General features: G+C 76.1%; 51 protein-coding genes. 17 read left to right on the forward strand and 34 right to left on the reverse strand.

Annotated elements, in window-relative coordinates:
* Positions 1 to 347, reverse strand: a 347-nt coding sequence (locus EDC03_RS11585; RefSeq protein ID WP_206749996.1) for a hypothetical protein, incomplete at its 3' end; no start/stop codon positions are given.
* A gap of 416 nt (positions 348 to 763) precedes the next feature.
* On the opposite strand from EDC03_RS11585, the gene EDC03_RS11590 reads away from it, so the two are divergent.
* Positions 764 to 1,978 carry a hypothetical protein gene (locus tag EDC03_RS11590; protein ID WP_123380425.1) on the forward strand — a complete coding sequence of 405 codons (1,215 nt, stop codon included), beginning with the start codon at positions 764 to 766 and terminating at the stop codon, positions 1,976 to 1,978.
* Between the two features lie 26 nt (positions 1,979 to 2,004).
* Here the strand turns inward: EDC03_RS11590 and EDC03_RS11595 are convergent, their stop codons facing one another.
* On the reverse strand, positions 2,005 to 2,622 hold the full coding sequence (locus tag EDC03_RS11595; RefSeq protein WP_123380426.1) for a DedA family protein: 618 nt from the start codon (positions 2,620 to 2,622) through the stop codon (positions 2,005 to 2,007).
* Between the two features lie 130 nt (positions 2,623 to 2,752).
* Entirely contained in the window at positions 2,753 to 4,243 is a 1,491-nt protein-coding gene (locus EDC03_RS11600) for an MFS transporter (protein ID WP_123380427.1), read from the reverse strand.
* 117 nt (positions 4,244 to 4,360) lie between these two features.
* On the opposite strand from EDC03_RS11600, the gene EDC03_RS11605 reads away from it, so the two are divergent.
* A complete protein-coding gene (locus EDC03_RS11605; protein WP_158674279.1) occupies positions 4,361 to 4,960 on the forward strand; it encodes a TetR/AcrR family transcriptional regulator in 600 nt (199 codons plus the stop codon).
* 112 nt (positions 4,961 to 5,072) lie between these two features.
* Here the strand turns inward: EDC03_RS11605 and EDC03_RS11610 are convergent, their stop codons facing one another.
* Both EDC03_RS11610 and EDC03_RS11615 read right to left on the reverse strand, forming a co-directional pair.
* Complete coding sequence (locus tag EDC03_RS11610; protein WP_123380429.1) at positions 5,073 to 5,426, reverse strand: histone-like nucleoid-structuring protein Lsr2; 354 nt, start codon at positions 5,424 to 5,426, stop codon at positions 5,073 to 5,075.
* Between the two features lie 78 nt (positions 5,427 to 5,504).
* Positions 5,505 to 6,431: a hypothetical protein gene (locus EDC03_RS11615; protein ID WP_123380430.1), complete on the reverse strand. Its 927-nt coding sequence runs from the start codon at positions 6,429 to 6,431 to the stop codon at positions 5,505 to 5,507.
* Positions 6,432 to 6,868: 437 nt separating this feature from the next.
* On the opposite strand from EDC03_RS11615, the gene EDC03_RS11620 reads away from it, so the two are divergent.
* From EDC03_RS11620 to EDC03_RS11630, 3 genes are read left to right on the forward strand one after another with little or no spacing between them, the layout of a single operon-like run.
* Positions 6,869 to 8,833, forward strand: a complete 1,965-nt coding sequence (locus tag EDC03_RS11620; RefSeq protein WP_199720192.1) for a glycoside hydrolase family 3 protein — start codon at positions 6,869 to 6,871, stop codon at positions 8,831 to 8,833.
* Positions 8,830 to 10,185, forward strand: a complete 1,356-nt coding sequence (locus EDC03_RS11625; protein WP_123380431.1) for an exo-beta-N-acetylmuramidase NamZ family protein — start codon at positions 8,830 to 8,832, stop codon at positions 10,183 to 10,185. Before EDC03_RS11620 ends, EDC03_RS11625 begins: the two co-directional genes overlap by 4 nt.
* Positions 10,186 to 10,196: 11 nt before the next feature.
* Entirely contained in the window at positions 10,197 to 11,993 is a 1,797-nt protein-coding gene (locus tag EDC03_RS11630) for a serine hydrolase domain-containing protein (RefSeq protein ID WP_199720193.1), read from the forward strand.
* Between the two features lie 54 nt (positions 11,994 to 12,047).
* Here the strand turns inward: EDC03_RS11630 and EDC03_RS11635 are convergent, their stop codons facing one another.
* Together EDC03_RS11635 and EDC03_RS17635 are read right to left on the reverse strand one after the other, a co-directional pair.
* Positions 12,048 to 12,335 carry a DUF4190 domain-containing protein gene (locus tag EDC03_RS11635; RefSeq protein WP_123380433.1) on the reverse strand — a complete coding sequence of 96 codons (288 nt, stop codon included), beginning with the start codon at positions 12,333 to 12,335 and terminating at the stop codon, positions 12,048 to 12,050.
* A gap of 232 nt (positions 12,336 to 12,567) precedes the next feature.
* Positions 12,568 to 13,551, reverse strand: coding sequence for a CPBP family intramembrane glutamic endopeptidase (locus EDC03_RS17635; protein WP_158674280.1), 984 nt, complete (start codon positions 13,549 to 13,551; stop codon positions 12,568 to 12,570).
* A 172-nt stretch (positions 13,552 to 13,723) separates the two neighbouring features.
* On the opposite strand from EDC03_RS17635, the gene EDC03_RS11645 reads away from it, so the two are divergent.
* The 3 genes from EDC03_RS11645 to EDC03_RS11655 all read left to right on the forward strand — a co-directional run bounded on the left by EDC03_RS11645 (position 13,724) and on the right by EDC03_RS11655 (position 17,668).
* Positions 13,724 to 15,013, forward strand: coding sequence for a sensor histidine kinase (locus tag EDC03_RS11645; protein ID WP_148058072.1), 1,290 nt, complete (start codon positions 13,724 to 13,726; stop codon positions 15,011 to 15,013).
* Entirely contained in the window at positions 15,010 to 15,717 is a 708-nt protein-coding gene (locus EDC03_RS11650) for a response regulator (RefSeq protein ID WP_241967158.1), read from the forward strand. The genes EDC03_RS11645 and EDC03_RS11650 overlap by 4 nt, the downstream gene beginning before the upstream one ends.
* Before the next feature lie 106 nt (positions 15,718 to 15,823).
* A complete protein-coding gene (locus EDC03_RS11655) occupies positions 15,824 to 17,668 on the forward strand; it encodes a family 43 glycosylhydrolase (protein ID WP_199720194.1) in 1,845 nt (614 codons plus the stop codon).
* A gap of 37 nt (positions 17,669 to 17,705) precedes the next feature.
* Here EDC03_RS11655 and EDC03_RS11660 read toward each other — a convergent pair whose 3' ends face one another.
* The 10 genes from EDC03_RS11660 to EDC03_RS11705 all read right to left on the reverse strand — a co-directional run bounded on the left by EDC03_RS11660 (position 17,706) and on the right by EDC03_RS11705 (position 28,541).
* A complete protein-coding gene (locus EDC03_RS11660) occupies positions 17,706 to 18,497 on the reverse strand; it encodes a DeoR/GlpR family DNA-binding transcription regulator (protein WP_241967159.1) in 792 nt (263 codons plus the stop codon).
* The gene (locus EDC03_RS11665) at positions 18,494 to 19,555 is read right to left on the reverse strand and encodes a BadF/BadG/BcrA/BcrD ATPase family protein (protein ID WP_123380437.1); all 1,062 of its coding nucleotides are present in this window, start codon (positions 19,553 to 19,555) and stop codon (positions 18,494 to 18,496) included. The genes EDC03_RS11660 and EDC03_RS11665 overlap by 4 nt, the downstream gene beginning before the upstream one ends.
* A complete protein-coding gene (locus tag EDC03_RS11670) occupies positions 19,552 to 20,775 on the reverse strand; it encodes an N-acetylglucosamine-6-phosphate deacetylase (protein ID WP_123380438.1) in 1,224 nt (407 codons plus the stop codon). The genes EDC03_RS11665 and EDC03_RS11670 overlap by 4 nt, the downstream gene beginning before the upstream one ends.
* On the reverse strand, positions 20,772 to 21,566 hold the full coding sequence (locus EDC03_RS11675) for a glucosamine-6-phosphate deaminase (RefSeq protein ID WP_199720195.1): 795 nt from the start codon (positions 21,564 to 21,566) through the stop codon (positions 20,772 to 20,774). The genes EDC03_RS11670 and EDC03_RS11675 overlap by 4 nt, the downstream gene beginning before the upstream one ends.
* Positions 21,563 to 22,486, reverse strand: coding sequence for a carbohydrate ABC transporter permease (locus tag EDC03_RS11680; RefSeq protein ID WP_123380439.1), 924 nt, complete (start codon positions 22,484 to 22,486; stop codon positions 21,563 to 21,565). The genes EDC03_RS11675 and EDC03_RS11680 overlap by 4 nt, the downstream gene beginning before the upstream one ends.
* Positions 22,483 to 23,502, reverse strand: coding sequence for a carbohydrate ABC transporter permease (locus EDC03_RS11685; protein ID WP_123380440.1), 1,020 nt, complete (start codon positions 23,500 to 23,502; stop codon positions 22,483 to 22,485). Before EDC03_RS11685 ends, EDC03_RS11680 begins: the two co-directional genes overlap by 4 nt.
* Positions 23,502 to 24,929: an N-acetylglucosamine/diacetylchitobiose ABC transporter substrate-binding protein gene (gene ngcE, locus EDC03_RS11690; protein ID WP_123380441.1), complete on the reverse strand. Its 1,428-nt coding sequence runs from the start codon at positions 24,927 to 24,929 to the stop codon at positions 23,502 to 23,504. The genes EDC03_RS11685 and ngcE overlap by 1 nt, the downstream gene beginning before the upstream one ends.
* 102 nt (positions 24,930 to 25,031) lie before the next feature.
* Positions 25,032 to 25,847 carry a sugar isomerase domain-containing protein gene (locus tag EDC03_RS11695; RefSeq protein WP_199720196.1) on the reverse strand — a complete coding sequence of 272 codons (816 nt, stop codon included), beginning with the start codon at positions 25,845 to 25,847 and terminating at the stop codon, positions 25,032 to 25,034.
* Between the two features lie 319 nt (positions 25,848 to 26,166).
* Complete coding sequence (locus EDC03_RS11700; protein ID WP_123380442.1) at positions 26,167 to 26,751, reverse strand: hypothetical protein; 585 nt, start codon at positions 26,749 to 26,751, stop codon at positions 26,167 to 26,169.
* Positions 26,748 to 28,541 (reverse strand): PHP domain-containing protein, encoded by a 1,794-nt coding sequence (locus EDC03_RS11705; RefSeq protein WP_123380443.1) that lies wholly within the window; start codon positions 28,539 to 28,541, stop codon positions 26,748 to 26,750. Before EDC03_RS11705 ends, EDC03_RS11700 begins: the two co-directional genes overlap by 4 nt.
* 250 nt (positions 28,542 to 28,791) lie before the next feature.
* On the opposite strand from EDC03_RS11705, the gene EDC03_RS11710 reads away from it, so the two are divergent.
* Genes EDC03_RS11710 through EDC03_RS11720 form a run of 3 tightly spaced genes read left to right on the forward strand, consistent with a single transcriptional unit; the run spans position 28,792 to position 31,495 of the window.
* The gene (locus tag EDC03_RS11710) at positions 28,792 to 29,817 is read left to right on the forward strand and encodes an energy-coupling factor ABC transporter permease (protein WP_123380444.1); all 1,026 of its coding nucleotides are present in this window, start codon (positions 28,792 to 28,794) and stop codon (positions 29,815 to 29,817) included.
* Positions 29,818 to 29,822: 5 nt separating this feature from the next.
* On the forward strand, positions 29,823 to 30,719 hold the full coding sequence (gene cbiQ / locus EDC03_RS11715; protein WP_199720197.1) for a cobalt ECF transporter T component CbiQ: 897 nt from the start codon (positions 29,823 to 29,825) through the stop codon (positions 30,717 to 30,719).
* Entirely contained in the window at positions 30,716 to 31,495 is a 780-nt protein-coding gene (locus EDC03_RS11720) for an energy-coupling factor ABC transporter ATP-binding protein (protein WP_123380445.1), read from the forward strand. The genes cbiQ and EDC03_RS11720 overlap by 4 nt, the downstream gene beginning before the upstream one ends.
* A gap of 198 nt (positions 31,496 to 31,693) precedes the next feature.
* Here the strand turns inward: EDC03_RS11720 and EDC03_RS11725 are convergent, their stop codons facing one another.
* Positions 31,694 to 32,470: an SDR family NAD(P)-dependent oxidoreductase gene (locus EDC03_RS11725; RefSeq protein ID WP_123380446.1), complete on the reverse strand. Its 777-nt coding sequence runs from the start codon at positions 32,468 to 32,470 to the stop codon at positions 31,694 to 31,696.
* A gap of 179 nt (positions 32,471 to 32,649) precedes the next feature.
* Here EDC03_RS11725 and EDC03_RS11730 point away from each other — a divergent pair, with 179 nt between their 5' ends.
* Complete coding sequence (locus tag EDC03_RS11730) at positions 32,650 to 33,501, forward strand: helix-turn-helix transcriptional regulator (RefSeq protein ID WP_123380447.1); 852 nt, start codon at positions 32,650 to 32,652, stop codon at positions 33,499 to 33,501.
* A 54-nt stretch (positions 33,502 to 33,555) separates the two neighbouring features.
* On the opposite strand, the gene EDC03_RS11735 is transcribed toward EDC03_RS11730, so the two are convergent.
* From EDC03_RS11735 to EDC03_RS11755, 5 genes are read right to left on the reverse strand one after another with little or no spacing between them, the layout of a single operon-like run.
* The gene (locus EDC03_RS11735; protein WP_241967160.1) at positions 33,556 to 34,647 is read right to left on the reverse strand and encodes a Gfo/Idh/MocA family protein; all 1,092 of its coding nucleotides are present in this window, start codon (positions 34,645 to 34,647) and stop codon (positions 33,556 to 33,558) included.
* Positions 34,644 to 35,411: a ThuA domain-containing protein gene (locus tag EDC03_RS11740; RefSeq protein WP_123380448.1), complete on the reverse strand. Its 768-nt coding sequence runs from the start codon at positions 35,409 to 35,411 to the stop codon at positions 34,644 to 34,646. The genes EDC03_RS11735 and EDC03_RS11740 overlap by 4 nt, the downstream gene beginning before the upstream one ends.
* Entirely contained in the window at positions 35,408 to 36,295 is an 888-nt protein-coding gene (locus EDC03_RS11745) for a carbohydrate ABC transporter permease (protein ID WP_123380449.1), read from the reverse strand. Before EDC03_RS11745 ends, EDC03_RS11740 begins: the two co-directional genes overlap by 4 nt.
* A 7-nt stretch (positions 36,296 to 36,302) precedes the next feature.
* On the reverse strand, positions 36,303 to 37,265 hold the full coding sequence (locus EDC03_RS11750) for a carbohydrate ABC transporter permease (protein ID WP_422393824.1): 963 nt from the start codon (positions 37,263 to 37,265) through the stop codon (positions 36,303 to 36,305).
* Between the two features lie 49 nt (positions 37,266 to 37,314).
* Positions 37,315 to 38,565 (reverse strand): sugar ABC transporter substrate-binding protein, encoded by a 1,251-nt coding sequence (locus EDC03_RS11755; RefSeq protein ID WP_199720198.1) that lies wholly within the window; start codon positions 38,563 to 38,565, stop codon positions 37,315 to 37,317.
* A gap of 199 nt (positions 38,566 to 38,764) precedes the next feature.
* Here EDC03_RS11755 and yicI point away from each other — a divergent pair, with 199 nt between their 5' ends.
* Positions 38,765 to 41,056: an alpha-xylosidase gene (gene yicI / locus EDC03_RS11760; RefSeq protein ID WP_123380451.1), complete on the forward strand. Its 2,292-nt coding sequence runs from the start codon at positions 38,765 to 38,767 to the stop codon at positions 41,054 to 41,056.
* Positions 41,057 to 41,066: 10 nt separating this feature from the next.
* On the opposite strand, the gene EDC03_RS11765 is transcribed toward yicI, so the two are convergent.
* The 6 genes from EDC03_RS11765 to EDC03_RS11790 form a co-directional block, all read right to left on the reverse strand.
* The gene (locus EDC03_RS11765) at positions 41,067 to 42,122 is read right to left on the reverse strand and encodes a LacI family DNA-binding transcriptional regulator (RefSeq protein ID WP_158674281.1); all 1,056 of its coding nucleotides are present in this window, start codon (positions 42,120 to 42,122) and stop codon (positions 41,067 to 41,069) included.
* A gap of 121 nt (positions 42,123 to 42,243) precedes the next feature.
* Complete coding sequence (locus EDC03_RS11770) at positions 42,244 to 44,379, reverse strand: beta-galactosidase (protein ID WP_123380676.1); 2,136 nt, start codon at positions 44,377 to 44,379, stop codon at positions 42,244 to 42,246.
* Between the two features lie 92 nt (positions 44,380 to 44,471).
* Positions 44,472 to 45,392: a carbohydrate ABC transporter permease gene (locus tag EDC03_RS11775; RefSeq protein WP_123380453.1), complete on the reverse strand. Its 921-nt coding sequence runs from the start codon at positions 45,390 to 45,392 to the stop codon at positions 44,472 to 44,474.
* The gene (locus EDC03_RS11780) at positions 45,389 to 46,342 is read right to left on the reverse strand and encodes a carbohydrate ABC transporter permease (protein WP_241967162.1); all 954 of its coding nucleotides are present in this window, start codon (positions 46,340 to 46,342) and stop codon (positions 45,389 to 45,391) included. The genes EDC03_RS11775 and EDC03_RS11780 overlap by 4 nt, the downstream gene beginning before the upstream one ends.
* Positions 46,339 to 47,721, reverse strand: coding sequence for an ABC transporter substrate-binding protein (locus EDC03_RS11785; RefSeq protein ID WP_123380454.1), 1,383 nt, complete (start codon positions 47,719 to 47,721; stop codon positions 46,339 to 46,341). The genes EDC03_RS11780 and EDC03_RS11785 overlap by 4 nt, the downstream gene beginning before the upstream one ends.
* Before the next feature lie 103 nt (positions 47,722 to 47,824).
* Positions 47,825 to 48,832 (reverse strand): LacI family DNA-binding transcriptional regulator, encoded by a 1,008-nt coding sequence (locus tag EDC03_RS11790; protein WP_123380678.1) that lies wholly within the window; start codon positions 48,830 to 48,832, stop codon positions 47,825 to 47,827.
* A 336-nt stretch (positions 48,833 to 49,168) separates the two neighbouring features.
* Here EDC03_RS11790 and EDC03_RS11795 point away from each other — a divergent pair, with 336 nt between their 5' ends.
* Together EDC03_RS11795 and EDC03_RS11800 are read left to right on the forward strand one after the other, a co-directional pair.
* The gene (locus EDC03_RS11795; RefSeq protein ID WP_123380455.1) at positions 49,169 to 50,047 is read left to right on the forward strand and encodes a cutinase family protein; all 879 of its coding nucleotides are present in this window, start codon (positions 49,169 to 49,171) and stop codon (positions 50,045 to 50,047) included.
* A gap of 103 nt (positions 50,048 to 50,150) precedes the next feature.
* Positions 50,151 to 51,161 carry an ImmA/IrrE family metallo-endopeptidase gene (locus EDC03_RS11800; RefSeq protein WP_123380456.1) on the forward strand — a complete coding sequence of 337 codons (1,011 nt, stop codon included), beginning with the start codon at positions 50,151 to 50,153 and terminating at the stop codon, positions 51,159 to 51,161.
* Positions 51,162 to 51,176: 15 nt separating this feature from the next.
* On the opposite strand, the gene EDC03_RS11805 is transcribed toward EDC03_RS11800, so the two are convergent.
* Positions 51,177 to 51,926: an SDR family oxidoreductase gene (locus EDC03_RS11805; protein WP_241967163.1), complete on the reverse strand. Its 750-nt coding sequence runs from the start codon at positions 51,924 to 51,926 to the stop codon at positions 51,177 to 51,179.
* A 75-nt stretch (positions 51,927 to 52,001) separates the two neighbouring features.
* On the opposite strand from EDC03_RS11805, the gene EDC03_RS11810 reads away from it, so the two are divergent.
* Positions 52,002 to 52,769, forward strand: coding sequence for an SDR family NAD(P)-dependent oxidoreductase (locus tag EDC03_RS11810; RefSeq protein ID WP_123380457.1), 768 nt, complete (start codon positions 52,002 to 52,004; stop codon positions 52,767 to 52,769).
* A 70-nt stretch (positions 52,770 to 52,839) separates the two neighbouring features.
* Here the strand turns inward: EDC03_RS11810 and EDC03_RS11815 are convergent, their stop codons facing one another.
* On the reverse strand, positions 52,840 to 53,190 hold the full coding sequence (locus EDC03_RS11815) for a hypothetical protein (RefSeq protein ID WP_123380458.1): 351 nt from the start codon (positions 53,188 to 53,190) through the stop codon (positions 52,840 to 52,842).
* A gap of 253 nt (positions 53,191 to 53,443) precedes the next feature.
* On the opposite strand from EDC03_RS11815, the gene EDC03_RS11820 reads away from it, so the two are divergent.
* Complete coding sequence (locus EDC03_RS11820; protein WP_199720201.1) at positions 53,444 to 55,225, forward strand: purine-cytosine permease family protein; 1,782 nt, start codon at positions 53,444 to 53,446, stop codon at positions 55,223 to 55,225.
* A 57-nt stretch (positions 55,226 to 55,282) separates the two neighbouring features.
* Here EDC03_RS11820 and EDC03_RS11825 read toward each other — a convergent pair whose 3' ends face one another.
* The 3 genes from EDC03_RS11825 to EDC03_RS11835 are packed head-to-tail and all read right to left on the reverse strand — an operon-like array spanning position 55,283 to position 56,970.
* Positions 55,283 to 56,254 (reverse strand): aldo/keto reductase, encoded by a 972-nt coding sequence (locus EDC03_RS11825; RefSeq protein WP_199720202.1) that lies wholly within the window; start codon positions 56,252 to 56,254, stop codon positions 55,283 to 55,285.
* Between the two features lie 60 nt (positions 56,255 to 56,314).
* Positions 56,315 to 56,719: a type II toxin-antitoxin system VapC family toxin gene (locus tag EDC03_RS11830; RefSeq protein ID WP_123380459.1), complete on the reverse strand. Its 405-nt coding sequence runs from the start codon at positions 56,717 to 56,719 to the stop codon at positions 56,315 to 56,317.
* Positions 56,716 to 56,970 (reverse strand): type II toxin-antitoxin system VapB family antitoxin, encoded by a 255-nt coding sequence (locus tag EDC03_RS11835; RefSeq protein ID WP_123380460.1) that lies wholly within the window; start codon positions 56,968 to 56,970, stop codon positions 56,716 to 56,718. The genes EDC03_RS11830 and EDC03_RS11835 overlap by 4 nt, the downstream gene beginning before the upstream one ends.
* Between the last annotated feature and the right edge of the window lie 122 nt (positions 56,971 to 57,092).

A 57,092-nucleotide genomic window follows, 5' to 3' on the forward strand; every position in this document is an offset into this window, starting at 1 on the left:
GAGGCGGCCGTCTCGTCGACGAGGTCGGCCACCAGGCCCAGCATCGCGGCGTGCTGGGCCGACGCCGCGGCGTGGGCGTCGCGGAGCTGGTCCAGAACAGCCCGGCCCGCGCGGCGGGAGACCGGGAGGTCACCCAGCGGCACGTCGGCCGGACCGGCCGACGCAGAGGCGCCGGCCGACGCGCCGGACGTGGCGCCGGACGTGTCGAGGCCGTCGTCGCCCCACCGCGCCGCGTGGTCGCGCGGCTGGTCGTCGCCGGGCTCCTGCAGCGCCACTGCGACCACCCCCGCGTCTCCGTCATCCGAACGTGTGTTCGAATGGTAGTCGACGGAGCCGACAGCCGCCACGGTTGTCCACCGTCCTCGGCGACGGACGTCGACCCCGAGCGCGCCACTCCTCGACGCTCTGCACGGGCGGCGGGATACATCCCGCCGCCCGTGCAGAGCCTCGGGACGACGGTGGGACACGGCCGGCCGCACACACGGGCACCGCGCGGGGCGCCCCTCGCCAGAGCACCGGCCCCGCGACCGGCTCGGTCTCCTGCGCAGTGCGACGACGCCCCGGTGAGCCAGGGGCACCACCCGGGGCGCAGGACGTCAGCTCCACCCGGTGGCCCCGCGGACGTGCGCGCCCACGCCGGGGAGCCCTCGCTCGTCGGACCCGACCCGCCCCGCCCCGCCCCGCCCCGACCCGCCCCGCCCCGCCCCGCCAATCCGGTCTCCGACGCCTCAAGGTCTCGCCCGTTCCGTCCGACAACGCCCCCATGAGCCCCGCCCACCCCTCGACGGCGACGCCGACGGCGTCCGTCCTCGGTCGTGCGCGCGGGTGCTCCTTCGCGCCGCTCCTCGTGGCCGAGCCCGCGCGCGAGGACGGCTACGTCCTGCCGCCGGTGGGCCATCCGGCTCCCACCGTCCCCGCCCAGCGCCTCGCCGACCTCGCCGAGCACCTCACCGAGGTCGTCGCCGCCGCCACGGCCGTCGCCCCCGAGCCGCCGCGCGCGGCCGCACCCGAGGTCCCCGCCCCCCGCACCCCCCGGGACGACGAGCCGGCCCCGCCGCGCGTCCCCGCCCAGCAGCCGGGCCCGGAGCAGCGCCGCGACCCCGAGCTCCGCCGCGCCTTCGGCGCCCTCCTGCGCGACCTCACCGGCTCCGAGGTGCTCACCCAGCAGGCCGTCGCGCTGCTGCGCGGCGTCGTCGACCGGTCCCGCCCGACCACCGGGGGCACGCCCCCGGTCGCCGGCACCGAGGCCGACACCGAGGCCGTCGCCGCGCTGCTCGACGACGTCGGCCGCGACCTCGCCGCCGCCCGCGAGCGCCTGGCCGAGGCCGAGGCCGCCCACGCCGAGGAGCAGCTCGAGCGCGCCCTCGCCGAGCAGGCCCGCGGCGAGGCCGAGCGCCGGCTGCGCGACCTGCAGCGCCTCGTCCAGCGCCGCGGCGTCGACCTCGACGTCTGGTCCGAGCCCCCCGCCGACCGCGCCGAGGACGTCCCGTCGTCGATGGCCGAGCTCGTCGCCCGGCTCCGCCTGCCGCAGCTGGACCGCGTCGTCTTCACCGGCGACGCCGGCCCCGCGCTCGAGCTCGACGAGCTCGTCCACACCGGCCTGCACGTGCAGCGCACGTGGGAGGCGCTGCTCGCCCTGCGCGACTACGCCGCCGCCAAGGCCGACGGCCGCGTCGACTCCGACCTCCAGGGCTACCTCGAGCGGACGCCGGACGGCCTCTGCACGTGGCCGGCCCAGCGCCACGCGCGCGGCGAGAGCCTCACCGTCCAGTCCGACCCGCGCCTGCGCGGCAGCCGCCTCCTGCCCGTGCCGACGGAGGTCGACCCCTCCGGCCGCGTCCCCATGTGGGCCCACCTCAAGCTGCTGACCTACGGGCAGACCAGCCCGCGGCTGCACTACTACGACGACACCCGCCGCTCCGGCTGCGTCTACGTCGGCTACGTCGGCCGGCACCTGCGCAACACGCAGACGAGCTGACGCCTCCCCTCCGCGGAGGGGACCCGTCAGCCGGCCGTCCCGCCCGGGACGGCCCGCGCCGCGCCGGCCTCCTCGCCGTCGCCGTGCCGGGACCGCGCCCGGGCGACGACCCGCAGCACCAGCCCGACGACGACCGCCGCGGACACCGCCAGCACCGTCCCCAGCAGCGGCGTCCCCGCGACCCGTCCGCCGAGGGCGCCGAGCGTCACGTACAGCCCGGCCCACAGGGCGCACGCGACGACGTCGGCCGCGAGGAACCGCGAGAGCGGGTGGCGGCCGCTGGCCAGGGCGACGACGACGGGCGCCCGTCCGCCCGGCAGGAGGCGACCCGTGACGACGGCCTGCCCCGCGTGCGCCGCGATGCCCGCCCGCGCGCTGCGCACGGCCGGGAAGAAGCGCCGCGCGACGAGCCACCGCTGCGTCCGCGCCGGCAGGTGGTGCGCGGCCACGCGCGACCCGACGAAGAGCGCGCCGTCCCCCAGCACCGACGCGCCGACGCACACCCCGTAGACGAGGAGCAGCGTCGACCACGAGCCGGACGCCAGCGCCGCCGCCCCGCTGAGCACCTGGCCGGTCGGCACGAAGGGGATGCTCGACCCGAGGAGGACGACCAGCCCGACGAGCAGGACGTGCCAGGTGTCCACACCGGCTCCCTCGGCTCGTCGGTGGCCGCCCCGGTCGGTCGGCCGGGTGGTCGGCGGGTCAGCGGCCGGCGGCGCCCGGTCGGTCGCGCCGGACGCTACCCGCGGGCGGGGCGTCGCCCGCCCGCCGCGCCTACGCCGCGTCGACGTCGGTGATCCCGGCCTCGCGCGCCACCTGGCGACGACGGCGCACGGACGGCGCGGCGAGCGCCGCCGCGAGCGCGAGGGCGCCCACCCCCGCGCAGGCCCAGAAGCCGGCGGTGAAGGAGGAGTCCGCCGGCAGCCCCTGCGGCGTCGCGCCCCCCGCGAGCAGCGCGGCCACGACCGCGGTGCCGATGCTGCTGCCGACGGTGCGCACCACGGTGTTGGCGCTGACGGCCTCGCCGGTCTGGTCGGCCGGCACGCTCTCGATGATGGCGTTGGAGGTCGCCGCGAGGGCCATGCCGATCCCGATGCCGGTCAGGACGCCGGAGACGACGACCTGCCCGATCTCCGCGTGCGAGACCGCCGGCACGACGAAGGCGGCGGTGACGGAGACGCTCCCGAGCAGCATCGGCACCTTGGGCCCGACCCGGCGCACGAGCATCCCGGCGACCGGCCCCGCCACGACCATCATCACGACCGTCGGCAGGAGGAAGAGCCCGGCCTCGCTGACGCTCTTGCCGAAGCCGTACCCGACCTGGGAAGGCAGCTGGAGCAGCGTCGGGACGAGCACGAAGGTGCCGAACATCGCGAAGCCGAAGGCGAGCGCGACGAGGTGCGCCGTCCACACGCCGCGGACGGCGAAGAGCCGGACGTCGACGAGCGGCTCGGCCGTCCGCAGCTCGACCTGCACGAAGGCCACGAGCGCGAGCGCGCCGAGGACGAGCAGCCCGAGCGTGCGCGGGTCGCCCCAGCCCCACGTCTGCCCCTCGGTCACGGCCAGGAGCACGGACACCAGCCCGACGGCGAGGACGACCGTCCCCGGCAGGTCCAGCCGGCCCGCCTTCCGCACCGGCGACTCGGGGATGCCCACGGCCGTCCCGACGAGCGCGACGACGACGAGCACCGCGGGCAGCCAGAAGAGCCAGTGCCACGACAGGTGCTCGACCACCGGGCCGGCGGCGACGATGCCGACGCCCGCGCCGATCCCGAAGATGGCCGACAGCAGGCCGATCGTCACGCTGACCTTCTCGCGCGGCAGCGTGTCCCGGACGATCCCGATGGACAGCGGCATGACCGCGCCCGCCGCGCCCTGGAGGACGCGGCCGACGACGAGGACGCCGAGGCTCGGCGCGAGCGCGGCCAGCACCGTCCCCGCGAGCAGCAGCGCGAGGACGACGAGCATCACGCGGCGCTTGCCGACCATGTCGCCCAGCCGCCCGAGGACCGGCGTGAGCACCGCCGCGGACAGCAGGTACGCCGTCAGCACCCAGCTCGCCTGGCCCGTCGCCACGCCGAGGTCGGCGCCGATGGTGGGCAGCGCGGGCGCCACGAGCGACTGCAGGACGGCGAAGGACAGGCCGCCGAGCGAGAGGTAGAGGACGACGGCGGTGCTGCTGACGGGTCGCCGGGCGGCGTGCCGCGCACGGCCGGGGGCAGCGGGGGCCGGGCCGCCGGGCGCCGCCGTGGTGGTCGAGGACATGGGGCTCCGCCCGGATGTAAACCGACGTTGACGTGAGGACGCTACGCCCCCTCGACGCCGATGTCGACGCGCGTTGACATCGGCGGCGCCCGACGGGGTGACGGCTACCGTCGCCGCATGAGCGCCGCGCCCTCCGAGCCGCGCCGTCGGGACGCGGCCGAGACCCGCCGCCTCCTCGTCGCCGCGGCCCGGCGCCGCTTCGCGCAGGACGGGTACCAGGGCACGACCGTGCGCGACGTCGCCGCGGACGCCGGCGTCAACGTCGCCCTCATCAACCGCTACTTCACGTCGAAGGAGGGCCTCTTCGAGGCCTGCCTCCCCCGCACCCTGGCCGCGCTCGACGCGCACCCCGACGACCTGGGCGCCGCCGTCGACCGCGTCGTGCGACGGCTCGTCGCCGCGACGACGGACGAGGAGGTCCGCGTGCCGCTCCTGCTGCTGCTGCGCAGCTCCGGGGACGCGCGCGCCGACGAGCTGCGGCGCACGACGCTGCGCGGCTTCGCCGAGCGCCTGGCCGCCGCGGCCGCGCGGGAGGGGGGCCGGCCCGCCGACGAGGGCCTGCTCCTCCGGGCGGAGATGGCCCTCGGCGTCCTGCTCGGCACCGTCGTGCTGCGGACGTCCGTGGCGGTCGAGCCGCTGGCCTCGACCGACGCGGGGCTGCTCGAGGAGCCGCTGCGCGCCGCGGTCCTCTCCCTGCTCCGGCCGACGGCGGACTAGGAGCCCGCGCGCGACGACGTCGCCGCGCACGCCGCCGCCCGGTGCCGGGGCGGGCACCGGGCGGCGGGTCGGCTCACGGAGCCACGGGCGGTGTGGTCGGTGCGCGGTGGGGTCAGTGCGCGGCGTCGTACGCCTCGAGGACCTTGTTCGAGACGCGGCCCCGGTCGGAGACGGTGTGGCCGTTGTCGCGCGCCCACGCGCGGACGGCGTCGAGGTCGGTCCGCTTGGGGGCGGACGACGCCCGGCTGCTGCCCGAGGACGACGACGAGGACGAGCCCGACGACGAGCCGCGGCCGGTCCGGCGCGCCGCGCCGATCCACTCGGCGAAGGACTCCTCGAGCGACGCGGCGTGCTCGTCGTTGAGGTCGATCTCGTAGGTCGCCCCCTGGAACGCGAAGGTCAGCGTCTGGGTGGCCTCGGAGCCGTCGAGGTCGTCGACGAGGAAGGTCTGCGTGGTCTGCGCCATGGCGCGCAGTGTCCACCACCGGGGCGGGGCGCGGGACCGACGTCGCCGTCGGCCCCGCGCCCGCCGGCGGACGACGGGTCAGCGCGCGCCCGGCACGCGCCACGGGAGGGCGCCGGGACGGACGCGCTCGACGTCCTCCCACGTGGCCCAGCCGAGGCGCCGCGCGGCCTCGTGGACGAGGGGCTCCGAGCGGTGCGGCAGGTGGGCGGCGAGGGTCTCCGGCCGCTGCGTGTAGGACGCGTGGAGGTGGCCGTAGAGGCGCGAGGCCGGGTCGTCGCGGAAGACCTCCGGCGTCAGCAGCAGCACGCAGGTGCGGTCGGGGCGGCGGTGCCGCAGCGAGTCCTGGGCCAGCGCGGGGTGCGCGTCGAGGGTGACGTCGACGAGCCGGGCGAGCTGGTTGCGGCGGACGTCGTACGTCGTGGACGTTGAGAGGTCGGACCGGACCTTGGCCTCGACGACGACGGCCACGCCCGTGCTCGGGCTGACGACGACGGCGTCGACCCTGGTGGCCCCCTCCAGCTTGACCTTCGCCCGGCCGGCGCGGACCTCGGCCCACGACAGGACGTGGCGGGGCAGCTCGCCCCGCAGGTGGTGCTGGTAGCTCGACGGCGACGGCATGCCCACCTCGAGCCACAGCTCGGGGTCGGTGCCCAGCGCCTCGGCCCAGGAGGCGAAGCCCGCGAAGGGGGGCACCTCGCCGTAGGCGCGGGTCAGCACCGCCGCGAGGTCCTCCACCGGCGAGGGCCCGTGGAGGACGGACAGGAGCGCCGTCGCCGTCCAGAAGCGCTCGTCGTGCGCGATGGCCGCGGGCGGCGCCGCGACGTCCCGCTGCCGCGGCAGCGACGCCACCGCGGTCGCCCGCCGGTGCGCCTCGAGCGCCTTCTCGAAGTGCGCGAGGTAGGCGCGGGGGTCCGCGGGTCCGCCGCCGGTGACGGCGGCGACGTGCGCGAGGACCTGCTCCTCCGTGAAGGGCAGGTAGGTCGGGTGCATGAGCGTGGTCTCCATGGCCGCCGCATCGGCGGCGGCCGGTTCCCGCCTGACGCCGGCTCCCCCGCCCGGCCCCGCGCCGACGTGGCGGGGGCGTGACGTCGCGCGCGAGCGGGTGACGCACCGCCGGGACCGGTCAGCCGACGGCGCCCCGGGCCGGTCACCGTCCGCGACGGCCGCGGACGGAGCGCGCACGCCCGGCACGCCGGGAGCCCGCGTGGGGCGGACGGCCGCCGCCTGCGTCCCGTCCCGTCCTTCCTGACCGGGTTCGTCACATCCCCTTGACCCGGGCGGCGGGGACTCGCATAGTCCATTGGTACACACCTGGTGACCCGCCGGGGCGGTGGACGTCGGCGCGACGGCGCGCCGGGCCCTGCGCCCCGCCCGGCACCGCCCGGCGCCGCGGCCGACCCCCGCGGCGGCGCGGCGGGGCCCCGACGCTCGAGGAGACCTCCGTGGCAGCCCTTCCCGCGACCCCCCGGTCCTGCGACCACCCCTCCCGACGGCGGGGACGCGTCCTGCTCGCCGGCGCGGTCGCCGGCCTCCTGCTCGCCCCGGTGGCGCCCGCGGTGGCCGCCCCCGCCGCGGCCCCCGCGCGCGACGGCGCCGCGCCGGCGGCCGGCCCGCACACGAGCCGCGAGGACGTCTGGGTGAAGGCGACGATGCGCCGGATGACGGTGGCGCAGAAGGTCGGCCAGATGATGACGGGCTACGTCTACGGCACCGACGCCCACACCCCCGACGCCCGGAACACCGCGCTCTACGGCGTCGCCACCCCCGCCGAGGTCGTCGAGGAGTTCGCGCTCGGCGGCGTCGTCCACTTCGTGTGGACCGACAGCTACTCGAAGGGCCCCGAGCAGCTGGCGCGCCTCAACAACGGCCTGCAGGACGCCGCGCGGTCGTCGAACCGCCGGGTGCCGCTGATGATCTCGACCGACCAGGAGACGGGGCTCGTCGCCCGCCTCGGCACGCCCGCCACCGCCTTCCCGGGCGCGATGGCGCTGGGCGCGAGCCGCGACGCCGAGGGCGCCCGCCGCGCGGCCGCCGTCACCGGCTCCGAGCTGCTGAGCGTGGGCATCAACCAGAACTACGCGCCGGTGGCCGACGTCAACGTCGACCCGGCCAACCCCGTCATCGGCGTCCGCTCCTTCGGCTCCGACCCCGCGCTCGTCGGCGACATGGTCACCGCGCAGGTCGCGGGCTACCAGGAGGACAGCGGCGTCGCGACGTCCGCCAAGCACTTCCCCGGCCACGGCGACACGGCGACGGACAGCCACGTCGGCCTGCCCGTCATCGACCACACCCGCGAGGAGTGGGAGGAGCTCGACGCGCCGCCCTTCCGCGCGGCCGTCGAGGCCGGCGTCGACTCGATCATGACGGCGCACATCGTCGTGCCGTCGCTCGACCCGACGGGCGTCCCCGCGACGCTCTCCGAGCCGATCATGACCGGCGTCCTGCGCGAGGAGCTCGGCTACGACGGCGTCATCACCACCGACTCCCTCGAGATGGAGGGAGTCCGGACGATGTTCGACGACGGCGAGGTGGCCGTCCGCGCCGTCGAGGCCGGCTCGGACGTGCTGCTCATGCCGGCGCAGCCGAAGGTCGCCGTCGACGCCCTGCTCGCGGCCGTCGACTCCGGCCGGATCACCGAGGAGCGCCTCGACGAGAGCGTCGAGCGCATCCTTCGCCTCAAGTGGGAGCGCGGGGTCGTCGCCGACAGCTCCGCCGACGTCGACGCCGTGCTGACGACCCTCGGGAACGCCGACCACCAGGCCGTCGCCCGCGAGGTCACCGACCGCACGACGACCCTGCTGAAGGACGACGCCGGTCTCCTCCCGCTCGCCGACGGCGAGGACCGCGACGTCCTCGTCACCGGCTGGGGCGCCGCCCCCGCCGCGGCGCTCGGCGCCGCGCTCACCGAGCACGGCGACACCGTCGAGGTGAAGGAGATCGGTGCCTCGGCGCCCGACCCGACCGACCCGCCGGACCCCGCCGACCCGGGCGGCGGCCCCGCGGACCCGGCGCTCGACGAGGCGGTCGCGGCCGCCGAGGACGCCGACGTCGTCGTCGTCCTCACGAACAAGGCGTGGGACACCGCCGTCACCGACAAGCCCGGCCGCCAGCGCCAGGCCGTCGCCGAGCTCGTCGCCACCGGCACGCCCGTCGTCCACGTGGCCGTCCGCGACCCCTACGACGTCGCGCACCTGCCGACGGTGACGACGTCGCTCACCACCTACTCGACGACCCCCGTCGCCCTGCAGTCGCTCGCCCGGGTGCTGCACGGCGACGTCGCCCCCGCCGGCCGCCTGCCCGTCGACGTCCCCACGGCCGACGGCTCCGGCGTCCTCCTGCCCTTCGGCACCGGGCTCACCTGGGACGCCGACGGCACCACCACGACTCTCCCCGAGGAGCAGCGATGAGCGAGCAGCAGCACGGCGCGGCCAGCCGCCGAGGGTTCCTCGGGGCGCTCGGCCTCGGCGCGGCGGCCGTCCCGGCCGGCGTGCTCGCCGGCGCCCTGCCCGCGGGCGCGACGGCGGCCGACCGCCCGACCCGCACCGGCACGGCCCGGCGCCGCCCCCGCGTGACGACGGGCGCGGACCGCCTGGCCGCCGACGGCTTCGCGGCCCTCGCCGGGCAGCGGGTCGGCGTCGTCACCAACCCCACGGGCGTGCTCGCGGACCTGCGGCACGAGGTCGACGTCATGGCGGCGAGCGGCGCCGTCGACCTACGCGCCGTCTTCGGCCCCGAGCACGGCTTCCGGGGCGCGGCGCAGGCCGGCGAGTCGGAGGACACCTACGTCGACGAGCGCACCGGCGTGACCATCTACGACGCCTACGGCGCGAAGGCCGCCGACTTCGTCCGGCTCTACGACGAGGCCGACGTCGAGACGGTCGTCTTCGACATCCAGGACGCGGGCGCCCGCTTCTACACCTACGTCTGGACGATGTACGACGCGATGGTCGCGGCGGCGCTGTCCGGTCGGCGCTTCGTCGTCCTCGACCGCCCCAACCCCGTCGGCGGCCGCGCGCGCGGGCCGATGATGACCGACGAGTTCCGCACCTTCGTCGGCAACCAGCGCATCGCCCAGCAGCACGGCATGACGGTCGGCGAGCTCGCCGCCTTCCTCGACGGCGAGCTCATCACCGAGGAGACCGGCGGGCCGCGGCTCGGCGACGCCCTCGAGGTCGTGCCGATGCGCGGGTGGCGCGGCGACCTGGCCTTCGAGGACACGGGCCTGCCGTGGGTGTCGCCGAGCCCCAACATGCCGACGCCCGACGTCGCCCTCGTCTACGCGGGCACGTGCTGGTTCGAGGGCACGTCGCTGTCCGAGGGCCGCGGGACGACGACGCCCTTCCAGTCGGTCGGCTCGCCCGGCGCGGACTGGCGCTGGGCGGAGGCCGTCGCCGGGTACGAGCCCTGGGGGCTCGGCGTGCGCGAGGCGTACTTCACGCCCAGCTTCTCCAAGCACGTCGGGACGGTCTGCGCCGGCCTGCAGCTGCACGTCACCGACCCCACGCGGGTCGACGCGCTGACCGCCGCGACGGCGATGCTCGTCGAGGGCAGGCGGGTCGTCGAGGACTTCGCGTGGCGGGTGGACGCCGACCCGGCGCGGCCCTACTGGGTCGACAAGCTCTCGGGCTCGACGCGCCTGCGGGAGATGGTCGACGCCGGCGCGTCCGTCGCCGACATCACCGCGGCGTGGGCGCCCGAGCTGGCCGCCTTCGAGGAGCAGCGCCGGCCGTACCTCCGCTACGGCGGGGGACGCTCGTGAGGCGGGCCGGCGTGGTGGCGGTCGGGACCGCCGTGGCGCTCGCCCTGGGGGGCGCGCCCTCGGCCGGCGCGGCCGACGCGCCCGACCCCGGACGTGCCGCGGAGGAGGCCCCGACGGGCCGCTTCGACGTCCCGCTGCCGGGCTTCTCCGCCCCGACGGCGCTGCGGCCCGGCACGCCCGAGGAGGTCGGGCTCGACCCGGCGCCGCTGCGGGCCGCGCTCGACGCCGTCGCCGAGCGCTCGACCGAGGGCCCCGCCGACCGCCGCCTCTACCCGGGCGCGGTCGCCGTCGTGGGCCACCGGGGCGTCGTCGTCGCCGAGGAGGCGCACGGCCTCGCCGTGCAGTACGCCGGGGCGCCGGGCGCGCAGGTGGCGACCGAGCTGCCCGCCGACGAGCAGGTCCCGATGACGACGTCGACGGTCTTCGACCTCGCGTCCGTCTCCAAGCTCTTCACCTCCGTCGCCGTCCTCCAGGAGGTGGAGGCGGGTCGCGTCGACCTCGACGCCCGCGTCGTGGAGTACCTGCCCGAGTTCGCCGTCGGCGGCGAGGCCAAGAGCCGTGTCACCGTGCGGCAGCTGCTGACGCACACGGCGGGCTTCACGCCCTTCGTCCCGCTGTGGAGCCTCTACCCGGACCGGGAGCAGCGGGTCCTCGGGGCGCTGCAGCAGCCGCTGCAGACCGAGCCGGGCACGGCGTACGTCTACAGCGACCTCTCGATGATCTCGCTCGGCGCGATCGTCGAGCGGGTCACCGGCGAGCGGCTCGACGTCGTCGTCCGCGACGGCCTCACCGCGCCGCTCGGCATGGGCAGCACGGGCTACTCGACGCCGGACGCCCCCGTCGAGGGCGCCGCCGCGACCGAGCTCCAGGTCACCCCGCCCCGCGGCGTCGTCCGCGGCGAGGTGCACGACGAGAACGCGTGGGGCCTCGACGGCGTCGCCGGCCACGCCGGCGTCTTCTCGACGGCGGACGACCTCGCCGTCCTCGCCCAGACGCTGCTCGCGGGCGGCGTCGCGGCGGACGGCACGCGCGTGCTGTCCGAGCGCTCGGTGCGGCAGCTGATCACCGACGAGAACACCGAGTTCCCGGGCGACGCCCACGGCCTCGGCTTCGAGCTGGACCAGCGCTGGTACATGGACGGGCTCTCGGGGCCGCGGACGGCGGGGCACACCGGCTTCACCGGCACGTCCTTCGTCCTCGACTTCGCGTCCGGCTCCTTCGCGGTCCTCCTCACCAACCGGGTCCACCCGGCGCGGACCGGCCCGACGATCAACCCGGCGCGGCGCGCGCTCGCCCGCGGTCTCGCGCAGGCGCTGCAGGTGCCCGCGCGCGTCGGCGACGACGCCTGGTCCACGCAGGCGCTCGACGGCTCGACGCAGACCCTCGAGGGCACGGTCGACGCCCCGGCCCGCGGTGCGGAGCTGTCCTTCGCGGCCCTCGTCGACGTCGCGGAGAGCGACCCGCTCGTCGTCGAGACGTCCGCCGACGGCGGCACGACGTGGGCGCCGGTCCCGCTGCGCGCCCGCACGGTGCCGGACGCCCCGCGCGGCACGGGCCCCGCCGCCGTCGTCCGGGCGCCCGACGGCGTCCTCGCGGCGCACGGCCACCGCACGTGGTGGCAGGTGACCGGGCGGCTGCCCGCGGGCGAGCAGCTCGTGCGGTGGCGCTACACGACCGACGCCACCGAGCTGGGCCGCGGCGTCGTCGTCGACGGCGTGGCGGCCCGCGCCCGCGGCCGGACGCTGCTCGACGCCGAGGCGGACCCCTCGGCGCTCACGGCGGACGGGTGGGTGCGGACGACGGGCTGACCCGTCGCGCCGCCGCGGCCCGCGTCCCCGCCCGGGGGCGCGGGCCGCGTCGTCTCAGAAGCCGGACGCGCCGCCCAGCACCACGAGGACGACGAAGAACAGGACGTAGAGGACGACGAGGACCGCCCACAGCAGCCCCAGGACGATGCCCGTCGTCGCGAAGCCGCTGCCGCCCTCGCCCGTCCGCGCCATCTCGCGACGCGCGAGGATCCCGAAGACGAGCGCCAGCGGGGGCAGCGAGAAGGCCGTGCACAGCGCGACGACGGCCTTCGTGTTGGTGGCGGCCAGGGACGTCGGGGCGCCGGCAGGGCGCGGGGCGACGGGCGGGTAGACGTAGCTCATCGGCTCTCCTCGGTGGACCGGCGCCGGTCGGCGCCGCACCCGCCCGGTCGGCCGGGCCGTCCCGCGGATGACCCGTCGTGACGCCGCGTCCCGCCGTCGGCGTACCTGCACCGCCCGTCCGGCGTACGCGGACGAGGTCGGGTGCCGCGACGTGGTCGCCGACTGCCTCGAAGTGGTGGTCCGAGACCTCTCCGCACGACCACGACGTGGCACTCGAGGGGCGGCCCCTCCGTCAGCGCGCCGCGGGGACCCGCCCGACGCCGCGCACCGGCTCCCAGACGGCGACGCCGTGCGTCCGCGAGACCCACGTCGTCAGCGCCGCGGTGAGCCCGAGCGTCAGGGGCAGGGAGAAGAGCAGCGCCGACGGGTCGACCTCGCCCTGCTGCAGCGACGACGGGCTCAGCGGGGCGGCGAGGAACAGCGGCAGGTTGTTGGCCACGTGCAGGACGACGGCCAGCTCGAGCCCGCCGCTCTTCCACACGAGGAAGCCCGTGGCGAGCGCGAACACGGCGATGTCCACCTGGCCGACCCAGTCGTAGCCGTGCCCGACCATGAACAGCGGCACCGGCAGCACGACGCCCCACACCGGCCGGCGCAGCCACGTCCCGAGCACCTGCTGCGGCAGCCCGCGGAAGGCGTACTCCTCCGCCGCGCACTGCAGCGGGGTCATGACGAGCACGACGAGGACGACGAGCAGCAGCCGCCCGTCGAGCGGCGGCACCGACGTGTCCGGCGCCGGCCACAGCGCCGTCAGCCCCCACTGCACCGCGGCGTACAGGGGCAGGACGACGGCGGCCGCGCGCAGCGCCATCCCCCAGCGGAACCGCCCGACGACGGAGTGGACGGTCCCCCGCTGCCCGCCGCCCCACCGGAGCGCGAGGACGACGACGGGGAGGAGCACCGCGATCGAGCCGAGCATGAGCAGCAGGTCGAGCGGGTTGCGGGGGTCGTCGAGCTCCGGCGAGACGGCGGGCAGGACGCCCGGCGCCGCCAGGGAGACGACGGCCGCGACCAGCACCGCCACGAGCCCGACGGCCGCGACCCCGAGCAGCAGCCCGGCCCCGACGCCCAGCGTCGCGAGCGGCCGCCACCACCGCGCCGTCCGCGGGTCCAGGTGGGCCACCCGGTGGTACGGCTGCGGCCCCACGGCGACCGGCACGGGCGGGGCGGGCGGCGGGCCGCCGGCGTACGCGGCGGGGACGGTCGGCGAGGTCATGCCGGAAGGCTCGCCCACGTCCGCCGCGTCGCGCGTCCTCCTCGCGGTCCGCTCCCCCGTCCGGGCGCGGACCGGTCGGACGACGTCCCTCCGCCGAGGGGCCACGCCCCCGGCGGCGGAGGTCGTCCCGGAGGAGGACCCGCCCGCGGCGGCGCCTTCCTACGCTGCCGTGGTGCCCGCTGCCCCGGCGTCCCCGACGCACCCACCCTCCCTGCCCGCCGCGGCCGAGCCGTCGGCGCCGCCGTCGGCACCCGGGACGTCGTTCGCCGAGCGCCGGCCGCGGACGTGGGCCGTCACGGTCTCCGTCGTCTGCTCGGTGGTCGGGCCGCTGCTCTTCGTCGTGACCTTCGGGTCGACGCTCGAGGCGGACCCGCCCGTGCCGCGGCCGTGGCTGTGGGCGCCGCTCGTCGCCGTCGACGTGTGCGTCGGGCTCGTGGCGTGCGCGCTCGTCGGGCTGGGCCGGGGTTCGCGGACGGGCGCGCTGCTGCTCGCCGCGTCGATGACCGTGAGCTCCTGGGCGGGCCCGGCCGCGGTCGTGGGCGTCGTGCGCCTCGGCACGCGGCGTTCGCTCCCGCTCGACGTCGGCGTCGTGGCGCTGGTGGTCGCCGGGGGTGCGGCCCAGGCCTACGCCCTCGAGCTGGCCACCGGGGTGCCCGCCGAGCTCCCGCTGCTCGTGCCGCTGCTCGCGGCCGTCGTCGTCGCCCTCCTCCTCTGGGGCCGGGTCCGCGGTACCCGCGCCGCCCTCGTCACCTCGCTCCGGCAGCAGGCCCTCACCGCGGAGCGGGAGCGCGCCGCCCTGGCCCGCGGCCGGGACGCCGACGTCGCCCGCACCCGTGCCGAGGAGCGCAGCGCCATCGCCCGCGACATGCACGACACGCTCTCCCACCAGCTCTCGGTCGTCGCCCTCCACGCCGGGGCCCTCGCCCACCGCGACGACCTGCCGCCCGAGCGCGTCCGCGAGGCCGCCCGCACGGTCCGCGACGCCGCGGCCGAGGCCAACGGCGTCCTCCGCGAGGTCCTCACGGCCCTGCGCAGCACGGACCCGGGGCAGCGGCTCGGCCACCACGGCGGCGCCGAGCCGCCGACCTCCGTCGCGGCGGCGGCGGCCCGCGCCCGGGAGCGGGGCCAGGACGTCGTCGTGCGCTGGGAGGGCCTGTCCGCGAGCGAGGTCGACGAGCGGTCGCCCGCCACGGCGGTCTCGCTGGCGCAGGTGACGGGCGAGCTGCTCGTCAACGCCGGCAAGCACGCGCCGGGGGCGCCGGTCGACGTCGCCCTCGCGCACGAGGACGACGACCTCGTCCTCCGCGTCACCAACCCCCTCGTCCGCGCCGCGCCGGCGCTGGGCACGGGGCTCGGCCTCGTCGGCGTCGCCGAGCGCGCCCGCCTCCTCGGCGGGACGGCGCGGCACGCCGTCGCGGACGGCCGCTTCCGGGTGGAGGTGCGGCTCCCGTGGACCCCGTGACGCCCGAGACGTCCCCGCCGTCCGAGGCTGCCGACCGCGTCCGCGTGCTCCTCGTCGACGACGAGCGCCTCATGCGCGCCGGCCTGCGCCTCCTCGTCGACGGCACCGCCGGCATCACCGTCGTCGGCGAGGCGGGCGACGGGGCCGAGGCGCTGGTCCAGGTGGCCGCCCTCGACCCGGACGTCGTGCTCATGGACGTCCGCATGCCCGGCACCGACGGTCTGGAGGCGACGCGGCGCCTGCAGGAGAGCGGCGCCCGGGCACGCGTCGTCGTCCTCACCGCCTTCGACACCGACGACCACCTGCTCGACGCCCTGCGCGCCGGCGCCGTGTCCTTCCTCCTCAAGGACGCCCCGCCCGAGGCGGTCGTCGCCGCCGTCCACGACGCCGCACGGGGGCGGGCGACCTTCTCGCCGGCGGTGCTGGCGCGCCTCGTCCGGCTCGCCGCCGAGCCCGGCCGCCCCGACGACGTCGACCTCCCGGTGCCGGGAGGACCGGCCGACCCGCCCGACGGCATCACGCCCCGGGAGTGGGAGGTCGGCCGCTTCGTCGCGCAGGGCCTCACCAACGGCGAGATCGCCGAGACGCTCTTCGTCAGCACGACGACGGTGAAGACCCACGTCGCGCGGCTCTTCGACAAGCTCGCGGTGACCAACCGCGTGCAGCTCGCCATCCGCGTCCTCGAGCACGACGCCGCGGGCTGACCTCCCGACCGGGTCCGCACGTCCGCCACCGCTCGACCGGTCGGACACTAATGTCCCTTTCGCCACAAAAGAGTGGCGCATCGGTCGACGGAGATCGGGGACGGTCGTGGCAGCAGGTCGGGCAGCAGGTCGGGCAGCAGGGCTCCTGAGGGGCGGCGGTGCGGCGGTCGTCGCCGGCGCGGCGCTGGTCGCGGGGGCGCTGCTCCCGCCGGGCGCGGCACCGCCGCCGGACGTGGAGGTCGCCGCCGCGACCCCCGGGCCGGCGGCCACCGCCGCCGCGGCCGGGCCTGAGGACCTCCTCACGGCGCCGGCCGGCAACCCCTTCGTCGACGGCTGGTACGCCGACCCCGACGTGCTCCTCGACGACGGCACGTACTGGGTCTTCCCGACGACGTCGGCGCCCTACGACGACCAGACGGTGCTCGACGCCTTCTCCTCGACGGACCTCGTCCACTGGACGAAGCACCCCGGCGTGCTCGACCTCGACGACGTCTCGTGGGGACGCCGGGCGCTGTGGGCGCCGTCGCCGGTCGAGCGGGACGGCCGCTACTACCTGTACTTCGCGGCCAACGACATCCAGTCCGACGACGAGGTCGGCGGCATCGGCGTGGCCGTGGCGGACCGTCCGGAGGGCCCGTACTCCGACGCCCTCGGCGAGCCGCTCGTCGACGCCTTCCACAACGGCGCCCAGCCGATCGACCAGGACGTCTTCGTCGACGACGACGGCGAGGCGTACATGTACTACGGCGGCCACGGGCACGCGAACGTCGTCCGGCTCGGCCGCGACATGACGAGCGTCGTCCCGTTCGACGACGGGACGACCTACCGCGAGATCACGCCGTCCGAGGACTACGTCGAGGGCTCGCAGATGGTGAAGCGGGGCGACACCTACTACTACATGTGGTCCGAGGGCGGCTGGACCGGTCCGGACTACGCGGTGGCGTACGCGACGTCGGACTCCGCGCTCGGCCCCTTCGGCGAGCCGACCCGCGTGCTGCAGCAGGACCCGGCCGTCGCCCGGGGCGCCGGCCACAACGGGGTCGTCAACGTGCCGGGCACGGACACCTGGTTCCTCTTCTACCACCGCCGCCCGCTCGGGGAGACGGACCAGAACGCCCGGGTGCTCGCCTACGACCGCCTCACCTTCGACGCCGACGGGCGCATGGAGCCCGTGACGATGCGGGTGCAGGACGACTTCTCGGACGGCAACACCCTCGGCTGGGACACCGAGGGGGGCCTGTGGGCGGCGCAGCGCGGCCGGCTCGAGGCGACGGCCCCGGACGGCGGCCGGGCGGTGCTCGACACGCGCTTCTCCGAGGTGGTCGCCGAGGCGCGCGTCCGGGTCCGCTCCCGCGACGGCGACGCCGGGCTGCTCGTCCGCGTCACCCGCCAGGGCAGCCAGGTCCTCGACGGCTACTACGCCGGCGTCAGCGGCGCGGGGCAGGTCTTCCTGCGCTCCTCGGAGGGCGGCGAGTGGACCGAGCTGGCGTCGGCGCGGCTGCGCGGCGCCCTCGCCCGCGACCACCGGCTGCGGGTCGAGGCCGTCGGCAGCTCCGTCCGCGTCTTCGTCGGCGACGGCACCACGCCCGTCCTCGAGGTGGACGACGACCGGCACCGATCGGGCGCCACCGGTCTGCGGGCCGTCGGGCGGGCGGACCTCGACGACGTCGTCGTCGCCGCCGCCCCGCCGTCGACGACGGAGGTGTCCGTCTACGGCGACTGCGAGATGGGTGCCCTGCTCGACACCTACGGGCCCGGCGACCACACCGCCGTGCCCGACGACGAGATCTCCTCGCTGCGCGTCCCCGAGGGTTACCGGATCACCCTCTTCGACGGCCCGGACCAGACCGGTGAGTCCCTCGTCAAGACCGAGGACGACCCCTGCCTCGTCGACGACGGGTGGAACGACCGGACGAGCTCCTTCCGCGTCGAGGGCCCCGCGGGCCGCTGACGGCGCACCCGGGCGGTCCCGCCGGCGGGCGCGGGGGTCAGGTCGCGACGACGACCTCGACCCCCGCGTCCGAGAGCGCCCGCCCCAGCGGGCCGGCGGGCGGGGCGTCGGTGACGAGGACGTCCACCTGCTCGAGGCGCAGCAGCCGCTGGGGCCCGGCCTCGCCGTGCTTGGAGGCGTCGGCCACGACGACGACGCGGCGCGCGGCGTCGGCGAGCGCCCGGCCCACCTCTGCCTCGCCGGCGTCGGCGGTCGTGCAGCCGAAGCGGGCGTCGACGCCGTCGACCCCGAGCACGGCGACGTCGAGCACGACCTCGGCGAGCGAGGCCCGGGCCGCGGGGCCGCTCAGCTCGAAGGACCGCGGCCGCACCGTCCCGCCCGAGAGCTCGACGCGGACGTGCGGGCGCACGGCCAGCTCGTAGGCGACGTCGAGCGCGTTGGTGACGAGCGTGAAGCCGCGGCGCCGCCCGTCGGCGGGGACGAGGTGGTCGGCGCGGGCGAGGGCGCGGGCGACCTCGCTCGTCGTCGTCCCGCCGTTGAGGCCGACGACGTCGCCGAGCGCCACGAGCGCGGCGGCGGCACGGCCCACGGCGGCCTTGGCCTCGGGGTGCAGCCCGGCCTTCTCGACGAGGGGCCGCTCCGGCCCGCCCCCCACGAGCGCCGACGCCCCGCCGTGGGTGCGGACGACGAGCCGCTGCTCGGCGAGGGCGTCGAGGTCGCGCCGCGCCGTCGCGAGCGACGTGCCCACCTCGGCGCAGACGTCGTTGACGCTGACGTGGCCGCTCGCCATGACGAGGTCGAGCACCCGTGCGAGGCGCTGCTGCCTCACGACGCCGCCCTCCCGGCGCCGCTCCCGTGTCCGGCGTCGGGGCGCCGCGCGGCCACCGTGCGGTGCAGCCGCTCGACGACGTCGGCCGGGAGCTGCTCGCCCGCAGGGCCGACCGCGGCCAGCGCCGCGACCGCCGCCCCCACCGCGCCGTCCCGGGCGGCCCGCACGTCCGCGCCCGCGAGCGACTCCTCGAGCAGCGGCGTCCGTGCGCGGCCGGGGGCCAGGAGCCCGCGGTGCAGCGTGCTGCCGCCGAGCACGAGCGGGGCCCCGGCCGGCGTCCCCGCGCGGGCGGCGGTGACGAGGCGCGCGAGGTCGTCCTGCGCGACGGCGACCAGCCGGGCCGCCACCGCGTCGTGGGCCACCTCGGGGCGGAAGGCGAGCGGCGCGTGCCGCGCCAGCGCCACGGGGCGGTCGGCGTAGCAGACCTCCATGAGCCGCTCGAGGACCGCCGGTCGCCAGACCTCCGAAGGGACCCCGGCGTCCGCGGGGTCGAGGCCGACCGCGGCGAGCAGCAGCGGCGTGAGCGCCGTCCGCGGCCCGGTGCCCTCGAGCTCGGCGACGACGCCCCGCACGACGGCGTGCCCGACGGCGAAGCCGGAGCCGCCGTCGCCGAGCAGCCAGCCGGTGCCGCCGATGGCCCGGGCGACCCGTCCACCCTCGACCACCGCGGCCACCGAGCCGGTGCCGGCGACGACGGCGGACCCCGCGGGCTCGGCGGCGCCGGAGAAGTACATGGCGAGGATGTCGGGCCCGGTGCGGACCTGCGCCGGGTCGCCGACGTAGCCGAGCGAGCGGGCCAGGTCGGCCGGCGTCATGAGGCTCCGCAGGCCCGCCATGGCGACGAGCACGGAGCCGAGCTCCTCGGGCCCGCGGCCCGCGTCGGCCAGCGCAGCGGCCGACGTCGCCGTGATCGCGGCCAGCGCGGCGTCCCGCCCGGCCGACGTCGGGTTGCCCGCGGCGCCCGCCGCCCAGCCGAGGCACTCGCCCTCGGCGGTCGTGACGACGGCGCGCGTGCTCGTCCCCCCGGCGTCGACGCCGAGGTGCAGCGGCCCGCTCACCCGGCCCTCGCCACCGGGGCGGCGCCGCGCTCCCGGGCCCGCGCGGGCGACGTCCGCACGAGCCGCACGGAGAGGTCGTCGTCGAGGAGCACGAGATCCGCGACGGCTCCCGGGACGAGAGCGCCGAGACGCCCGTCCTGCCCGAGCACGCGGGCGGGCACCGCGGTCGCGGCGTCGACGAGGGCGGGCAGCGGCAGGCCCGCGGCGACGCCGACGGCGAGCGCGCGGTCCGTCGTCAGCGTCGAGCCGGCCAGGGTGTCGGTGCCCTCGAGCACGGCGCGGCCGTCGGCGACGACGACGTCGAGCGCCCCGAGGGGGTAGCGGCCCCCGGCGCAGTCCGCGGCCGCCATGGCGTCGGTGACGAGCGCGACGCGGCCGGGCGCGGCGGCCAGCAGCACGGCGGCGACGGCCGGGTGCACGTGCTCGCCGTCGAGGATGAGCTCGAGGACGACGCGGTCGTCGGCCAGCGCGGCGGCCACCGGCCCGGGGGCGCGGTGGTGCAGGCCGGGCATGGCGTTGAAGGCGTGCGTCAGCAGGCGCGCCCCGCGGTCGAACGCGGCGGCGGCCTCGTCGTACGTGGCCTCGGTGTGCCCGACGGCGACGACGACGCCCGCCGCGGCGAAGGTCCGGGCGGCCTCGGAGGCCCCCTCGCGCCGCGGGTCGAGGGTGACCTGGCGCAGCGTGCCGCGGGCGGCGTCGAGCAGCCGCCGGACGGCGGACGGCGTCGGGTCGACGAGCGCGTCGGCGCTGTGGGCGCCCTTGCGCTCGACGGCGAGGAAGGGCCCCTCGAGGTGGCTGCCGAGGACGCCGGGGTGCTCGTCGACGAGGTCGGCGACCCCGGCGAGGCGCCCGGCCAGCACGTCGACGTCGTCCGCGACGAAGCTGACGACGGACCGGGTCGTCCCGTGGGCGCGGTGGGCGGCCGCCGAGCCGAGCACGGCCGCGGGGCCGTCCTCGTGCGCGTGGCCGCCGCCGCCGTGGTGGTGGAGCTCGACGAAGCCCGCGGTGAGCAGGGCGCCCTCGGCGTCGAGCACCTCCGCGCCGGCGGGGACCGACGGGGCGTCGCCGGTCCCCCGCGCGACCACCTCGCCGTCGCGGGCCAGCACCCACGTGCCGTCGTGGACGCCGGCCGCGTCGACGAGCCGGGCGCCCGTCACGAGGAGGTCGCCGACGGGCGGCCCGACCGGCCCCCTGCCGTCCCCCGGCGCGGGGGCGCTCACGCGGCGGGCCCCGCGCCCACGGGCACCCGCGTGAGCCGGGAGGCGGCCGCGGGGTCGAGGAGCACGAGGACGTCGGCGAAGGTCCGCACCGCCGAGGCGGGGCACGCCGGCGAGACGGGCCCCTCGAGCGCGGCCCGCACCGCCTCGGCCTTGTGCTCGCCGCGGGCGATGAGCACGTGCCGGCGCGCGGTCGCGATGGTCGCGACCCCCTGCGTCACGGCGCGCCGCGGCACGTCCTCGGGGCGCGCGAAGAAGCGCGCGTTGTCGGCGACGGTCGTCGCGGCGAGCTCGACGACGCGGGTCCGCGAGGACAGCGGCGACCCGGGCTCGTTGAAGCCGATGTGGCCCGTCGCGCCGATGCCGAGCAGCTGGACGTCGGCGCCCCCGCGGGCGGTCAGCGCCGCCTCGTACGCCGCGCAGGCCGCCGCCAGCCCGGCCTCCGTCGTCGCCGTCCCGTCGGGGACGTGGACGCGCGCCGGGTCGAGCCCGAGCGGCGCGCGCACCTCCTCCTCGACGACGGCGGCGTAGCTGCGGGGGTCGCCCGCCGGCAGGCCGACGTACTCGTCGAGCGCGAAGACCTCGACCGCGTCCCAGCCCGGCAGCCGCCGGGCGGCGAGGTCGGCGTACACCTGCAGCGGCGAGGAGCCGGTGGCGACGCCGAAGGTGGCGAGCCGGCCCGCGGCCAGCTCCTCGGCGACGACGTCGGCGGCCCGGCGGCCGATGCCCTCGGCCCCGTCGGCCTCGTCGACGACCTCCACCCGCAGCGTCGTCCCGCCCCGGCCCGGCGTCACTTGACGCTCCCGGCCGACACCGAGCCCTGCAGGCGCCGCTGGAAGACGAGGTAGACGACGAGGACGGGGACGATCGTCGTCACGGCGCCGGCGAAGAGGGCGCCGAAGTCGACGGCGTACCCGGCCTGGGAGGCGAAGGACGCCATCCCCTGCGTGAGGACGTAGCTGTCCTGGTCGGAGTTGAGGACCACGGGCAGGAGGAACTGGTTCCACAGGCCGACGAAGTTGAGGATCGCCACGGCCGCCATGCCCGGGCGGGCCATCGGCAGCATGACCTGGAAGAAGGTCCGCCACTCGCCCGCGCCGTCGATCGACGCGGCCTCGGCCACCTCGTGCGGCAGGTCCTCGAAGAAGCTGACGAGGAAGAAGACGGTGAAGGGGTACGCGTAGGCGGTGTACGCGGCCACGAGGCCCGGCAGCGTGTTGAGCAGCCCCGCCTGCTGGAGGATGAAGAACAGCGGCACGACGGCGAGGAAGACCGGGAAGGTCAGCCCCGCGACGATCAGCGTGCGCACCGCGCCGCGCCCCGGGAAGGGGAAGCGGGCCAGCACGTACGCCGACATCGAGCCCAGCACCATCGTGAGGACGAGCGCGCACGTGACGACGACGACGGAGTTGGCGAAGTAGCGGCCGATGCCCGCGAGCGTCCACGCGTTGACGTAGTTCTCGAGGTGCAGGGAGGTCGGCAGCGAGAACGGCGACGCGAAGATCTCCTGCGTCGTCTTGAAGGACGACATGAGCGTCCACAGCAGCGGCGCGATGACGAGGACGGTCCACAGGACGAGGACGCCCTGCGACGCCGCCCCGACGGCGCGGTCGGCGCCGGAGCCCTTCGGGCCGCCGGTCGGCTGACGGCGACGGGGGCCGGAGGGGCCGCCCTCGACGGCGGGCGGGGCCCCGGTCTGGAGATGAGTGCTCATGCCCGCGCACCCCCTCGGACGCCGAGCAGCCGGGCGACGCCGAACACCAGCCCGACGAAGACCAGCGTGACGACCGCGAGGACGACGCCCATGGCGCAGGCGATGCCGAACTGGCCCTGCGCGAAGGCCGTCGTGAAGACCTGCTGCGTGACGACGAGCGTCGAGCTCTCGGGGCCACCGGTGGGGTTGAGCGCCTGCATGTAGACGAAGGCGTCCAGGGCGAGGATCCCCATGTAGACGTACGCGGTGCGGACGCTGCCCGCGATGCCCGGCAGCGCGATGGACAGCGCGGTGCGGACGCGGCCGGCGCCGTCGAGCCGGGCGGCCTCGAAGAGCTCGGGGTCGATGTTCTGGATCGCCGCGACGAACAGCACCATGTAGAAGCCGACGAAGGCCCAGACGATGACCGCGATCGTCGCCGCCATCGCCGTGCTGGCCTGGCCGAGCCACGCAAAGTCGGTGAAGCCGTCGAGCCCGACGCCCACGAGCAGCCCGTTGAGCAGGCCGTTCGAGGGGTTGTAGACCTGGCTCCAGATGATGCCGATGACGATCGCGGGCACGACGTACGGGAAGAAGGAGACGACCCGGTAGAAGGCCGTGCCCCGCAGGCCGCGGACGGCGCCCGCCGTCGACCCGCCGAAGGTGAGGACGCACGCCAGCGCGAAGCTGAGGACGAGCGTCACCGCCGGGACGACGACGAGCAGCGTCAGGCTGTTGCCGAGCGAGTTGAGGAACTGCGCGTCCCCCGCGAGCCGGACGTAGTTGTCGAGCCCGACGAAGGGCTGCTCGGGGCTGAAGCCCGTCCACGCGGTGACGGAGTAGTAGGTCGCCTGCGTGAAGGGGTACAGCACCATGACGACGTAGAAGGCGAACGGCAGCCCCAGGAAGACGACCATGAGGCTGACGCGGTCGAAGGACAGGCGCCGCCCCCGGGCGCCGGGCCGTGACGGCGCGGGCGACGGGGTCGACGACGACGCGCCGCGCCGCCGTCGACCGGCCGCCACGGCCCCCGCCATCAGCTGACCTCGACCTTCTCGACGGAGTCGTCCTCGCGGATGCGGTCGAAGAGCGCCTGCATGCCCTCGGCCAGCGCCGCGGCGTCGGAGTCGCCCGACAGGAAGCTGTTCCACAGGACGTTGACGTCGGCCGTCATGCCGTAGGTGGCGACGAAGTTGTAGTTGAAGGTGTCCGTGCCGGCGGCCTCGAGCATCGAGACCTGGGCGGCGAGCGCCGTCGAGCCGAAGGCGTCCTCGGGGATGGTGCCCGCGACGATCGTCGAGGCGAGCTTGGTGCGCGCGAACTCCGTCGCCGTCTCCGGCGAGAGCATGACGCGGAGCATCTCCTTGCCGCCCGCGGCGTTGGCGCCCTGGCTCGGGACGGCGAACGGCTCGTTCGGCGTGTTGTTGATCGCCGCGTAGGGCAGCGCGGCGTCGGCCGTGACGGTCGGCGCGGGGGCGCCCGTCATCTGGAAGTCGTCCGCCGTGGCGTCGGCCATCTCGTTCTCGATCCACGAGCCCGAGGGGTAGAGCAGCGCCTCCTGCGCCTGGCTCCACTGCGCCTGCGCCTGCGTGAACTGGGTGCCGGCGCCACCGGGACGCATGTACCCGTTGGCGACGACCTGCTCCATCGCCGCGAGGACGCCGGTGATGGCCTCGCCGCTCCACGCGTCGGCCTGGAGGTTGGCCATCTGCAGGCGGACCTCGTCGCCGCCCTCCTTGATGGCCGAGTCGAGCGCCATCGTGAGGAAGTACGACGCCGCCTCGCGGCCCCACGTGAAGAGGTACTTGCCCTGCTCCTGCGCGGCCGCGCCGAGCGCGAGCGCGTCGTCCCACGTCTGCGGCGCGGTCCAGCCGTTGGCGTCGAAGAGCGTCTGGGAGTACCAGAGCGCGTACACGGTGAGGACGTAGTTGATCGCGACGAGCCTGCCGTCGAACTGGCCGACGCCGAGGACGTTCGGGTAGAGCGTGTCCGCGATGGGCGTGCCCTCGGTGTTGACGGCGTCGATGACCTCCTGGAGGTCCTCGAGCTGCGCGGCGATCGTCGAGATCCCGATGGCGTTGGCGCCGGAGTTGTCGAGCAGGTCGGGCGGGTTGCCGCCGACGAAGCGCGGCTGCATCTGCTGCGCGATCTGGGTGGAGCCGGTGACGTCGACCGTCACGCCGTCCTGGTTCTCCTGCAGCAGGTTGGCCGCGAAGGACGCGTAGTCGGTGCCGTACCCGCCGTCGAAGATGATCGCCTCGACGGTCGAGTCGGCCGCGACGCCGAAGGGGTTGGTGTCGGTGACGGCGCCCGTCGCGCCGCCGCCCCCGCCGCCCTCGCTCGGGCCGCTGCCGCCGGCGGCGCACGAGGCGAGCGACAGGCCGAAGGGCGTCACGACGGCGCCCGCGGTGAGGGCCTTGAGGAAGTTGCGGCGCTGGACGGTCCTGCGGGTGGTTCCGGTCACGGGGTGTCCTCTCGGGGCGGTGACGCCGGCCGGCGGCGGTGCCGGGCGGTCTGGCCGGTCTGGCGGGCGGCGGGAGCCGCGGGTCGTGCGGTGCGGCGGCGCTCAGGCGCCGCGGCGGATCCGGCCCTCGTAGCGGGCCTCGAGGACGCGGTTGTGCTCGTCGCCGCCGGGGATGTTGGCGGAGAGGTACAGGGGCGCCTCCTGGCCGCGCTCGGCGAGCAGGGCGGTGACGCCGAGGGTGATGAGCTGCGCGACGTACGCGCTCGTGAGCGAGGAGACGGCGCCGACGTCCGGCCCGCCCTCGACCGACGTCGTGGCGTCGCCGTAGGGGGCGAGGTTGTCGACGACGACGTCCGCGACCTCCGAGAGGCGCTTGCCGCTCGGGTGCTTGGGCTGGACGCGGGCGGTGTGCTCGAGGCTCGTCACCGCGATGACCGGGTGGCCGTGCTCCTTGGCGAGCAGGGCCACGCCGACGATCGAGCCGTTGACGCCGCTGTTGGAGGCGATGACGAAGACGTCGCCGTCGCGCCGCGGCACGGTGGCGAAGACGTCGTCGGCGATGGCCGGGTCCCGCTCGAGCGGCGGTGTGCCGTAGAGCTCCTCGATGGCGTGGTCGCCGAGCAGCACCGCGTCGCGCAGGGCGACGCGGTTGGTGGGGATGAGGCCGCCGGCCCGGCCGGCGACCTCCATGGCGAAGGCCTCGGAGTGGCCGGTGCCGAAGGCGTGGACGACACCGCCGGAGGCGATGCAGTCGGCGACGAGACGGACGGCCTCGTCGAGGCCGCCGTCCGAGGCCAGTCGCGAGATTTTCTGCAGCCGGCTGACGACCTCGTGCTCGAAGGCCGGCACGAAGCCGTGGGGGACGGCGGTGGTGCCGGCGGCGGGGGGCCCGTCGGTGGTCTCGGCGGTCGGCGGCACGGTGGTCCTCTCGTCCGGCGCGGCCGCCTGAGCGGTCGTGCACCCTGGATGAGCGGACGTGACGCGTGCCGCTCGGGGCGTGACGCTAGACCAGTTGTCTGCCCGGCAACAGGGGGTCGACGAGATTGCGTCCGCCGCGTGTCCCGCCGGTCCTCCCCGGCGCCCGCTCCGTCCCGCTTCGCCCGCCCCACGTCCCCGACGTGCGACCTCGCCGGGGGGCGAGGACGCACGCAGGCCCCGATGTGGTCACACATCGGGGCCTGCGGCCGCGCGGGTCCTGAGGAGGAGCGGTCGAGGGGGGGCGGGACGCCCCGTGAGGTCAGTGCGCGCTGCAGCAGGCGCGGTGCACCGGGGACTCGAAGGGCACCCAGCGGCCGTCGCGGGCGGGCTGGACGTCGAGCACCAGCTGCCCGCCGGCGAGGCGGGGACGCACGTGGCCGCGGGTGTCGACGACGGCGTCGTCCGGGACGACGAGGCCGCCGAGACCGACGACCACGTCGAGGGCGCTGCGGCGCAGCAGCTCTCCGACGTCGAGGACGCCGACGAGGTGCTCGGCGCCCGGCAGGACGACGACGCGGTCGGCGTCGCCCCCGGCCGCCCGGGCGGCGACGGCGTCGTCCGGGCCCGTCGCCCCCGCCGCCGCGAGGAGGTCGGCCACGAGCGCGTCCGGCAGCGAGGTGCCGGACGGCGCCAGGACCACCAGCGCCAGGTGCCGCGGCGGCCCGACGACCCAGGTCGTGGCCACGAGCGTGCCGGCGGGGACCCCGGGCACGGCGGCGAGCCGGGCGGCGGTCGCGTCGGCGTCCGCCGTCGTCCGCAGGTGCGGCGTCGAGAGGCCGAGCACGCGGCCCGGGCCCGCCCCCGCGGGGACGGGCCCGGGCCGGGCCGTGAGGTCGGTGCTCACCCGCGGCCGCGGGCCTCGGGCACGACGAACACCGGGTTCGTGTACATCCACAGGTCCTCCCACGGGTCGGCGTCGCCGACGACGTCGAGCGCCGGGCCCTCGGCGTCCACGGCCGCGCCGTAGAGGCCGACCTGCGAGCGCTTGCCGTCGGTGCCGCGCAGCCGCACGTAGAAGGGGCCCTCCACGGCGTCGACCACGTACCGGAACGTCGCCGTCCCGCCGCGCGCCCGGACGCCCGTCGTGTCGAAGGACTCGACGACGCGCGTGCCCGGCGTCGTGAAGGTGTCGCGGTCGGCGACGCCGCCCGTCACCTGTCCCACGATGACGTCGAGCCGCGCGAGCTCCGGGCGGAAGGTCGCGTAGTTCGCCCGCGAGGCGAGCGTCACGGTGACCTCCACCTCGACGTCGTCGCCCTGCCGCACGCGCAGCGAGCCGCCGAGCGTCGACTCCCGCGCCGGCGTCCGGACGGAGCGCACGCGCACGTCGACGGCGTCGACGAGCCCGCCGTGGTCGACCCAGACGCGCCCGGCGCGCAGGGCCGCCATGAGCGGGCGGTACCCGCCCCGCGTGACGCCGACGTGGGTGCGGCTGTAGTAGCCGGGCCAGAAGTCGCCGCGGTCGGTCTGGACGCCGCCGCCGTACACGGGGTCGCTGTAGAGGCCGTCGACGTCGAAGACGCGCCCGTCGGGCCCGACGGCGGAGCGGTCGTTGCCGACCGGGTTGACCGACCAGTCGCCGTAGATGGAGTGGCTGTCGGAGTTCGCGGTGACCCACCAGGGCAGGCCCTCGGCGAGGAGGCTGTCCCAGAGGCCGCCGACCGTCGACGTCATCCAGTCGAAGCCGCCCCAGGTGCGGTAGCTCTCGAGCGGGTAGCCGGGGAAGCTATTCGCCCCCGGGGCGTTGCCGTAGTACCCGCGGGCGTCGCCCGGGCCGAGGGCGTCGGTGCTGATGCCGGCCGCCTGGTGGCCGGGTGCGCCCTCCATGCCGATGGCGATGCGGCCCGGGGCGTCGCGCCAGCCCCGGATCTCGTGCGGGGAGTCGACGCCGTTGCGGGCGGGGTGGTTGGCGAGCATGAGCGCGTCGGGGGTCCGCCCCGACGAGACCTGCTCGGAGAGGAAGGTCAGGCCGGCGACGGCGAGCGCCTCGTTGGCCGGTGAGCTGCTGCTCGCCCCGCGCACGCTGCCGTCGTAGCCCTGCTCGAACTGCTGGAGGACGGCCACCTCGTTCGGCCCCGGCGCGACGAAGACCGTGCCGTGCTCCGCGGCGGGGATGTTCCACTCGAGCCCCTGGAACACGAGCATGTCCGGGTTCTCGCGGCGCGCCTCGCGGACGTCCGGGTTGGTCTTCTCGACGCCGATGCGGGCGTGCGTGGCCCCGCCGTGGTCGGTGATGACCATCCAGTCGAGCCCGTAGCGGCCGGCCGCGTGCACCTGGTCGCTGACGCGGTACATGGCGTCGGGGCTGTACTGCGTGTGGATGTGGTGGTCGCCCGCGAGCCACGAGTACTGCTGGCCGCGGCGGTCGCCGCCGGGCCGCGTCACGGCGGCGGCCGGCGACGCGGCCGCCCCGGCGAGGCCGAGGCCCGCGCCGAGCAGGCCGGCGCCGCGCAGGACGCCGCGCCGGGACAGGGCGGCCGGGCTGAGGCCCTCGTCGGGGACGGAGAGGTCGACGGCCTCGCCGAGGACGCCGTCGGTGCCGACCTCCGTCGCGCCGTGGGTGTGCGGGTGCGCGTGGTCGTGGGGGTGCTCGTGGTCGTGCGGGTGGGGGTGCGCGTGGTGGTGACCGGACACGGGGGTGCTCCCTGCTGCTGCCTGGTGCGCGAGGGCCGGCCCGGCGACGTCGGGCCGGTGGTGCCGCCACCCCGGCCGGCGGCGTCGGGGGCGTCGTGCGCGGGTGGCCCGGCCAGCCTGCTCCGGGCCAGGTGGCCGGAGCGTGCCCTGCGGGCGTCGGGCGCGTGAACATCGGCGCGGGCGGGAACTTCCGCGATGTTCACCTCCCCGTCGCTCTCCCCGACGCCGCCCGCGGGCGCATGATCCGGAGGTGCACGTCCCCGACGGCTTCCTCGACCTCAGCACCTCCGTCGCGACCGCCGGCGTCAGCGCCGCGGCCGTGGCGACGGCGCTCCGCCGCTCCCGCACCGAGCTCGACGTCGTCGGGCCCGCCGTGCCGGGGCTCGTCTCCGCGTTCGTCTTCGCCGTGCAGATGGTCAACTTCCCCGTCGGCGCCGGCACGAGCGGCCACCTCATGGGCGGGGCGCTGGCGGCCGCGCTCGTCGGCCCCGCGACGGCGATGGTGTGCCTCACGGTCGTCCTCGTCGTCCAAGCCCTGCTCTTCGCCGACGGCGGGCTGACGGCGCTGGGCACCAACGTCCTGCTCATCGCGGTCGTCACGGTGCTCGTGGGGCACGTCGTCACCCGTGGCGCCCTGCGGGTGCTGCCCCGGCGGCCGGGCTCCGTGGCCGTCGCCGCCGCGCTCGGCGGGCTCGTGTCCGTGCCCGCCGCGGCGCTCGTCTTCGTCGGCCTCTACGCCGTCGGGGGCGCCGTCCCCGTCGACCTCGGGACGCTCGCCACGGCGATGCTCGGCTGGCACGTGCTGATCGGGGTGGGCGAGGCCCTCATCACCGGCGCCGTCGTGTCCGCCGTCGTCGCGAGCCGGCCGGACCTCGTCCGCTCGCTGCGGGGCACCCGGCGCGACCTGGTCGTCGTGGACGCCGACGGACGCCGGACGACGGTCCCGGCGACCGTCGACGAGCCCGCCGCCCCGGCCCGCGCCGGTATGCGGCGCCCCCTCGCCGTGGCGCTGGCCGCGTGCGCCGTCGTCGCCGGCGGGGTGAGCCTGCTCGCGAGCGGGCACCCGGACGGCCTCGAGCACGTCGCCGGGGTCGTCGGCTTCGGCGACGCCGCCCGCGACTCCGCCGTCGCCGCCTCCCCGCTCGCCGACTACGCCGTCGCCGGCGTCGGCTCCCCCGTCGCGGTGACGGTCGCCGGGCTCGTCGGGGTGGCCGTCACCGCGCTGCTCGCCGCCGGGGCCGTGCGGGCCGTGGGCCGCCGCCGCGTGGGGGCCTGACCGGCGTGCGGGTCACCGGCGCGCCGCGCGCCCCCGGCCGCCCCGCCCGCCGGGCCCGGGTGGCGGGCGCCGCCTCGGCCGGCCGGTCCTCGGGGACGCCGCCGCTCGCGCCGGGCGCTCCCGTGCTCCTGCCCGCGTCCCGCGGTCCCCGCCGCGACGGGCTGCACGTCCTCGTCGCCTCCCCGGTCCACCGGCTCCCGGCGCACACCAAGGTCGTCGCGCTGACGGCGCTCGCGGCCGGGGTCGTCGCGGTCCCGGCCGGCGCCTGGGCCGCGCTCGCCGTCTGCGCGCTGCTCGTCCTCGGCGTCGTCGCGGCGTCCCGGCTGCCGGTGGGGCTCGTCGCGCGCCGGATGGTCGTCGAGATGCCCGTCGTCGTCTTCTGCCTGCTGCTGCCGCTCGTCGCCACGGGTCCCCGCGTCGACGTGCTGGGGCTCGAGCTCGCGCGCGACGGGCTCGTCGGCGGGGCGACGCTCCTCGTCAAGGCGACGCTCGGCGTCCTCGCGGCGGTCGTCCTCGCCGGGACGACGTCGGCGCGCGACCTCCTCGCCGGGCTCGACCGGCTGCGGGTGCCCCGCCCGATGGTCGCGGTGCTGACCTTCGCCGTCCGCTACGCCGCCGTCCTCGCCGAGGAGGTGCGCCGCCTGCAGGTGGCGCGGGCCGTGCGCGGCGGCGAGGACGGGCGCCTGCGGCAGCTCGCCGCCGTCGCCGCCGGGGCCGGCGCCCTCTTCGTCCGCGGCTACGAGCGCGGGGAGCGCGTGCAGCGCTCGATGGTCGTCCGCGGCTGGACGGGCACGACACCGGCACTCGCCTCGGCGCCCGCGACGGCGCGGCAGTGGGCGCTCGCCCTCGTCGTCCCCGCGGCGGCCGTGGCGGTCGCCGTCGTCGCGCGGGCCGCCGCGTGAGCGAGCCGGTCCTGCAGGTCGAGCAGCTCGCCTTCGCCTACCCCGACGGCCGGCAGGCGCTCTTCGGCGTCGACCTCGAGGTCCGGGCGGGCGAGCGCGTGGCGCTGCTCGGCCGCAACGGCGCCGGCAAGACGACGCTGGCGCTGCACCTCGTCGGTGTCGCCGGCGCACCGGCGGGCGGCACCGGGGCCGGTCGGGTCGTCGTCGGCGGCGTGGCGCTGACCCGCGCGACCCTCGCCGAGGTGCGCCGTCGCGTCGGCATCGTCTTCCAGGACACCGACGACCAGCTCTTCATGCCGACCGTCCGCGACGACGTCGCCTTCGGCCCCGCCAACCTCGGCCTCTCGGGCGACGCGCTCCGGGCGCGGGTGGACCGGACGCTCGACGTCGTCGGGCTCCGCGACCTCGCGGACCGTGCGCCGCACCACCTCTCGCTCGGCCAGCGCCGCCGCGCCGCCCTGGCGACGACGCTGGCCATGGAGCCCGACGTGCTGGTGCTCGACGAGCCGACCGGCGACCTCGATCCGGCGGGCCGCCGCGAGCTCGCCGACGTCCTCGCGGCGCTGCCCGTCACGCTGCTCGTCATCACGCACGACCTGCCCTACGCGCTGCAGCTCTGCGAGCGGTCGGTGCTCATGGACGCGGGCCGCGTCGTCGCCGACGGCCCGACCCGCGAGCTCCTCGCCGACGACGCCCTCCTGCGCGCCCACGGCCTCGAGCTGCCCTACGGGTTCGACCCGCTCGCGGTGCCGGGGCCGGAGGCGCCGCGGCGCTGAGCCGCCGGGCGGCAGGAGATGGTCGCCCCCGCCGACGGGCCCGGTCCGCCGACCTGCGATGACGCGGCGTGACGCCGACCAAGTCCTGTCGCCCGGCGCCGACCGACCTGCACAACCAGCGGCCGGCACGAGGCGCAGGCCCCTCACCTGCGGCGACGCCTCGAACCATGACGTTGTGCAGGTCGGCCGGCGGCCGCCTCAGAGCACCTGCCCCCCGCTGAGCTCGATCCGCGTGCCGTTGGCCCAGCCGAAGCCGTCCTCGAGGAGCAGCGCGACGGCCGCGCCGATGTCGTCGGCCACCCCGACCCGCCCGAGCGCGATGGTCTGCGCCACCTGGTCCTGCACGTCGGGGTTGTCGCGCACCATCCCGCCGGAGAAGTCGGTGGCGATGGCGCCCGGCACGACGGTGTTGACGCGGATGCCGCGCCCGCCGAGCTCGACGGCCTGGTAGCGCGAGAGCGCCTCGACGCCCGCCTTCATGATCGCGTAGGCCGACGACCCGGGGAACGTGAAACGCGCCAGCCCGCTGGAGACGTTGAGGACCCGCCCGCCGTCGGCGAGGAGCGGGAGGAAGGCCTGCGTGAGGAAGTACGGCGGCCGCAGGTGGACGGCGACCATGGCGTCGAACTGCTCGACGGTCGTGTCGGCGAAGGCCTCGTGCAGCCCGGTGCCGGCGTTGTTGACGAGGGCGTCGACCCGGTCGCGGCCCCACGCGCCGACGACGCCGCGGACGGCCTCGACGAAGGCGGGGTAGTCCTCGGTGCGCGTGACGTCGAGCGGCAGGACGGCGACCCGGTCCTCGCCGTACGCCTCGACGAGGGAGCGGGCCGAGGCCTCGTCGCTGCGGTAGGTCCCGACGACGCGGGCCCCGCGGCGCAGCAGGTGCTCGGCGGCGCTGCGGCCGAGCCCGCGGCCCGCGCCGGTGATGACGACGACGCGGCCCGCGTCGGTGGTGCTGCCGGTGGTGGCGCTCACGGCGCTCCCCTCTCCTCGGCCCGTCCGGGCCGGCTCGGTGGCCGCCGCGCTGCCGCGGCGGCCGGACGACGTCGAGCCTGCGCGCCCCGCCGCGGCCGCGGAAGGGAGCGCTCGTCCAGGGACCGGCGGTCCCTGGCTGGGCCCTGGCCGCGGGTCGCGGCCCGGGCGATGCTGGCGCCGTGCGTCGTGACGAGATGGCCGACTTCCTCCGCCGCCGCCGGGAGGCGCTGCAGCCGCGCGACGTCGGCCTGTCCGTCCCGGCCCGCCGCCGCGCCCCGGGCCTGCGGCGCGAGGACGTCGCCGGGCTGGCCGGCATCTCCGCCGACTACTGGGCACGGCTCGAGCAGCAGCGCGGCCCGCAGCCGTCGCCGCAGGTGCTCACCGCCGTCGCCCGGGCCCTGCGTCTCACGCTCGACGAGCGCGACCACCTCTTCCGGCTCGCCGGCCACCCGGCGCCGGAGCGCCACACCGGCACCGAGCACGTGCACCCGGCGCTGCTGCGCGTCCTCGACCGGCTCGACGACACCCCCGCCCAGGTCGTCAGCGACCTCAAGGAGACGCTCGTCCAGAACGACGGCGCCCGCGCGCTGCTCGGCGAGCAGACCCGCTTCACCGGGCGGGACCGTTACGGGTTGTGGCGCTGGTTCACCGGCGGGCCGGCCGAGCGGGACCTCTACCCGGAGGACCGGCACGCCGAGATGAGCCGCCTGTGGACGGCCGACCTGCGGGCGGCGATCGGCCGCGACGACGCCCCGCACCGCCGCCGGCTCGTCGAGGACCTGCTCGGCGCGAGCCCGGAGTTCGCGGGGCTGTGGGCGCGGCACGAGGTGGGCGGCGTGCGGGACCAGCGGAAGGTGCTGCGGCACCGCGAGCTCGGCGAGATCGAGGTCGACTGCCAGGTCCTCCACACCGAGGACCTCGGCCAGTCCCTGCTGGTCTTCACGGCCACCCCCGGCACGCCCGACGACGAGAGGCTGCGGCTGCTGTCCGTCGTCGGCACCCAGCTGGCCGAGGACGTCCGCGCGCGCTGAGCGGGAGGTCGGTGCGTCGAGGTGGCGGCGGACCGTCACCTCGACGCCCCCACCTCACCCGGCGAGGGCCGCCCGCACCGACGACCACCCGGCGAGCGCCGCGCGGACGTCGTCGTGCCGCTCGTCCGCGACGGCGGTCGCGTGCGCCCGGGCCAGCAGCTCGTCGACGTCGACCCGCTGCCCCGTCGCGGCCGACGCCACCGCGGCCTCGACCGTCGCGAGGCTGAGGACGTTGGCGTGCACCTCGCCCCACGGGCGGGCGCCCGTCCGCAGGGCGTCGCAGAAGGCGGCGAGCGCGCCCCGCACCTCGCGCGGCCCGTCGACGACGTCGACCACCTCGGGCTCGGCGTCGCCCAGCGCCAGGACCGGTGCGGCGTCGCCGTCCCACAGCGCGGTGCCGTGCTCGCCGCTGACCCGCCAGGCGCCGTTCCAGGACGTCTCGGCGCCGGGCGCGCACCACGAGCCCGTGTAGACGAGCCGTGCGCCGCGGTCCGTCCCGACGACGACGGTCGCCTCGGCGTCGCCGGCGTACCAGCTCCACGGCGGGTTGCCCGACGTGCACCACACCGTCACGGGCTCGGCGTCGAGGACGAAGCGCGCGCAGTCCAGCGCGTGGATGGCCATGTCGACGAGCAGCGGGTGCGCCATCTCCTCGCGGAAGCCGCCGAAGTGCGGCGCCTTGGCGAAGTGGACGGTCGCGGTGCCGAGCGCGCCCAGCCGGCCGACCGCCGCGCGCAGCGCGTCCACCTCGGGCAGCCACCGGCGCGACTGGCTGACCATGAACAGCCGTCCGGTGACGTCGGCGGTCGCCGCGAGCGAGAGCGCCTGCGGCAGCGTGGCCGCCACCGGCTTCTCCCCCAGGACCGGCAGTCCTGCGCGCAGCGCCGTCTGCGTGACGACGTGGTGCGCGGCGGGCACGGTGACGTCGACGACGCCGGCCGCCCCCGTCCGCCCGGCCACCTCGAGGAGGTCGGCCCCGACCGGCAGGTCCGGCCGGCCGAGGTCGGCGGCGGCCCGGCGTGCGGCGTCGACGTCGAGGTCGACGACGCCCACGAGCTCGGCGGCGGCGGACCCCTCGAGCGCGGCGGCCCACGTCCGTCCCATCGCCCCCGCACCGACGAGGAGCAGCGGCAGCCGTCCGCTCACGCGGGCTGCTCGACGGCGTCGGCCGCGTCGTCGACCTGCACGGCCACGAGCCGCGGCACCTCGCGGGCCACCGTCGGCGCGACGTACCCGACGGCGTTCGCGACCACCCGCCGCACGCCGGCGTGGTGGTAGACGGGGAAGTCCTGGTCGCCGGGCGAGAAGAAGAAGATCGTCCCGCGGCCGCGCCGGAAGGTGCAGGCGGAGCGGAAGACCTCTCCGCCGGAGAAGGACGAGATGGCGACCAGCTCGTCCGGCGCCGGGATGTCGAAGGGCTCGCCGTACATCTCCTGCGCGTCGATGACGAGCGGCTGGGGCACCCCCCGCATGACCGGGTGGGTCGGGTCGACGGCCCAGACGAGCTCGCGGTCGGCGCCGCTGCGCCAGCGCAGGGTGCACGTCGTCCCCATGAGCCGCTGGAAGACCTTGGAGAGGTGGCCGGAGTGGAGGACGACGAGGCCCATCCCGGCGAGGACGTGCCGCTGCACCCGGTCGACGACTGCGTCGGCGACCTCCTCGTGCGCGGCGTGCCCCCACCACGTGAGGACGTCGGTGCCGGCGAGCACCTCCTCGGTGAGCCCGTGCTCCGGGTCGTCGAGGGTCGCCGTCCGGACGACGGCCCCCTCGCCGAGGTGCTCGCGGACCGCCGCCGCGACGGCGCCGTGCATGCCCTCGGGGTAGCGCGCGGCCACCTCGGGCTCGCGCTGCTCGTGCCGGTTCTCGCCCCAGACGGTGACGCGCAACGGCTCTCCTGCGGAGGTGCTCACTTGACCGCACCCCCCGTGACGCCGGCCGCGACGTACCGCTGGGCGACCAGCAGCAGGACGACGGCGGGCAGGGAGGCCATGACGGCGGTGGCCATGACGGTGCTCCAATCGCTGACGTAGGTGCCGATGTACTGGTACAGCCCGAGCGTCACCGGCCGCACCTCGGGCGTCGTCGTGAGGGTGAGGGCGAAGAGGAAGTCGCCCCACGCGAAGAGGAAGGTGAAGAGCCCCGCCGTGATCAGGGCGTTGCGGCTCACCGGGAGGACGACGGAGACGAAGGCGCGCACCGGCCCGGCGCCGTCCACCTTGGCCGCCTCGACGAGCGAGGGCTCGAGCCCCTGCATGAACGCCCGCATGACGAGGATGGCGAAGGGGATGCCGGCGCTCGCGTTGGCGACCACGAGGCCCACGACGGAGTTGAGCAGGCCGAGGTCGTTGTAGGCGCTGTAGAGCGCGTTGGCCACGATGATGCCCGGCACCATCTGGCTGATGAGGATGCCGAAGAGCACGACGCCGGCGCCGCGGATCCTGAACTGCGCGAGGGCGTACGCGGCCGGCGCCGCGATGGCCAGGCTGACGACGACGCTGCCGAGCGAGACGACGAGGCTCGTGACGAGGTTGTCCCGCTGCTGCGCGAAGGCCGTGGCGTAGCCCTCCAGGCTCGGCTCCAGCGGGAACCAGGCGGTGCCGACGGCCGAGCCCGCGGACTGCAGCGAGACGTTGACCATCCAGTAGAGCGGGAAGAGCAGGACGCCGAGGACGACGACGCCCGCGACGGTCGAGCCCCAGCCGCGGCGGGGACGGCGGCGGGCCTGCCGGCCTTCCGCGCCGCGCGGGGGCACCGGCGTGGCGTCGGGCACGGGGACGGTGGCGCTGAGGGACATGGCTGCCTCACTCGTCCACGGCGCGGCGGTTGGCGCGCAGGTAGACGACCGCGAAGACCAGCGAGACGACGATGAGGAGGTTGCCGACGGCGGCGCCCTGCCCGAAGTCGAACTGCTGGAAGGACAGGTTGTAGGACTGCGTGGCGAGCGTCTGCGTCGAGTTCGCCGGCCCGCCCTGGGTGAGGCCGAGGATGACGTCGAGCACCTTGAGCGTGTAGACGACGCCGAGCACGAGCACGACCGTCACGACGGGGCGCAGCAGCGGCCAGGTGATGTGCCGGAAGGCCCGCCAGCGGGTAGCGCCGTCGAGAGCGCCTGCCTCGTAGAGCTCCTCGGGGATGCTCTGCAGACCGCCGTAGAGGATCGTCGTGTTGAACGGGATGCCGATCCACACGTTGACGGCGATGACGGCCAGGAGCGCGAGCGACGTGCTCGTCAGCCAGCCCGGGCTGCCCGGCACGCCGAGGGCCCCCAGCACCTGGTTGAGCACGCCGTTGTCCTGGTCGAGGATCCAGCGCCAGACCGCGCTCGCGGCGATGAGCGGGATGAGCCACGGCAGGAGCAGCAGCGAGCGCAGCACCCCGTTGAGGGGGAAGCGACGCCGCAGGAAGACGGCGATGGCGAGCCCGAGGACGAACTGGCCCGCGATCGACCCGACGGTGAACAGGACGGTGTTGAGCACGGCCTGCGGGAAGACCGCGGACGAGACGACCGCGCGGTAGTTGTCGAGCCCCACCCACGGCGCCTCGCCCGTGATGAAGGTGCGGGTCGTGTACTCCTGGAACCCCATGAGCAGGTTCTGCACGACGGGGTAGCCGAAGAACAGCAGCATGTAGACGACGGCCGGCACGAGGAAGCCCAGCTCGACGAGCCGCGCCCGCGCCCGGGGCCCGCGCCACCGGGACCGCCGTGCGGCCGCCGGGGCGGGCGGCGCCGCGTGCGCGCCGCCGCCCTGCCCCGGCCGGGACACGGCGGGCCGGGCGCCGCCCGGCGCCGCCTCGTCCGTCGCCTGCGGCACGTCAGCGCCCCTGGGCCTGCTCGAGCGCCTGCTCGGGCGCCGCGCCGCCGGTCAGCGAGGTCTGCACGGCCGTGTAGATCGCCGTCGCCGCGTCGGTCCAGTCCGCGCCCAGCTCACCGGTGCGCGAGCGGAGCGTCGGGACGGCGTCGACGAAGGCCTGCATGCGCGGGTCCGCCTCGGCGATCTGGTCGCCGAGCGCGGCCTTCGTGGGCACCGTGCTGTTGGTCAGCGCGTCCTCGACGACCCGCTCGTCCTCGTTGAGGCAGGACACGAGGTCGGCGGCCACCTGCTGGCGGGCGGCGTCGCCCGTCTCCGGGACCGTCCACGTGGCGCCGCCGAGCGGGGCGACGACGTCCTCGCCGGCCGCGGGCACGGGCAGCGGCGCCACCTCGTACTCGACGTCGGGGTTCTCGGCGAGGACGGGGAACTGCCACGGCCCGTTGATCATCATCGCCGCGTTGCCGGCGATGAACTGGTCGTTGACGTCCTCCTGCCCCCAGGACACGACGGACGCGGAGGCGGAGCCCTCCTCGACGATGTCGGTCCACAGCTGGAGCGCCTCGGCGACCTCGGGCGTCGCGATGTCCGCCTCGTCGCCGCCGTTGCTCCACATGAAGGGCAGGAACTGCCACGTGCCCTCGTAGCTCGGCGGCGCGGAGAAGGCCAGGCCGTAGCGGCTTCCCTCCGTGAGGGCGGCCGAGGCGGTGCGCAGCTCGTCCCACGTCGTCGGCACCTCGACGCCGGCCGCCTCGAGGGCGGCGGGGTCGTAGAAGAGGGCCAGGGTGTTCGTCGTCGGCTGGAGCCCGTAGAGCGAGCCCTCGTAGCTGTTGGCCGCGACGACGCCCTCGCTGTAGCCCTCGGCCGAGACGCCGAGGTCGTCGAGCGGCGCGAGCGCGCCGGCCGCCGCGAGCTGCTGCACGTCGGGGTTGTCGATGCTCAGCACGTCCGGCAGCGTCTGCGACGACGCCTGCTGCAGGACACGGGAGATGATGCTGTCGCCCGGCACGGACTGCCGGTCGACGGTGATGCCGAGCTCCTCGCCGCACGCGTCGAGCTGCTCGCCGTAGAAGGTCGCCCCCGGGTCGGTCACGAACGTGTCCTGCACGACGAGGCTCGTCACCTCGCCCCCGTCGCCGCCGGCGTCGTCCCCGCCGCCGCAGGCCGCCAGGCCCGTCGTCAGCAGCGCCACCGACGCCACGGCCACCCCGCGTCGACGCGCCCGCGCGCCGTCCGCCACTCGTCCTCGAGCCATTGCGGTTCTCCCGTCCTGTCCACGATCTCCATCGATACGCTTCGACTGGTCGGGACGCTAGCAAGCCCTCGTCGGGGTCGGCAAGGGCCCGGCAAGGTCTGCCGGCCTCCTCGTCGACGCCTTGACGCCGCCCCGTCGGCGTCCTCTACCGTCGCCGCCGCGGGTCGACGTCGATCCGCATCGACGCAAGGAGCGAGACGTGAAGTTCACCGACGGCTACTGGCAGGACCGCCCCGGCGTCCACGTGCTGCGGGCCCGGGAGGCGCGGTCGGTCACCGCCGTCGGCGACAGCCTCGTCGTCCTCGCCCCCACGACCGTCGTGCGCGGCCGCGGCGACACCCTCAACCGACCGGCGCTGACCGTGACGCTCACCGCGCCGGCGCCGGGCGTCGTCGGCGTGCGCGTCGAGCACTGGGCCGGCCGCGTCCCGGGCCGCCCCTCCTTCGAGCTCCGGACCGACCCCGACCACCGCGGCACCGTCACGGTCGACGACGGCGGCGGAGTCCTGCAGTCCGGCCCGCTGTCCGCCCACGTGCGCCGCGGCCCGGGCTGGTCGGTCGAGTTCCGCTCCGGCGGACGGCTGCTGACCGCGAGCCGGGAGCGCTCCGTCGGCGCCGTCACGACCGACGACGGCGGCGAGTTCGTCCACGAGCAGCTCACCCTGTCCGTCGACGAGCACCTCTACGGGCTCGGGGAGCGCTTCACGCCGTTCGTCCGCAACGGCCAGGTGGTCGACGTGTGGAACGCCGACGGCGGGACGTCGAGCGAGCAGGCGTACAAGAACGTGCCCTTCTACCTGTCCGACCGCGGGTACGGCGTCTTCGTCGACCACCCCGAGCACGTCTCGTTCGAGGTCGCCTCGGAGGTCGTGTCCCGCAGCCAGCTCAGCGTCCCCGGTCAGACGCTGCAGTACTACGTCGTCGACGGCCCGACGCCGAAGGACGTCCTCGCGCGCTACACCGCGCTCACGGGCCGCGCCCCGCAGGTGCCGGCCTGGTCCTACGGCCTGTGGCTGTCGACGTCCTTCACCACCGACTACGACGAGGCGACGGTGACGTCGTTCGTCGACGGCATGGCCGAGCGGGACCTGCCGCTGTCCGTCGTCCACTTCGACTGCTTCTGGATGCGCGAGTTCCGCTGGTGCGACTTCGAGTGGGACCCGGAGGTCTTCCCCGACCCGGAGGGCATGCTCGCCCGGCTGCACGAGCGGGGGCTGCGGACCTGCGTCTGGATCAACCCCTACGTCGCGCAGGCCTCGCCGCTCTTCGCCGAGGGCGCCCGCGAGGGCTACCTCGTCCGGCGTCCCGACGGCGGCGTGTGGCAGTGGGACATGTGGCAGGCGGGCATGGGCCTCGTCGACGTGACGAACCCCGCGGCCGTCGCCTGGTACCAGGGACACCTGCGGCGGCTGCTCGCCATGGGCGTCGACGCCTTCAAGACCGACTTCGGCGAGCGCATCCCCACCGACGTCGTGTGGCACGACGGCTCCGACCCGCAGCGCATGCACAACTACTACGCGCAGGCCTACAACCGGCTCGTCTTCGACGTCCTCCGCGAGCACCACGGCGAGGGGGGCGCCGTCGTCTTCGCCCGGGCGGCCACGGCCGGCGGCCAGCAGATGCCCGTCCACTGGGGCGGGGACTGCTTCTCCACCTTCGAGGCGATGGCGGAGTCGCTGCGCGGCGGGCTCAGCCTCGGGCTGTCGGGCTTCGGCTACTGGAGCCACGACATCGGCGGCTTCGAGGGCACCCCGGACCCGGAGGTCTTCAAGCGCTGGGTGGCCTTCGGCCTGCTGTCCTCCCACAGCCGGCTCCACGGCTCCAGCTCGTACCGGGTGCCCTGGGCCTTCGACGAGGAGGCGGTCGAGGTCACGCGGCTCTTCACCCGGTTGAAGATGCGGCTCATGCCGTACCTCGCCGGGGTCGCCCGCGAGGTCACCGACGCCGGGCTCCCGGTGGCGCGCGCGATGGTCCTCGAGCACCCCGAGGACCCGGGCGCCGCGCACCTCGACCGCCAGTACATGCTCGGCGGCGCGCTGCTCGTGGCGCCGGTGATGTCCGCCGAGGGGGACGTCACCTACTACGTGCCCGCCGGCCGGTGGACGTCGCTGCTCACCGACGAGGTGGTCGAGGGGCCGCGGTGGGTCCGCGAGCGGCACGCGGCGACGAGCCTGCCCCTGCTCGTCCGGCCCGGCACCGTGCTCCCCGTCGGGGACCGCGACGACCGGCCCGACGTCGACTGGGCCGACGGCGTCGTCCTGCGCTGCTACGAGCTGCCCGAGGGCCACCGCTCGACGGTCGTCGTCCCGGGCCTCGACGCGGCCGGCGCGATCACCGCGGGCACGACCTTCACCGTCCTCCGGGACGGCGACTCCGTCGTCGTGGAGGCCGACGGCGACGCGCGGGGTGGCTGGGGCGTCCAGGTGGGCGGCGACGCGGCCACGCTCGTCCGCGCCGACGCCGTGGCGCGGACGGTGCGGCTGGCGCTCTGACGCCGGGCGGTCAGCCCGGCGGGCCCCACGTCGCCGTCGTCCGGCGGTGGGTCAGCCGCGGGGGCACGAGGTGGACCGTCGTGCCCCCGCCCTCGTCGTCGTCCTCGCCCGGGCCGTCGAGGAGCCGGAAGAGCTCGCGGACGGCGCGGCGCGAGACGTCGCGGCTCTCGGTCGAGACGTTGCTGACGGGCGGCTGCATCGCCGCGGCGGAGGCGTCGGGGAGCATCGCGACGACCGAGACGTCCCGCCCCGGCACGAGGCCCCGCTCGCCCAGCGCCGACAGGACGAGCGGGACGGCGCCGCCGCTCGCGACGACAAGGCCGAGCCCGCCGCCCGCGGCGAGGGTGGGCGCGGCAGCGGTGAGGACCCGCCCGACGGCCTCCCGCGCCGCGTCCGCCGTGTGCTCGACCGGGGCGACGACCTCGCACGGCACGCCCGCCTCCCGCGCCGCCGCCAGCGCGGCACCGGTGAAGCGACGGACGTAGCCGATGTCGCGCTCGACGGCCCCGGCCGGGTAGCCGAGGACCCCGAGGTGGGAGTGCCCGCGCTCCACGAGCCCCTCGACGGCGAGCCGGGCGGCCGCGGCGAAGTCGAGGTCGACGCACGTGAGCCCGCGGGGGTCGTCGGGGACGCCGACGAGGAGGACGGGGACGCGGAGGCCGGCCGCGACGGCGATGCGCGGGTCGTCCGCCTCGACCTCCATGAGGACGATGGCGTCGCACAGCCGGCGGCCCTCGAGCCGCGTCAGCGCGCTCGGCCCCTCGTCGGCGGTGACGAGGAGGACGTCGTGGTCGTGCTCGCGCGTCCCGCTCGTGATGGTCTCGATGAAGGGCAGCAGGCCGGCCGGGTCCGCGGACGCCCCGAAGGGCACGACGAGCCCGACGACGTGCGTCCGGCTGCCCGCGAGCGCCCGCGCCCCGGCGTTGGGGTGGTACGTCAGCTGCTCGATCGCGGCCTCGACCCGGCGGCGGACCGGGTCGGAGATGGGCCGCTTGCCGGACAGGACGTAGGAGACGGTGCTCTGCGAGACGCCCGCGAGCCGGGCGACGTCCTTGCTGGTCGGCACGGGACCTCCTCGCGCGCTGGTCGATACGCGTCGACGGCGCCCGCGCAGGCTAGGGCGACCCCGTGGCCGTCGCAAGCATCGCGACGGCCACGGCCCGGCCCCGCGGTCTGGAGCCGGACGGTCAGGGGCCGACGAGCACCCGCACGTCCCAGGCGCCCAGCTCGAGGGCCTCGCCGGCGGCGAGCGCGTCGCCGCCGAGCAGGTCGGTCACGGCGGCCGGGACGACGGCGCGCCCCGGCTCCCACGACCAGTTGTGCACGACGTGGACCCGGCGCCCGTCGCGCGCGGTCGCCGCCGTGACGGTGACCGACGGGCTGCCGTGCCAGCGCCGCTCGTCCCTCGGCGCGACGCCCGCGGCGACGGCGACCCGGTCCAGCAGCGCGGCCCCCGTGGCGGCGTCCGGCACGGTGCCGACCGTCGTCACGCGGCCCCGGCCGTGCTCCCGGCTCACCACGGCCGGCCACCGGCCGAGCTGCGGGTGCTCGTAGCGCGCGAGCACCTCGGCGCCGTCGGCAACGAGCGCGTCCGCCCACGTCGTCGCGCACCCCGCGACGGGCCACGACGCCGGCTCGGTGCCGCCGACCCACCGCAGCGGCACGGGCGCCGAGAGGTTGGTGAACTCCTGGTACGAGACGCCCGCGGCCGCAGCGAGACGCGCGGGCTTCACCTCGAGCCGGGCCCGGGCGAGCGGGTCGGCGTACCCGGTGCGCGGGCCGAGGACGAGCGAGCCGCCCGCCTCGGCGTAGGCCGCGAGCCAGTCGAGCAGTGCGTCCTCCGCGACGTAGAGCGCCGGGACGACGAGCACGGGCAGCTCCGCGGCGACCTCCCGCGGGTCGCGGGCCGGCCCGTCCGGCGGCACGAGCCACCGGTCGTGGACCACACGGACGCCCAGCCCGGCGTCGAACGCCGCCTGCGCCCACGTCCCGGTGAGCCGCTCGTAGGCGGCCTCGTCCGGCGGCGAGTGCCCCGGCCCGCGCGGCCCCTCGTGCGGCTGGAAGGCCAGGCCCCACTTCGACGGCACGGAGAAGAGCAGGCCGACCTGGGCGTCCGGGCGCATCCCGGCGACGACGTCGCCCGCCGTCCCGAGCTCGGCGCCCAGGCGGGCGAGCTGCTCGAAGACGCGGCCGGGCCGCTGGTCGTGCGGGAGGACGCCGCCCCAGTAGGTCTCGGTGCCGGCGTGGAGCGTGTGCCAGTGCCAGTACTCGACCATCCGGGCGCCGCGGGCCACGAGCAGCCACGCGACCTGGCGCCACTGCCCGTCCCACGCGGGGAAGTTCGTCGACGAGCCGCCGATGGGGCCGGCGTTCGTCTCCGTGACGAGGAAGGGCGCCTGCTTCGAGGCGTACATGCGGTCGGCGCTGTGGACGACGCTCCAGGTGCCCGTCGTCGTCCACCCCTGCGGGACGGGGTCCGCGGGGGTCGGGACGGCCAGCGCGTCCTGCATCGCGTAGTAGGGGTTGCCGGCCGCGACGTCGAGGGCCCGGTCGACCTCCCACTCGTCGACGGCGGGCCGCGAGTAGGAGACGCACGTCGTCACCCACTGCTCGGGCCGGGCCATCTCCCGGACGATGCCCGCCTGCCACGCGATGAAGTCCGTCGTGAGGCGCGCCTGGTACGCGCGCCACGCCAGGTCGTACTGCGGCTGCGCGTTCCCGCGCGGCTCCCACAGGTCCGCCCAGGTGGACAGCCGGTGGGACCAGTACGTCAGCCCCCACGCCTCGTTGAGCGCGTCGACGGTGCCGTACGTGCGGCGCAGCTCGTCGACGAAGCCCTCGACGACGGAGCGGTTGTGGAAGAGGTGCAGCCCCGGCTCGTTGTCGACCTGGAACCCGACGACGGCGGGGTGCTCGGCGTAGCGCCCGACGACCGCGCGGATGATCCGCTCGGCGTGGTGGCGGAAGGCCGGGTGCGTGTAGTCGACCTCCTGGCGCGAGCCCCACGGCCGCCGGTGGCCGGTCTCGTCGACGGCGGCGATCTCGGGGTGCTTGCGCGCCAGCCACATCGGCACGGCGTACGTCGGCGTCCCGAGGACGACGGACAGGCCGCGCTCGTGGGCGCCGTCGAGCGCCTCCTCGAGCCAGTCGAGGTCGAGGACGCCGTCCTCCGGCTCCCACGTCGACCACACCGACTCGCCGACCCGGACCACCGTGAAGCCCGCCTCGACCATGAGGTCGAGGTCGGTCTTCACCCGCGGCTGCGGCGTGTACTCGGGGTAGTAGGCCGCCCCGAAGAGCACCCGGTCGGGCAGGGGCAGCACCTCGGCCGGCCGCTCCGGCGGCGGCACCGCCTGCCGGTCGAGGACGGTGCGGCGCCGGTCGTGCGGTCCCGCCCCCGGCAGCTCCTGCGCGGTCATCCCTTGACACCTCCGGTGGCGAGCCCTGCCTGCCAGTACTTCTGGAGGTAGAGGAACGCGATGACGAGCGGCACGACGGACACGAGCGAGCCCGTGATGACGCTCGAGAACAGGGCCTGCGCGCCCGACCCGCCGGCGGCCGTGGACTGCCACTGGGCCAGCCCGACCGTGAGGGGGAACTTGCTCGGGGTGCTGAGCATGATGAGCGGCAGGAAGTAGTTGTTCCAGGTCGCGACGAGCTGGAACAGCAGGACGGTGATGAAGCCCGGCGCGAGCAACCGCAGCGCGACGGTGAAGAAGATGCGCAGCTCGCCGGCGCCGTCGACCCGCGCCGCCTCCATGAGCTCGCTCGGGACGGCGTCGGCCGCGTAGACCCGCATGAGGTAGACGCCGAAGGGGCTCACGAGGCTCGGCAGGATGACGGCCCACCGGGTGTTCGTGAGGTCGACCTCGGCGAAGAGCAGGTACGTCGGGATGGCCAGCGCCGTCGTCGGCACCATGATCGCGCCGAGCACCACGGAGAACATCGCGGTGCCCGCCGGGAACGAGTACTTGGCGAAGGCGTACCCCGCCGCCGTGGCGAGGAAGGCGGCCCCCACGCCGGCGACCCCGGCGTAGAGGACGGTGTTGCCGATCCACGACCAGAAGACGCCGCCCTGCGCCGTGAAGACGTCCTGCAGGTTGTTCAGCAGGTTGAAGTCGGCGAACCACAGCCCGAAGGACGTGAAGAGGTCGGCGTTGTCCTTCGTCGAGGCGACGACGAGCCAGAACAGCGGCAGGAGGAAGTAGGGCAGCGTCAGGAGGACGAGGACCGTCAGCAGCGGGCTGCGGCGGCCGGTCGAGCCGCGGCCGCGACGCCGGGGCGCCGGGTCGGCAGCCAGCGCGTCGACGGTGGGCGCCGGGGTCGTCGCGGTCATGAGCGGGCCCTCCGCTGGCTCGTGAGCTGGACGACGTACGACACGACGGCGATCCCCGCGGCGAGCAGGAAGGCGACGGCGGCCGAGTAGTTGAGGTCCTGGCTCGTGAACGCGAGGTTGTAGGCGTAGAGGTTCGGCGTGTAGGCGCTGTCGATGACGTTGGGCGCCACCGTCTGCAGCAGGTTGGGCTCGTTGAAGAGCTGGTAGCTGCCGATGACGGAGAAGATGACGGTGAGGAGGATCGCCGAGCGGATGGCGGGGATCTTGATCGACCAGGCGATGCGGAACTCACCGGCGCCGTCCATGCGAGCCGCCTCGTAGAGGTCGGCCGGGACGGCGCGCAGCGCCGCGTACATGATGATCATGTTGTAGCCGATGAACTCCCACGTGAGGATGTTCATCAACGAGCCGAGCATCCAGCCCGAGGACAGGAAGGGCGGCGCCGGCAGCCCGACCATCTCGGCCACCTGCGTGAACGGCCCGAAGTCGGGGCCGTAGAGGTAGCCCCACATGAGCGTCGCGACGACGCTCGGGACGGCGTACGGCAGGAAGATCGACAGCCGCACGAAGCGCTGCGCGTAGAGCCGGCCGGAGTCGAGCGCGAGCGCGAAGAGCAGCGCCAGCCCGAGCATGATCGGCACCTGGATGACGAGGAAGAGCGTGACCCGCACGACGCCGGAGCCGAAGGCCGCGTCGCCGAGCGCCCGCGCGTAGTTCTCCAGGCCGACGAAGCTGTTGCCGCCGACGAGCTGCTCCCGGAAGAGGGAGAGGTACGCGGCGTAGACGAGCGGCACGACGAGCATCGCCGCGAAGACGAGCATGAAGGGCGCGACCAGGAGGTACGCCGCCCGGCGCTGGCGCCGGACCGACGGGCTGGGGCCCCGGCGGGGCCCGGCCCGGCCGGGGGCGGAGGCGCCCCCGGCCGGGCGGGCGGTGGTCGGCGCGCTCACTGGACCGTGAAGCCCTGCTGCTCGGCGTAGGAGGTGATGTCCTCCTCCCACGCCTGGAGCCCGGCCTCCATGTCGCCGCCCTCGTCGATCGCCGTGCCGAGGGTGTCGTTGAAGGAGTTGTAGACGTAGTCCATGAACGGCAGCCAGCCGAAGTCGGTGTCGACCTCCTCGGACAGGTCCGTGTAGAGCTGGTTGACCTGCTGGCCGCCGAAGAACTCCGGCGCGGCCTCGAGGAAGGTCGGGTCCTCGAGCACGACGTCGCTGGGGACGAAGAGGAACTGCTCGGTCGCCATCGTCAGCGCCGACTCGGGGTCGGTGTTGATGAACTTGGCGAGCTGCGCGGCGGCGATGGGGTTCTCGGTCGAGGACAGGACGGCGTCGGTCGAGCCGCCCCAGTTGCCGGTGGCGGTGTCGCCCTCCTCCCACGCCGGCAGCGGGGCCGCGCGCCAGAGGCCCGAGGTGTTGGCCGCCGTGCCCTGGAGGAAGACCGGGCCCCAGGCCGCCGTCTGCCAGGACGCGTACTTGCCGTTCGAGAGGCCCTGGTACCACTGGTCGTTGAAGTCGGCGTCGGTCGAGACCGCGTCCTCCTGGATGAGGCCCTGCCAGTAGTCGACGACCTCGGTGACCTCCGGGGTGTCGAGGTCGATGGTGACCGTCTGGTCGCCGTCGAAGCCGAAGGGCTTGGCGCCGTTCTGCCACAGCAGGCCGACGAACTGGCCGGGGTCGTTGCCCGGCATGTTCGTGAGGTAGGTGTCCGGCTTGGCCTGGCGCATCGTCCGGGCCGCCTCGGCGAACTCGTCCCACGTCGTCGGGGCCGTGATGCCGACCTCGTCGAGGATGTCCTGGCGGTAGAGCGAGCCCATGGGGCCGATGTCCTGCGGGATGCCGTAGACGCCCTCGCCCTGGGTGATCTGCTCCCAGACCCACTCCGGGTAGGTGTCCTCGAGCTCCGCGGCGCCGTAGGGGCCGAGGTCGAGCAGGTCGCCGCCGAGGGTGAAGGACGGCAGGTACTGGTACTCGATCTGGACGACATCGGGGGCGCCCTCGCCGGCGCGGATCGCGGTGCGCAGCTTCGTGTACTGGTCGAGGCCCTGGCCGGCGTTGACGAGCTCGACGTCGATGTCGGGGTACGCGGCCTCGAAGAGGTCGACCTCCTTCTGCGCGTCGGGCAGCCAGGTCCAGAAGGTGAGGGTCGTCGGCGTCGACATCGCCTCGTCGATCTCCTCCTGGGAGACCGGCTCGACGGACGAGCCGCCGTCGTCGCCGGAGCCGCCGGCGTCGTCCCCGCCGCCGCAGGCGGACAGGGCGAGCGCGGAGGCCGCCACGACCGCCGCGAGGGCGCGGCTGCGGGAGCGGAGGGGCTTGCGGGGTGCGGACATCGGGACGACTCCTTCGTCGACGGTGGTGCGCGGGGAGCACTGCTGGTCCGGGAGGTGCGGGGCCGGCCGCCGGGGCGGTCGGGGTCGGTGGGGCGGCGCGGCGTCAGTCGCCGCGGCCGCCGCCCGGCGCGCGGCCGGTGCTGGCGCGGACCTCGAGGGTCACGGGGACCACGTGGACGCGGTCGTGGGCGCCCGGCCCGTCCTCGACGAGCTCGACGAGGGTCCGGAGCGCGAGCTCGCCGACGTGGGAGAGCGTCTGGCGCACCGTCGTCAGCGGGACGGGGAGGAACTCGGCCTCCGGGACGTCGTCGAAGCCGACGAGGGAGACGTCGCCCGGGACGGACAGGCCCGCCTCGGCCAGCGCCCGCAGCGCGCCGACGGCCATGTGGTCGTTGGCGGCGACGACCGCCGTGACGTCCTCGCGGGCCAGCAGCTCGCGGGCCGCCGCGTAGCCGGAGCGGGCCGTCCAGTCGCCGCGCGCCGGCTCGAGGACCGGGAGGCCGTGACGCCGCAGCGCCGCCGCCGTGGCCTGCTCGCGGACGAGGGCGCTGCGCCACGCCGTCGGGCCGGCGAGGTAGCCGACCCGCCGGTGCCCGAGGCCCACGAGGTGGTCGACGACGAGGTCGGCGCCGGCCTCCTGGTCGGCGTCGACGGCCGGGACGTGCCCGTCGTCGTGGACCGAGCGGACGACGGTGACGAAGGGCGTCCGCGCGAAGGCGTCGAGGGCGGTCCGCGTGTCGAAGAAGGGCTCCGCGAGGACGACGCCCTCGGCCCCCAGCTCGAGCGCCCGCTCGACGGCCACGACGACCTCGGCCGGGTCGCCGGTCTCGGTCGAGACGACGACGACGCCGAAGCCGGCCTCCTTGGCGGCCCGCTCGAGGCTCATGACGTGCTGGGCGACGCCGTACAGCGCCGTCCGCAGGCCGACGACGCCGACGACGTGCGTGCGGCCGCGGACGAGGGCGCGGGCGGCGGCGTTGCGGCGGTACCCGAGCTCGTCGATGGCCCGCTGCACCCGCGCGGTGACCTCGGGGCGGACCTGCGACGAGCCGTTGACGACGCGGGAGACCGTCTTCTGGCTCACGCCGGCCGCCCGCGCGACGTCGACCATGACGACCCCGCCACCGCCGCGGCCGCGCGTCGACGGGGCCGGGCGCGCGGGGGCGCCGACGGGCTCCGTCGAAGTGGCGTCGCGGGCGGGGACGGACACGGTGACCTCCGATGACTGCGCTGTCATGTGGCGATGGCCGGGACCGTAGGGCACGCGTGACTGCGTAGTCACGACTTTCCCCGGAGCCGTGACCGAGGCGTGACCTCGACCGGGACGAACCCGGACGGGCGGGTTGTGGGACGTCGAAACCTTCCGCACGATCGGTCCGACACCTACCGTGGGACTGCGCCCAGCCACCCGCGCCCCTCCCCCACGACGCCGTCCTCGGAGGCCCCCGTGCGCCTGCCCGCCCTGCTCGTCACGCCGCTCGCCGCCCTGTCCCTGCTCGTCGGCGGTGCGGTCACCACCGCGGCCCCCGCCGCGGCCGCCGCCTGCTCCGACGTCGAGGTCGTCTTCGCCCGCGGCACCGGCGAGGCACCCGGCCTCGGCGTCGCGGGACGTCCTCTCGTCGAGGGCATCACGCGTGCCCTGCCCGACCTCACGGTGTCCTCGTACGCGGTCGACTACGCCGCGGCGACCAGCCAGACGAGCGCCGGCCCCGGCGCCACGGACATGAGCCGGCACGTCCGCGAGACCGCCGCGGCGTGCCCCGGCACCCGCTTCGTCCTCGGCGGCTACTCGCAGGGCGCGACCGTCACGGACATCGCCCTCGGCATCCGGACCGGGACGACGACGGGCACGCCGGTCGCGGCCCAGGACGAGCCCCGGGTCGCGGCGGTCGTCGTCTTCGGCAACCCGCTCGGCATCGGCGGCGGCCGGACGATCGCCACGGCCAGCAGCACCTACGGCGACCGCTCGCGCGACTACTGCAACTCCGGCGACAGCGTCTGCGGCGGCCAGCCGAAGACCGGCACCGGCGGCCACCTCTCGTACGTGAGCAACGGGTCGGTCGCCGCGGGCGCGACGTTCGCGGCCGACCTCGTCCGTCGCACCGCGCCGACGGACCCGACCCCGCCGCCCACGACCCCGCCGCCCGCGCCGACGTGCGTGGCCGCCAGCACCCGGGCCCACGTCGACGCGGGCCGCGCCACGGACGTCTTCGGCTACGCCTACGCCACGGGGAGCCGCGACTACCTCGGTCGGACGAGCGCATTCAACAGCGCGACGCTGCGCCAGGTCGACGCCGGCACGTGGGAGCGCGCTCTGCGCTGCTGACGCCCGGCACCCCGAGGGCCCCGGCGCGGACGTCACCGCGCCGGGGCCCTCGGGCGTCGTGGACCGGCGCGCCGTCCGGCGGCCGCGTGGGGAGGATGGAGCCGTGACGACCGGCGCGGCAGGGCTCTTCGGGCAGGGGGCGCTCGAGCTCGACCTCGAGGGGCAGCTGGAGCTCGGGCTCCCCGACGAGGACACGTCGCCGGCGTCCGTGGCCGAGCAGGCGCGGCAGTCGATCGACGACCTCGTCCGCGGCGCCCAGCGCTACCGGACGTCCGAGCAGTACCGCGCGCTGCTGCGCTTCGTCGGGTCGTTCCGGCGGTACGCGCCGTACAACGTCGTGCTCGTCGACGTGCAACGGCCGGGGTCGACGTACGTCCTCACCGCCGCACGGTGGCGCGAGGCCTACGGCCGCGCCGTGCGCGCCGACGCGCAGCCGCTCGTCGTCCTCCAGCCCCGCGGGCCGGTGATGTTCGTCTACGACGTCAGCGACACCGAGCCGCTCGAGGGCGCCCGCCCGCTGCCGCCCGAGGTCACCGACCCCTTCGCCGTCGCCGTCGGGAGCGAGGCCGACGTCCGTGCCCGCCTCGAGCGGCTGGAGGACAACCTCGTCGGCCTCGGCATCCGCGTCAGCACGGGCCGGCTCGGCTCGCAGCAGGCCGGGTCGGCGCGGACGGCGAGCGGGCGGACGCTGCGCCGCGAGCGGCGGGCCCGCGGCGGACGCCAGCAGACGGTCGTCGAGCAGGTGCCGCTGCGCTACGAGGTCGTCCTCGCCGAGCACCTCGACGTCCGGGCCCGCCTCGTGACGCTCGCGCACGAGGTCGCGCACGTCCTGTGCGGCCACCTCGGGACGCCGGACCCGCTGTGGTGGCCCGACCGCCGCGGCGTCGACCACGACGTCGAGGAGTGGGAGGCCGAGTCGGTCGCCTACCTCGTGGCCCGCCGCGTCGACTCGAGCGTGCAGATGCCGCCGTACCTGCACCACCACCTGCGCGACGGCCTCCAGCCGCCGGTCTTCAGCCTCGAGCGGGTGGCCAAGGCGACGGGCGACGTCGAGGCGTACTGCACGCGCCGCCTGCGCACCGCGGAGATCGGGAAGGCACGGACGACGTCCTGACCCCGGCGGCTCCGGTCAGCCGCGTCCCGCAGGGCTGATGACGAGCTCGTCGACCCGCACGTGCGCGGGCGCCGTGTGGACGAAGGCGACGGCGCGGGCGACGTCGTCCGCCGTGAGCATCCGGCGGCGCGCCGCGGCGTCGGGGACGGACGGGCGCTGCGCGAGGAAGTCGGTGTCGACGTCGCCGGGGCACAGGTGGCAGGCGCGCACGCCGTGCTCGCCCTCCTGGTCGTTGAGGGAGCGGCAGACCGACGCGAGCGCGGACTTGCTCGCGCTGTAGGCGACGCCCGCGTGCGGCGAGTGCTGCCAGCCGGCGTAGGAGGAGATCACCGTGACGGTGCCGCCGCCGGCCGCGCGCATCCCGGGCAGGACGGCCTGGACGGGTCGGACGACGCCGAGGAGGTTGGTGTCGACGACGGCCGTGACCTCGTCGAGGTGCTGGTCGCGCCAGTAGCGCTCGGGGACGTTGAGCCCCGCAGCCGCCACGAGGTCGGTGACGGGGCCGAGCGCGGCGACGACGCGCTCGTGGGCGGGTCCGACGGCGTCGGCGTCCTGCACGTCGAGCGGGACGGCGACGGCGCGACCGCCCGCGGCCGTCACCTCGGCGACGAGCTGCTCGAGCAGCTCACGGCGCCGGCCCGAGACGGCCACCGCCAGACCCGCCCCCGCGAGGCGCAGCGCGCTCGCGCGGCCCATGCCGCTGCCGGCGCCGGTGACCCAGGCGACCCGTCCGTCGTACCCGCTGGTGGTCTCGTCGGTCTGCACCCGCAGCACCGTAGGGGCGGCCGGGGCGCCTACGGTCGGGGCCCCGCCCCCGCCGTCGGCCCCCGAGGAGCACCCGTGATCGACCTGTCCGGCCGCGTCGTCCTCGTCACCGGCGCCGGGCGCGGCATCGGCCGCACCATCGCCGCCCGCTTCGCCGAGCAGGAGGCCCGCGTCGTCGGGCTGGACCTCGACGTCACCGACGTCGCCCCGGGGGTCGAGGGCGTCGCGGGCGACGTCACCGACGCCGCCGCCACGCGGGCCGTCGTCGACGACGTCGTCCGCCGCCACGGGAGGGTCGACGTCCTCGTCAACAACGCGGGCATCAACGTCGTCGGCGCGGTCGAGGACCTCACCGTCGAGGCGTGGGACCGCTGCTTCGCCGTCAACACCCGCGCGGTGATGACGACCTGCCAGGCGGTCATCCCGGCGATGAAGGCGCAGCGCGCGGGGCGGATCGTCAACGCGGCGTCGTTCGCGGCCGTCGTCCCGTCGGTGGGGTCCGCGGCGTACGCCGCGTCGAAGGCCGCCGTCGTCGCGCTGACCCGGGTGCTCGCCGGCGAGCTCGGCCCCTGGGGCGTCACCGTCAACGCGTACGCGCCGGGCATGGTCCCGAGCGCGATGAACGGCTTCGACGCCATGCCGCCGGAGCAGCAGGACGAGCTGCTCGACACGCTGACCCTGCGCCGGTGGGGCACGGCCGAGGAGGTCGCCGACACGGTCTGCTTCCTCGCCAGCGACCTCGCCCGGTACACGACCGGCACGGTGCTCGACTGCAGCGGCGGCAAGCTCGCGACCCAGCGGCCCCAGGTGGCGCACCGGGCGGCGCAGGTCGACGAGGGCTGAGCGCGAGACCGACGAAGGGCCGGTTCCCGACGCCGGGGAACCGGCCGTTCGTCGGTCTCGCGGAGCCAGCTCACGCCGCGCCCGCGACGACGCCGAGCGCCACCCACCCGAGCACCGTCGGCCCGCTCGGCACGCACGTCAGCAGCAGAACACCCGCGACGACGGACCGCACCCGCCGCCGCCACGCCCGCACCACCGCGACGACCCCGGCCGCCGTCGCCGCGAGCGCACCCGCCGCCACGAGCGGCCACGGCGTGGTCGTCCAGTGCCACGCCAGCGACGACGCCGTCGCGACGGCCGCCGACAGGAGCGCGAGGAGGGCGACGGACCACGCGTCGTCGACCGCCCGCCCCTCGCGCCACGAGCGGCCGACCACCTCGTCCTCGTCCCACCCGACGTCCCACCGCGCCCGCACCGCCATGCCGTCCGCCTCCCCGACCGCCGGGCGGCACCACCGCCGCCGTCCGCGAGGACGCTAGGGACGGCGGACCTGCCGCGTCGGGCGTCGTCCACAGGCCCTCGTCGCCGAGCGTCTTGCCCACGGCGACAGCCACAACCGGCGTCCCCGGTTGACAGCCGGACGGCGCGGCACCAACGTCGCGCGGGGGCGCAGGGCGGCTCCTCCGTGCGTCGAGCACCCGGCGACCGGCGACGACGGCGGACGGATCCTCCCCATGGCCGGGACATCGGCGGCAGAGGTCGACAGGGGGCTGCGGCGCACCGACGTCGAGCAGCTCCCGGCCGGCAAGCACGAGCAGCACGGCCCGGGGCACTTCGCCGGGCTCTACTCCGCGGAGAACATCGCCGGGACGGAGTTCGTCTTCGGCGCCACCTTCGTCATCCTCGGCGCGTCCTTCGTCGACGTGCTCGTCGGCCTGGCGGTCGGCAACCTGCTCGCGGTCCTGACGTTCCGCTTCGTCACGGCGCCCATCGCCGTGCGGACGCGGATGAGCGTCTACACGTACCTCAGCCGGGTGGCGGGCGGCCCGACGTCGAAGATCTACAACGGCGTCAACGCGCTGATCTTCGCCATCATCTCGGCGGCCATGATCACCGTGTCGGCCACGGCCTTCCGCCTCGTCCTCGACTTCCCGGCGCAGGAGGAGGCGTACCCGACGAGCATCGGCTTCGTCGTCCTCGCGCTCGTCTTCGGCTCCGTCGCCGTGCTCGTCGCCGCCTTCGGCTTCACCGCCCTCGCGGAGTTCGCGAGCACCTGCGGGCCGTGGCTCGTCGTCATGTTCTTCACCGGCGGCCTCGCGCTGCTGCCCCTGGTGTCCGACACCGTGACCGGCTCGACGGTCGTCGACGGGTGGTCCGGCTTCCTCGCCCTCGGCCAGAGCGAGATCTTCACCGGCGAGACGCCCGACGGCACCGCCGGCATCACCCTGCTCGGGATCATCGGCTACTCGTGGGCGGCCAACAGCTTCGCCCACGCGGGCCTCGTCGACATGTCCCTCCTGCGGTACGCCCGCAAGAGCTGGTACGGCTACATGTCGGCGTTCGGCATGTTCCTCGGGCACTACATGGCGTGGATCGCCGCCGGCGTCATGGGCGCGGCCGCCGCGGCCATCGTGCAGACGAGCATCACGGTCATCGAGCCCGGGCAGGTGGCCTTCGAGGCGCTCGGCTACGCCGGCCTCGCCGTCGTCGTCATCGGCGGCTGGACGACGGCGAACGCCAACCTCTACCGCGCCGGCCTCGCGGGACAGGGCGCCTTCCCCCGCGTCGCTCGTAAGCCGATGACGCTGTACATCGGGATCGTCGTCCTCGTGGCGAGCGTCTTCCCGTTCGTCTACCGCGGGTACCTCGACCTCGTGACCTTCGCGGGCATCGCCATCGTGCCGATCGGCGGCGTCCTCTTCGCCGAGCACTGGCTGCTGCCGCGCCTGGGCATGACGACGTCATGGGCCCGGTACCGCGGCGTCACGAACGTGCCGTCGCTCGTCGCGTGGTTCGGGACGGTCGCCCTGGCGGCCGCCGCCGTCGCGACCGGCCTCATGCCCGTCTACATCGCCTTCGTGCCGGCCTTCCTCGTGAGCATGGGCCTCTACCTGCTGCTCGCCCGACGGATGGGTGCGGCCGAGCGGTACCCCGAGGGCGAGGCCGCCGACGCCCTGTGGCACGAGCGGGTCGACGCGCTCCACGCCGAGCAGGCCGCCGCGACGCCGGACGTCGACACGACCGACCGCCGCCCGCTCACCCGCGCGCTGCGCGTGCTGTGGATCGCCACGCTCGTCGCCATCACCGTCATGGCGCTCGTCGTGCTCCTCGGCAGCCCGGACCTCGCGACGTACGAGGACAACCGGTCGGCCTTCTGGACGGTGTCGGCGGTGGGCACGGTCGTCTACTTCGTCGCCGCCTACGCCGAGCTGCGGCTGCGGAAGGCCCACCGGCAGCGCGTGCTCGCGGAGCACGGCGCCCCGGCCGACGCGGCGGAGGGCGCGGCGCCGGCCTGACCGGTGCATCCGTGGCGGCGCGGGTCCCCTTCGCGGGGGCCCGCGCCGCCCACCGTCTCAGCGGGACCGGTGGTCGACCCACGCCTCCCGCGGCGGCACGAGGGCCTCGGCCTCGGCCCACAGCTCCTCGGGGACGTCGGCCGCCGCAGCGGCCAGCACCTGCTCGACCCGCTCGACCCGCGTCATCCCGACGAGCGTCGTCGACACCCGCGGGTCGCGCAGCGAGTGCTGCAGCGCGACGGTCGGCAGGTCGGTGCCGTGCCGCGCGCACAGGGCGCGCAGGTCGCGGATCGCCCGCGCCGTCGCGGGGTGTGCCGGCTCGTAGGCGTAGTCCTCGGGCGACCCGTCGGCCGGCGCCTCCTGCCGCCCGAGCACCCCGCCCCCGTAGATGGCCGCGTTGACGACGGCGAGGCCGCGGTCGACGGCGTCCTGGACCAGCTCCTCGGCGCTGCGGTCGACGAGCGTCAGCCGGTTGTGGACGAGGAGGACGTCGAAGACGCCGAGGTCGAGATAGCGGCGGATCTGGTGGACGTCGCCGCCGGCGAGGCCGATGCGCCCGACGGCGCCGCTCTCCTTCGCCGCGACGAGCGCCTCGACGGCGCCGCCCGGGCCGGACAGCTCGTCGAAGTCCCACCCCTCCGGGTCGTGGAGGTGGACGAGCGGCAGGTGGTCGACGCCGAGCCGCTCGCGGCTCTCGGCGAGCGACGCGCGCACCCGGTCGCCGGAGTAGTCGTCGCCCAGCGGGTCGACCTTCGTGGCGAGCAGGACGTCGTCGGGCAGCCCGCCCTCCGCGGCGAGCGCGGCGCCGATGTGCCGCTCGCTGTCCCGGTAGCCGTTGCTCGTGTCGAGCAGCCGGATCGGGCTGCGGAGCACCGCGCGGACGAGGTCGACCGCGCCGACGCGCTCGTCGCCGGGACTGTAGGCGGCGGGCATGCCGCCGAGCGGTGAGGCGCCGAGACCGACCGCCGTGACGGTCAGGCCCGTGATGCCGAGCGGGCGGGTCCAGGCGGCGTCGTCGGGGGTGAGCACGGGGCGAGGCTGGCACGCGGGGACGCCTGCGGCGCGCCCGACGCCTCCCGCTGCGATCGGTCAGACGTCGCCCTCGAGGGCGGGGCGTAGGTCGGTGGCGGCGAAGTCACGGCCGGTGAAGAGCAGCGCCTCACCCGTCGCCGCAGCCAAGGCGTAGGTGAAGCAGTCGCCGAGGTTGAGCCCGGCCGGGTGGCCGCTGCCCTTGCCGTAGTCGCGGTAGGCCTGCCGCGCGAGGGCGGCCTGCTTCGAGGTGAGCGGCTCGACGACGACGCCGAGCAGGTCGAGCAGCTCGTCGAGACGACGGCTGAGCACCGGGTCGCGGCGCCCGTCGACGACGACCGACAGCTCGACCAACGTGGCGGCCGACAGCCGGAGGACCTCCGCGCCCTCCATCGCCGCGAGGTGCCGGTCGGCGTCCGGCTCGCCGCGGAGGACGGCGACGACGGCGGAGGTGTCGAGGATCACCGCGGCAGACCCCCTTCGTCGTAGAGCTCGGCGGTCGGGTCGCCGGAGTCGTCGCCCCAGCGGGCCGCGGTGTCAGCAGTGAGCCGCCGCAACCGTTCGGCGCGCTGCTCCCGGGCGGCACTGGTGGTCCGCAGCGTCGCCAGCCGAGCGGCCAGGGCCGCCGTCACCGCCGTCGTCACCGGCTCTCCCGTCTCCCGCGCCAGCTCTCGCGCCAGCCGCTCGGTCTCCGCGTTCTTGATGCTGAGCGCCATGGCACCAAGGTACCCGCGTCGTCCACCCAGGTACCTCGAAGAAGGCGGTGTACTTCCGCTCCGAGCGCGGGCACCGGCGTCCTGGCCCGACGATGGTCACCTCACGTCAGCCCACGGACGGC

This window comes from Pseudokineococcus lusitanus (assembly GCF_003751265.1).
In the GTDB taxonomy this organism is placed as follows: domain Bacteria; phylum Actinomycetota; class Actinomycetes; order Actinomycetales; family Quadrisphaeraceae; genus Pseudokineococcus; species Pseudokineococcus lusitanus.

What these genes read in the sequence shown, in the direction of transcription:
- EDC03_RS11590 (WP_123380425.1), top strand. Translation starts at nt 764, where the DNA reads ATGAGCCCCGCCCACCCCTCGACGGCGACGCCGACGGCGTCCGTCCTC.
- EDC03_RS11815 (WP_123380458.1), bottom strand. Translation starts at nt 53,190, where the DNA reads ATGGCGGTGCGGGCGCGGTGGGACGTCGGGTGGGACGAGGACGAGGTG.
- EDC03_RS11625 (WP_123380431.1), top strand. Translation starts at nt 8,830, where the DNA reads ATGAGCGAGCAGCAGCACGGCGCGGCCAGCCGCCGAGGGTTCCTCGGG.
- EDC03_RS11685 (WP_123380440.1), bottom strand. Translation starts at nt 23,502, where the DNA reads ATGGCGGGGGCCGTGGCGGCCGGTCGACGGCGGCGCGGCGCGTCGTCG.
- EDC03_RS11785 (WP_123380454.1), bottom strand. Translation starts at nt 47,721, where the DNA reads ATGTCCGCACCCCGCAAGCCCCTCCGCTCCCGCAGCCGCGCCCTCGCG.
- EDC03_RS11635 (WP_123380433.1), bottom strand. Translation starts at nt 12,335, where the DNA reads ATGAGCTACGTCTACCCGCCCGTCGCCCCGCGCCCTGCCGGCGCCCCG.
- EDC03_RS11745 (WP_123380449.1), bottom strand. Translation starts at nt 36,295, where the DNA reads ATGTCCCTCAGCGCCACCGTCCCCGTGCCCGACGCCACGCCGGTGCCC.
- EDC03_RS11605 (WP_158674279.1), top strand. Translation starts at nt 4,361, where the DNA reads ATGAGCGCCGCGCCCTCCGAGCCGCGCCGTCGGGACGCGGCCGAGACC.
- EDC03_RS11755 (WP_199720198.1), bottom strand. Translation starts at nt 38,565, where the DNA reads ATGGCTCGAGGACGAGTGGCGGACGGCGCGCGGGCGCGTCGACGCGGG.
- EDC03_RS11775 (WP_123380453.1), bottom strand. Translation starts at nt 45,392, where the DNA reads ATGACCGCGACGACCCCGGCGCCCACCGTCGACGCGCTGGCTGCCGAC.
- EDC03_RS11600 (WP_123380427.1), bottom strand. Translation starts at nt 4,243, where the DNA reads ATGTCCTCGACCACCACGGCGGCGCCCGGCGGCCCGGCCCCCGCTGCC.
- EDC03_RS11835 (WP_123380460.1), bottom strand. Translation starts at nt 56,970, where the DNA reads ATGGCGCTCAGCATCAAGAACGCGGAGACCGAGCGGCTGGCGCGAGAG.
- EDC03_RS11790 (WP_123380678.1), bottom strand. Translation starts at nt 48,832, where the DNA reads ATGGTCGACGTCGCGCGGGCGGCCGGCGTGAGCCAGAAGACGGTCTCC.
- EDC03_RS11680 (WP_123380439.1), bottom strand. Translation starts at nt 22,486, where the DNA reads ATGAGCACTCATCTCCAGACCGGGGCCCCGCCCGCCGTCGAGGGCGGC.
- EDC03_RS11615 (WP_123380430.1), bottom strand. Translation starts at nt 6,431, where the DNA reads ATGGAGACCACGCTCATGCACCCGACCTACCTGCCCTTCACGGAGGAG.
- EDC03_RS11820 (WP_199720201.1), top strand. Translation starts at nt 53,444, where the DNA reads ATGGCCGGGACATCGGCGGCAGAGGTCGACAGGGGGCTGCGGCGCACC.
- EDC03_RS17635 (WP_158674280.1), bottom strand. Translation starts at nt 13,551, where the DNA reads ATGACCTCGCCGACCGTCCCCGCCGCGTACGCCGGCGGCCCGCCGCCC.
- EDC03_RS11610 (WP_123380429.1), bottom strand. Translation starts at nt 5,426, where the DNA reads ATGGCGCAGACCACGCAGACCTTCCTCGTCGACGACCTCGACGGCTCC.